Here is a 44,429-nt window from a genome sequence, read left to right as displayed (position 1 = left end):
ACGAAAGTGGGGGTGATCGACCTGAAGAAAAAGTCGATCACCATGGGTAAAGGATGTTAAAAAGTGTTCACCATGTCCCCGAACACCTGTCTGCTATGTCCCCGGACTGTACAATAGGGGAGAGGGAACGATTACACCCTCTCCCCTATGGGGAGAGGGAACGATTACACCCTCTCCCCTATGGGGAGAGGGCCGGGGTGAGGGGGATTAGTTTTAATTAAGACTTCGTCGACTGCTCAAAGCGGCGCAGCAGCTGATTACCGCGCTCAACCGCGGAGTCCAGCGCCTGCTGTGGGGTTTTCTTCCCGGTCCACACGCTTTCCAGCTCTTCATCCACGATGGTGCGGATCTGCGGCATGTTACCCAGACGCAGGCCTTTGGTGAACGGCAACGGCGGCTTGTTCAGCATCTGGCGCGTCGCGATATCCGCGCCCGGGTTCTTGCTGTAGAAGCCCTGCTCGCGGGTCAGGTCATAGGCGGCTTTGGTGATCGGCAGGTAGCCGGTCTTCTGGTGCCATTCGGCGGCGTTTTCCGGCTTCGCCAGGAAGTCGAGGAACTCGGCGACGCCCTTGTAGGTGCCGTTGTCTTTGCCCTGCATCACCCACAGGCTCGCCCCGCCGATGATGGCATTCTGCGGCGCGCCCTTCACGTCGGCGTCGTAAGGCATCATGCCCACGCCGTAGTTGAATTTGGCGTAGTGACGGATGTCCGCCAGCGAGCCAGAGGAGGCGGTGGTAATAGCGCAGTCGCCGTTGTAGAACTTCTCGGTGGATTCATCTTTACGGCCAAAGTAGCTGAAGTCGCCCTTCTTGTTCAGATCGGCAAGCAGCGCGATGTGTTTCACCTGCTCCGGCTTGTTGAACTCCAGCACCGCGTCGGTGCCGTCGAAGCCGTTGTTTTTGGTGGCGACCGGCAGGCCGTGCCAGGCGCTGAAGTTTTCAATCTGGATCCAGCCCTGCCAGCCACTGGCGTAGCCGCACTTCATCCCTGCGGCTTTCAGCTTCGCGGTGTACTCGGCGAGATCCTGCCAGGTTTTTGGCGGCTGCTCCGGGTCTAAACCGGCTTTCCTGAAGGCATCTTTGTTGTAGTACAGCACCGGGGTGGAGCTGTTAAACGGCTGCGACAGCAGGTGGCCGGTTTTGGAGTCGGTGTAGTAACCAGAAACCGTCGGCACAAAGCGGGATTCGTCAAAGTTAATGCCTGCGTCTTTGAACACTTCGTAGACCGGCTTAATCGCTTTGGAGGCCATCATGGTGGCTGTGCCCACTTCATACACCTGCAGCAGCGCCGGTGCGTTACCGGTGCGGAATGCCGCAATGCCCGCGCTCAGGCTCTGCTCGTAGTTGCCTTTGTACACCGGCACAATTTTGTAATCCGGATGGGTGTCGTTGAAACGCTGCGCCAGGGAGTCAACCTCTTTACCCAGCTCCCCTTCCATGGAATGCCAGAACGGAATGGTGGTAACGGCCATTGCGTTCGTCGCAAAAGCCAGTCCAATTGCCAGACCCAAAGCTGTGTGTCGTAACGATGTCATTGTCATCTCTCTTATTGTGCCGGATGCGCGATATCACGCGTTTTATGCTCGCGAGGTAACATGACATGCTCGAATGACAGAAAAATAACTTTTTGTTTACAGAAAAATGACAACAACGCGTCAGCGGGATGATGGTTGTGTGAAGGGGATCGGTGCGGTTTGATGCCCTCACCCCGGCCCTCTCCCACGGGGAGAGGGAGAAAACCGATCGGTTCCCTCTCCCTTGGGGGAGAGGGTTAGGGTGAGGGGAAAATGCGATTAACCGCCTAAATACGCACTCCGCACCGCTTCGTTCGCCAGCAGCGCGTCGCCGGTATCGGACAGCACCACGCGACCGTTCTCCAGCACGTAGCCACGGTCGGCGAGCTTCAGCGCCTGGTTGGCGTTCTGCTCGACGAGGAAGATGGTCATCCCCTCTTTGCGCAGCTGCTCGATGGTGTCGAAAATCTGCTGGATAATGATCGGCGCAAGGCCGAGCGAAGGTTCGTCAAGCAACAGTAAACGCGGCTGGCTCATCAGTGCGCGACCAATCGCCAGCATCTGCTGTTCACCGCCGGACATGGTGCCTGCACGCTGCACGCGGCGCTCCCACAGGCGCGGGAAGAGTTCGTATACCCATTTGATGCGGGACTGGAACTGGTCGCGGTGGGCGAAGAAACCGCCCATCGCCAGGTTCTCTTCCACCGTCATGCGCGAGAAGACGCGACGCCCTTCCGGGACAATCGCCACCGCTTCGCGCATGATTTTGGCGGTCTGCCAGTCGGTAATGTCTTTGCCGTCAAACACAATCCGCCCGCTGCTGGCGCGCGGATCGCCGCACAGGGTGCCGAGCAGCGTGGTTTTACCCGCGCCGTTGGCCCCAATCAGGGTGACGATTTCGCCCTGATTAATGTGCAGGCTGACGTCGTGCAGCGCCTGGATCTTGCCGTAGTGCGCGTTGACCTTATCGAACGTTAACATCGCTTTTTCCATCTTATGCCTCACCCAGGTATGCACGGATCACGTCCGGGTTGTTGCGGATCTCTTCCGGCGTCCCGTTTGCCAGCGGCGTGCCCTGGTTTACCACGTAGATACGGTCAGAAATGCCCATCACCAGCTTCATATCGTGTTCGATAAGCAGGATGGTGGTGTCGTGACGATCGCGCAGCTCGGCGATCAGCTCGTCCAGCTCTTTGGTCTCTTTCGGGTTGAGGCCCGCCGCCGGTTCGTCGAGCATCAGGATTTCCGGCTGCGTCACCATGCAGCGCACAATCTCCAGACGACGCTGGTCGCCGTAGGCCAGGTTGCTGGCCTGACGGTTGGCGTGCTGCAGCAGGCCGATGCGGTCGAGCCAGGTGGCGGCGCGGTCCAGCGCTTCTTCCTGCGCGCGGCGGAAGGCCGGGGTTTTCAGCAGGCCGGAGAAGATGCCGGTTTTAAGCTGCTGATGTTGCGCCACCAGCAGGTTCTCAATCACCGTCATTTCGCGGAACAGGCGCACGTGCTGGAAGGTACGCACCACGCCCATGCGGGCAATCTGCTGGCCCGGCAGGCCTTCAAGGTGCTGGTCGCGCAGCATGATGGTGCCGCCCGTCGGCTTGTAGAAGCCCGTCAGGCAGTTAAAGACCGTGGTTTTCCCCGCGCCGTTCGGGCCAATCAGGGAGACAATCTCTTTCTTGTGCAGGTCCAGTGATACGTTGTTAACCGCCAGCAGGCCGCCAAAACGCATCATCAGGCCGTTAACCGATAATAATGGCTGACTCATGGCTGCTCTCCTTTCACTTCCGCCTCTTTAAGCTTTAACTGCGGACGGGTCATCGGCAGCAGGCCCTGCGGACGCCAGATCATCATTAGCACCATCAAACCACCCAGCATCAACATGCTGTATTCGTTAAAGTCGCGCATCAGCTCGCGGGAAACCACCAGCAGGATGGCCGCGAGGATAACGGCGAACTGCGAGCCCATCCCGCCAAGCACCACAATCGCCAGTACGAAGGCAGATTCGGCAAAGGTGAAGGATTCCGGGCTGACGAAGCCCTGGCGCGCGGCAAACAGCGTTCCGGCAAAGCCCGCAAACGCGGCGCTGATGGTGAACGCAGTCAGCTTGATGCGGGTCGGGTTCAGGCCCAGCGAGCGGCAGGCGATCTCATCTTCGCGCAGCGCTTCCCACGCACGGCCCAGCGGCATGCGCAGCAGACGGTTAATCACAAACAGAGTGATGACGACCAGCAGCAGCGCCACCAGATAGAGCCAAATCACACGGTCGGACGGATCGTACTTAATGCCAAAGAAGTTGCTGAAGGTATCCCAGCCGCCTTCGCGGGCGGTGCGGCTGAACTCCAGGCCGAAGAAGGTCGGTTTCGGGATCTGGCTAATGCCGTTCGGGCCGCCGGTCACTTCGGTGTTGTTGAGCAGCAGAATACGGACGATTTCACCGAAGCCTAAGGTCACAATCGCCAGATAGTCGCCGCGCAGGCGCAGGACCGGGAAGCCAAGCAGGAAGCCCGCAGCGGCAGAAACCAGCCCTGCCAGCGGCAGACAGGTCCAGAAGCCGAGGCCGTAATAGTGGTTCAGCAGCGCAAAGGTGTAAGCACCGATGGCGTAGAAGCCGCCGTAGCCCAGCACCAGCAGGCCGGACAGACCCACCACCACGTTCAGGCCGAGGCCTAAAATCACGTAGATCATGGTCAGGGTGGCGATATCCACCGTCCCGCGCGATACCACGAACGGCCACGCCACGGCGGCCACCAGCAGTGCCACGAGGAACAGCTTCTGTTTCATGGTGGAGCCATCAATCGCCGGCAGTACGAATTTTGGCCCCGAGACGTTTTTCAGCGTCTTCTGGAACAGCGGACGCAGCAGCTGGAACAGAAATACCACGGCGGTGCCGAGAAACACCCACTGCCAGCGGATATCTGGCGCGGTGTCGACCACAAGCTTAGTGCCATCCAGCTCCAGCTGGACGCCCATAAAGACGCCCGCCAGCACGAAGAACATGGCGGCAGAGAGCAGCGCCATCGCGAAATGCATCGGTTTCATACTTTCTCTACCTCCGGACGGCCCAGAATACCGGTAGGCATGACCAGCAGAACCAGAATCAGCAGGGCAAACGACACCACATCTTTATATTCTGTACTCAGGTACGCCGAGGAGAGCGCTTCGGCTACGCCCAGGATCAGGCCGCCGATCATCGCGCCCGGGATACTGCCGATGCCGCCCAGTACCGCTGCGGTGAAGGCTTTCATCCCGGCCATAAAGCCGATGTAGGGGTTAATCACGCCGTAGAACTGGCCGAGCAGGACACCTGCCACCGCCGCCATCGCCGCGCCGATCACGAAGGTCAGGGCGATTACGCGGTCGGTGTTGATGCCGAGCAGGCTCGCCATCTTGAGGTCTTCCGCGCAGGCGCGGCAGGCGCGTCCCATGCGGGAGTAGCGGATGAACACAGTCAGAGCAAGCATCGCCAGGAAGGTGACGACCCAGATAACCAGCTGCATGGTGGTGATTGACGCCGAGAAGTTCTCGCTCGCCCCTACAATCCACTGGCCGTTAAACAGGCTTGGCAGCGCCACGTCGCGCGAGCCTTCGGTCAGGCTGACGTAGTTTTGCAGGAAGATAGACATACCAATTGCCGAGATCAGCGCAATCAGGCGCTTGGAGCTACGCACGGGCCGATAGGCTACACGCTCGATGCTCCAGCCGTAGGCGCTGGCGATAACAATCGCACCGACAAACCCGGCGGCGACCAGCAGCCAGCTGCTGTCGATACCCATCATCATCAGGGCGGCGATAATCATGAAGGAGACATAGCTGCCGATCATGTAGACCTCGCCATGGGCGAAGTTGATCATGCCGATAATGCCGTAAACCATGGTGTAGCCGATGGCGATCAGGGCGTAGGTGCTGCCCAGCGTGACGCCGTTAAACATCTGCTGTAAGAAATAGAGAAACTGCTCAGACATAACGTAACCTTTCTCAACCCGCCCGCATTGCGCGGGCGGTGGGATTATTATTTGGCTGCCGTGGAAGATCCGTCGGCGTGCCACTTGAAGACACCAAATTCAAATCCCTTCAGATCGCCTTTCTCATCCCAGTTCAGCGGCCCAATCACGGTGTTTGCCCCGTGTGCTTTTAAATCTTTAACCAGATCCAACGGCTCTTTGCTGCCGGTGCGATCCATTGCCGTTGCCAGCGACTGCACGGCGGCATAGGTGATCCACACGTATGGACCGCTCGGATCTTTCTTCTGCGCCTTGAGCGCGTCGACGATAGCCTTGTTAGCCGGGTCCTGGTCATAGCGTTTTGGCATCGTCACCAGCATGCCTTCCGCCGCGTCACCCGCGATGTTAGACAGCGAGGCATTGCCCACGCCTTCCGGGCCCATGAACTGGGTTTTCAGGCCGGTCGCACGCGCCTGGCGCAGCATCTGGCCCATTTCCGGGTAGTAGCCGCCGTAATAGACGAAATCGATATTTTCTTTCTGCAGACGGGCAATCAGCGCTGAGAAATCTTTCTCACCGGCGGTGATACCGTCGAAGAAGACGATATTCGCGCCGCCTTTTTTCAGGCCGTCCTGCACGGAACGCGCCAGGCCTTCGCCGTACTGCTGCTTGTCATGGATGATGGCAATACGCTGCGGCTTGACCGTGTCGAGAATGTATTTTGCCGCGGTCGGCCCCTGAGAGGAGTCCAGACCCGCAGTACGCATGATGTGCGCGTAACCGCGCTGAGTCAGCTCCGGGTTAGTCGCGCCAGGGGTAATCATCAGAATGCCTTCATCTTCATAGATGTCGGACGCCGGCTGGGTGGACGATGAGCACAGGTGACCAATCACGTACTGAATACCGTCGTTCACAATTTTGTTGGCGACCGCTACGGCCTGTTTGGGATCGCAGGCGTCGTCATACTCTACGCCGACCAGCTTGTCGCCCTTGATGCCACCGCTGGCGTTGATGTCTTTAATGGCCTGGCGCGCGCCGTTGAACTCCATATCGCCCCACTGGGCAACCGGACCGGACATCGCGCCGACCACGGCGACTTTAATATCTTCCGCCATCGCGCTTTGCGACATTGCCAGTGCAACCATTCCCGCGATTAATGCTTTCGCGTTCCTTTTCATCTGTGAATCCCCATTCGTGACGTGATGTTTATATTTTGTTTTATTATGGTTAAAAAGCATTCTGTACTTTTAATGAACAACGCTATTTTTACCAGTGCCTTTAATGGTTTAGCGCAGTTTTTTAGCAAAAACCAGACTAAAATCTCTATTTTTCAGGCGATTAAGCAAAGATAATATTCTGAAATCAGGCAGAGATAAACAAATAAAAGCGCGGTTTGCAGCATAAAATAACGGCACAAAGCGCCGAATAAATCACTACCTTTCAGGTTAAAATTCTGCTTATTTTTCGATCCATGCGTTTTCAGACTGCACATTGCGCAGCCAAAAAACTAATCACCTGGTTAATGGGAGAAAAAGAGAAAGCCTCGGGGCGGATAAATTGAGTACACTGCCCTTACTTTTTTTGATGTGGACAAGCAGCTAATGAAACTGACTATCGTTCGTCTGGTGACCTTTAGCGACCAGGATCATATCGACCTGGGCAAAATCTGGCCGGAATACTCCCCTTCTTCGCTGGACGTTGATGAGAATCACCGTATTTACGCCGCGCGTTTTAACGAGCGCCTGCTGGCCGCCGTACGCGTAACGCTGAGCGGCACCCAGGGCGCGCTGGACTCTTTACGCGTGCGTGACGTCACCCGCCGTCGCGGCGTGGGGCAATATTTGATTGAAGAGGTGATGCGCGATAACCCGAGCGTAGACGCATGGTGGATGGCCGACGTGGGCGTGGAAGACCGCGGCGTAATGGCGGCATTTATGCAGGCGTTAGGATTTACGGCGCAGACGAACGGGTGGGAGAAGCGTTAAATTTGTGCGGGCTGGTGCCCTCACCCCGGCCCTCTCCCACGGGGAGAGGGAGAACACCGAACTATCCCCTCTCCCAAAGGGGAGGAAAAACACCGAACTATCCCCTCTCCCTGTGGGAGAGGGTTAGGGTGAGGGCATCAATCCGCACCCGTATTATTTAGCGTCGGTCGCCGTACCGTTGGCATGCCAGTCAAACACGCCGAACTCAAAGCCTTTCAGGTCGCCCTTCTCATCCCAGGACAGCGGTCCCATCACGGTTTCCACGGAGTTGGCTTTCAGCCAGGTGGCAATCTCCGCCGGATCGGCTGACTGGTTCAGGCCCGCCTGCAGAGACTGCAGCGCCGCGTAGGTGGTCCAGACGAACGCACCGCTTGGGTCCTGTTTCTTCGCCTTGATCGCATCCACAATCGGTTTGTTGGCAGGCACCTGGTCGTAGTTCTTCGGTTTGGTCACCAGCAGGCCTTCGGCAGATTCACCGGCAATGTTAGACAGTGACACGTTCGCCACGCCTTCCGGCCCCATAAACTGGGTTTTCAGACCCGCCGCGCGCGCCTGGCGAAGGATCTGGCCCATTTCCGGGTGGTAGCCACCGTAGTACACGAAGTCGATATTCTCTTTCTTCAGGCGCGCCACCAGCGTGGAGAAGTCTTTCTCACCGGCGGTGATGCCGTCGAAGAACACCACGTCAGCCTTCGCTTTCTTCAGGTTATCCTGCACGGAACGCGCCAGACCTTCACCGTACTGCTGTTTGTCATGCACAATCGCGATGCGCTTTGGCTTCACTTTATCAACGATGTATTTTGCCGCCGTTGGACCCTGATCGGAATCCAGGCCGGTGGTGCGCAGGATCAGCTTATAGCCGCGCGCGGTCAGCTCTGGTGCCGTCGCCGCCGGGGTAATCATCAGAATGCCTTCGTCTTCATAGATATCAGACGCTGGCTGAGTAGAAGAAGAACACAGGTGGCCGATAACATATTTGATGCCGTCGTTTACCACTTTGTTCGCCACCGCAACCGCTTGTTTCGGGTCACAGGCGTCATCATATTTTACGATCTGCAGTTTTTCGCCCTTGATACCGCCCTTAGCATTAATGTCTGCAACCGCCTGCTCTGCGCCCGTAAATTCCTGGTCGCCGTACTGGGCTACCGGGCCGGACATCGCGCCGACTACCGCGACTTTAATATCGGCCTGCGCCATGGCGCTGAATGCCAACGCCATACATCCTGCCAGTAATGCTTTACCCTTCATGTTCATCCTGAGAATCCCCATTATTATGGTTATTACGATTATTGTGATGTTGTTGTGTAGCGCTTTATTTCGTTTATAGGCGTACTGACCGCGCTTTTTCAGCATACTCTGCTAAAACATACCGCATTTTTATGATTTTGGAATAGCTAATTTGACATGTCACTGTGCTAAGCCCGGCAGCCTGTTGCGCCGGGCTTTTGGCTTTATCGTGTCAGCGAGGCGGAAATAATATCCAGCGCTTTACGGAACTGCGCTTCCGGGATGGTCAGCGGATAGAGAAAACGAATCACGTTGCCGTACACGCCGCAGCTCAGAAGCAGCAGCCCCTCCTGCAGGGCGCGATCCTGTACCTCGCGGGTGAATTCCGGCGACGGCTGCCCGGTCTGCGGATCGATAAATTCCACCGCCACCATCGAGCCTTGCGCGCGGATATCGGCGATGTACGGACACCCGTCTTTCGCTTTATTCAGCACTTCAACCAGATGATGTCCCAGGTGCGCCGCCCGCGTGCAGAGATCTTCTTCGTCAATCACGTCCAGCACCGCATGCGCCGCCGCAATCGCCAGCGGGTTACCCGCATAGGTGCCGCCCAGCCCGCCCGGCGCGGGGGCGTCCATCACCTCCGCGCGGCCAGAGACCGCCGAGAGCGGCATGCCGCCCGCCAGGCTTTTCGCCATGGTGATCAGGTCCGGCTTCACGCAGTGGTTTTCCATTGAGAACAGTTTGCCGGTACGCGCAAAGCCGGTTTGCACCTCATCGGCAATCAGCAGAATGCCGTGGGTGTCGCACAGGGTGCGCAGAGCCTGCATAAAATCGGCGGGGGCGACGTTAAACCCGCCCTCCCCCTGCACAGGTTCAAGGATAATGGCGGCCACCTGGTCAGGGGCGATATCCGCTTTAAAGAGGCGTTCAACGCTTTTGATCGCCTCCTGGGAACTCACGCCGCGCAGGTGATCGGGAAACTGCGCGTGATAGACCGAGCCGGGGAACGGGCCGAAGCCGAGTTTGTAGGGGGCGACTTTGCCGGTCAGCGCCATGGTCATAAAGGTGCGGCCATGAAAAGCACCGCCAAAGGTAATCAGGCCGGGGCGACGGGTCCAGGCGCGCGCGATTTTGACGGCGTTCTCCACCGCTTCCGCTCCGGTAGAGAAGAAAGCGGTTTTGGCCGGGCCGTCAATCGGCACGCGGGCGTTGATGCGTTCAGCCAGAGCGACATAGCCTTCGTACGGCACAATCTGGTAGGCGGTATGGGTAAAGGCGTGAAGTTGTTTTTCGATAGCGGCGATAACGGCAGGATGGCGATGGCCGGTATTCAGCACCGCGATCCCGGCGGCGAAATCAATGTACTCATTGCCTTCGACGTCCCACACCGTGGCGTTTTCGGCTTTATCGGCATAGAAGTTACACATCACCCCAATACCGCGCGGCGTGGCCTGCAAGCGCCGGTCATTCAGTTCTTTATTGTTCACCTTATCCCCCCGAAGATCGCATGTGTAGCGCATCAGTAAGTGTTTGCCAGGGGGTAAAATTTCGCCAGAGCGGGCGTTAAAAAAACAGAACCCCCGGATTCACATCCAGGGGCTTTTATCCTTCATATTTCAAGCCGCAGGTACGTTGGCTGCTCTCGTTCACCCGAATCACTTACTCATGTAAGCTCATCGGGATTCACTCATTTGCCGCCTTCCTGCAGCCTGAACTATTTCGGCTAAACGGGGACTTCGCAGAAATTACGCTTCGATAGCGGCGCGAAGTTTTTTCATGGCGTTCTTTTCAAGCTGACGTACACGTTCAGCGGACACGCCGTAGCGGTCGGCCAGTTCCTGCAGCGTGGACTTGTTGTCTTCGTCCAGCCAGCGGGCGCGGATAATGTCCTGGCTACGCTCGTCGAGACCTTCCATCGCAAAGCTCAGCTTGTTCGCGGCCTGATCTTCCCAGTTGTCCTCTTCGATGCCGTCAGCAAAGTTAGAGGTCTTATCCTGCAGATACAGAACCGGTGCCATCGGCTGGCTGTCAGAGGCGTCATCGTCGGAAGACATGTCAAAGGTCATGTCCTGCGCGGCCATACGGGATTCCATCTCACGCACGTCTTTGCTGGATACGCCCAGTTCGCGCGCCACCATTTCCACTTCATCCTGATTGAACCAGCCCAGACGCTGCTTGGTTTTACGCAGGTTGAAGAACAGTTTGCGTTGCGCTTTTGTCGTGGCAACTTTCACAATACGCCAGTTACGCAGAACGTATTCGTGAATTTCAGCTTTGATCCAGTGCACGGCGAAGGAGACCAGTCGCACACCCACTTCCGGGTTAAAGCGACGTACAGCCTTCATCAGGCCGATGTTACCTTCCTGAATCAGATCCGCCTGCGGCAGGCCGTAGCCCGCATAATTACGAGCAACGTGAACAACAAAGCGCAGGTGAGACAGGATCAGCGTCTTAGCTGCTTCCAGATCGCCCTGGTAATGCAGCTTTTCAGCAAGCTCCTTTTCTTCCTCAGCCGTCAACATCGGCCAGGTGTTCGCAGCCCGGATGTAAGACTCCAGGTTACCAACAGGGGCTAAAGCTAAAGTTTGCATTTCTTTGGTCATTCATTCCTCTCAATTCAATTTCTTCTGGCTCAGGTTATCCCCATCAGGCAACAACCATGCCAAAGCATTTGAGCAACGAGAATAGCATTCACTCTTTTATCAGACAGTGATTTTATCCACAAGTTCCCAGTGCAACAGTGAATAAATTACGCACAAAATGTGACATGGAGATGATAAAGCGGGGAAGCGCAAACAGGGACGCTTTCCCTGCAGAGCGAACATCTCAGTGCAGGGAAAGATTATATCACGCTTTTATTAGTCGGGAGTAAAGTGACGTAAATGTTGCACCGTTGCCAGCCATGCGGCAATCCAGCCGATCATCGAGCAGACCAGCAACAATAACAGGCACTCGTCGAACCCTAAGCCACTGATATCAAACTTGGTGCCGAAAACCTGCGCCACGTCAGTAACGGCGGACGAAAGCCGCATCACCAAAATTTCTGACAATATCAGTGAAAGAAATGCGCCGGAAAAACCGAGCAACGCGCCGCCGTAAAGGAACGGACGCAGGATGAACCCATCCGTCGCACCAATCAGTTTCTGCACGTTGATGGTGTCGCGGCGGGCGAAGATGCTCAGACGCACGCTGTTACCAATGACGAGGAATACCGCCGCTACCATCAGTATGCCGATCATCGCCGAGACGCGCCCCACAAGCCCGGTCAGCGCGGCCAGACGCGCAAACCAGCTGTCGTCCATGCGCACTTCATCAATGCCGTTGATACGGGTGATGCGGTCGCGCAACGTGTTGAGCGAATCGGTGCCCTGGAAATCGAGCTTCGGGATCACCACCGCCACGGCGGGCAGCGGGTTCTCTTCCAGCATATCCAGCGCGCCGCCAAACCCGGACCAGTTACGGAACTCGCCCAGCGCCTCGTCGCGCGACAGATAGTTGACCTTCTCCACGCCCGGTTCGGCCTGGATCTGCCCGACCACCTGCGCCGCCGCGTTATCGTCGAGCGCTTTGTCCAGATAGACGGTGATCTGCGGCGACGGATAATACTGTGACGCCGCCTGATTAACGTTTTTATAGACCATGTAGCAAACGCTCGGCAGCGTCAGGGAGATGGCAATCACCATCACCGTCAGGAACGTCGCCAGCGGTTTGCTTTTCAGGTCCTGCACTGCGCCGTGGAAGGCGTAGCGCACCTGCTCGTTAAAGACGTTGGTCTTGCGGGAGTTCGGCTTCGGCGCGGCTTTTGCACGCTTTGGCGCATGACGATTACCGTCCCCACCGCCCTGCGGCTTGCGGAAGCGGTCAAACCGGTTCCCGAACTGCCGAATCTGGTTCATTGCATCACGCTTATTCACCGTGGCCTCCGTGCAAATGCCCGTCGCTCAGGGTCAGCATGCGGTACGAACGGCGGGAGATCAGCCCGATATCGTGCGTCGCCATCAGTACCGTTACCCCCACGCGGTTAAACTCTTCGAACAGACGTAAAATCCCTTCGGACAGGGCATCGTCCAGGTTCCCGGTCGGTTCATCCGCCAGCAGCACCGCCGGTTTGTTCACCACCGCACGGGCAATGCCCACGCGCTGCTGTTCACCGCCGGAAAGCTGGATCGGGAAGTTCTTCGCTTTGTCCAGCAGCCCGACCTTATCCAGCGCCGCAGAGACGCGGCGGCGGATATCGTCATAGCTGGCACCGGCAATAATCAGCGGGATAGCGACGTTGTCAAACACGGTGCGATCCATCAGCAGGTGGTGATCCTGGAAAATCATGCCGATCTGACGCCGCAGGAACGGCACCTCACGGTTTTTCAGGCGGCTGATGTCGTGGCCGCTGAAGAAGATTTTCCCGGCGCTGGGCCGTTCGATCCCACAGATAAGCTTGAGCAGGGTACTTTTCCCCGCGCCGGAATGGCCGGTCAGGAATGCCATCTCGCCCGGCTGCAGGTGAAATGTCACCCCCTGCAGCGCTTGTCTCCCACCGAGATAGGCCTTGCTGACGTGTTCAAAGCGAATCATTGTTAGTCCTCTCGGGCAAATAATGCCTCAATAAAGTCGTCCGCCTTAAACGGACGCAAATCCTCAATACGCTCGCCCACACCGATGTAACGGATAGGAATGCCGAACTGGTCGGCCACGGAGAAGATCACGCCGCCCTTGGCGGTACCGTCCAGTTTGGTCAGCGTGATGCCCGTCAACCCTACCGCTTCATGGAACAGCTTCGCCTGGCTGACGGCGTTCTGCCCGGTGCTGGCGTCGATAGTCAGCATAATTTCATGCGGCGCATCTTCGTCCAGCTTCTTCATGACGCGAACGATTTTTTTCAGCTCTTCCATCAGGTGCGATTTGTTCTGCAAACGTCCGGCGGTATCGGCAATCAGGACATCCACGTTACGCGCCTTCGCCGCCTGAATGGCGTCAAAGATAACGGATGCAGAGTCCGCGCCGGTGTGCTGGGCAATCACCGGAATGTCGTTGCGCTGGCCCCAGACCTGCAGCTGCTCCACCGCTGCCGCACGGAAGGTATCACCCGCCGCCAGCATCACCGATTTGCCCTGCTGCTCGAACTGGCGCGCCAGCTTGCCGATGGTGGTGGTTTTACCCACACCGTTCACACCCACCATCAGAATAACAAATGGCGTTTTGCCTTCAATATTAAGCGGTTCGTCAACTTTTGCGAGGATTTCACCCATCTCATCTTTCAGCAGACCGTACAGCGCTTCGGCATCGCGAAGCTGTTTGCGGCTCGCGCCCTCTGTCAGGTTGGTGATGATTTTACGGGTGGTTTCCACGCCGACGTCGGCGATCAGCAGCTGTTCTTCCAGCTCTTCAAAGAGATCATCGTCGATCTTTTTGCCGCGGAACAGACTGATAAATCCGGAACCTAAGTTCTCTTTGGTTTTAAGCAGGCTGCGCTTCAGGCGTGCGAAGAAACCTTCTTTGGTCGGTTTTTCCTGCTCCTGAACGATCGCCTCTTCGGCCTGCGCTTGCTCTTCCACTGGCACGACGATAATCGCTTCTTCTGCGGCCTGTGCCGCCAGCGCCTGGGCTTCCAGCTCTTCGTCGGTGAGTTCAGGCTCAAGTGCCGCGTCTTCTTCCACCGCGTCGATGATGTCGACGGTTTCCGCTTCGGCCTGCCACTCTTCCGGCGAAATCTCTGCGGCTTTCACCTCTTCCGGCAACGGCAGCGCTTCGTGTTCAATGGCCGCCGCAGGCGTTTCGACAACCTCTGCAACCTCGACAACGTCTGCAACCTCGACAACGTCTGCAACCTGTTCAATCACCACCGGTTCTGGCTTTCCACTCTCCTGAACCTGCTCAGTGACGTCGACGACCTCTTCAGCAAAGGATTCAATCTCTTCTTTGCTGTGTGCAGGCTGCTCCGCTTCAATGATCGCGGCGGTTTCTACAGGCGTTTCAGGCTGTGACGGCTCCTCAACCTGCTGTTGTTCTTCGGTTTTCTGTTCTGTCTCTTGCTCTTTTTCACCGAAGCCCAGCCAGGAAAAGAAGCCACGTTTTTTTTGTTTTGCCATCTGCGACTACACTCCTCGCGGCGCTATATACATGGAAGCTAAAAAAATGATGAAATAGTCTAACACTTTACTTAATTGACATCACCGCCCGCAATCGCAGGCGAATTGTTAACAGAGCTTTCCTGAAATGAAGAAACCCAACCGCGCCCCGGCCGGTCAAATTCGCATTATCGGCGGCCAGTGGCGAGGCCGGAAATTACCGGTGCCGGACAGCCCCGGTTTACGCCCCACGACGGACCGCGTACGCGAGACGTTATTTAACTGGCTTGCCCCGTCAATGGTAGACGCTCACTGCCTGGATTGCTTCGCCGGAAGCGGGGCGTTAGGGCTGGAAGCGCTGTCGCGTTATGCCGCCAGCGCCACCCTGCTGGAGATGGAGCGCAACGTGGCGCAGACGCTGCAGCAAAATCTGGCTACGCTAAAAGCAAAGAATGCGAAGGTGGTAAACACCAATACCCTGAGCTTCCTCGCGCAACAGGGCACGCCGTATAACGTGGTCTTCGTTGATCCGCCGTTCCGCAAAGGTCTGCTGGAAGAGACGTTATCCCTGCTGGAACAAAATGGCTGGCTGGCGGATGACGCGCTGATTTACGTCGAGAGCGAAGTGGAAAACGGTTTGCCTCCGGTGCCGGTTCACTGGGATCTGCACCGCGAAAAAGTGGCCGGTCAGGTCGCTTATCGTCTGTATCATCGTCAGGCACAAGGAGAATCCGATGCCGGTACTGATTAATCTGGGGCGCTTACTGATGCTGGGCGTCTGGGCGTTTTTGATCCTCAACCTGGTGCACCCTTTCCCGCGGCCAATGAATATCTTTGTTAACGTCGCGCTGATCTTCACCGCCTTCATGCACGCCCTGCAGATGGTGATGCTGAAAAACGGCCTGCCGAAAGATGGGCCGCAGATGACCGGCTGGCAGCAGCTGCGCGTGTTTATCTTTGGCGTGTTTGAACTGCTGGTGTGGATGAAGACGTTTAAGGCGCAGGCGAAGAAGTAAGGTGCGGCCTGATGCCCTCACCCTAACCCTCTCCCACATGGAGAGGGGACATTGACTCCCTCTCCCCTTGGGAGAGGGCCGGGGTGAGGGAAAAATTACAGCTCCGGTTCAAACCCTTCAAACCGCGATCCTTTGTAGCTCAACACCCCTTTCTCCCCCACGGTCAGCTGATGATACTGCTGCGCTTCCAGGCGGAACGTCACCTCCAGCCCGCCGCTTTCCGGCCTGAAGCTCGCCTCATAGCGCATAGGGGTTCCGGCAGGCGTGACCTGCTGCTGGCGTGAACGCCGGTCGTTGATCGCTTTTTCGCGTTTATTGCTCACCACCACGCGTTTTTGCAGCAGCGGCGCGGCATCGTTATCGGCCTTTTCGCGGCGCTGCTGCACGAAGCGAAACGAGGCGGCAACGACGATAATGGCGACCACAATAATCAAAAACAGCGGCATCTTACTCACACTAATACTCCATCAGATAATGCGGAATTGAGGATACCTTGCCTTTCCCGGCATTGCCAAACGCCTCTGCGCGTCACTACACTGAATCAGAAACTGAGAATTCAGCCTTAACAGATACAGGGAGTTAATATGCTTTGGTCATTTATCGCCGTCTGTTTGTCCGCATGGCTCTTTGTCGATGCGTCGTACCGTGGCCCCGCCTGGCAGCGCTGGTTGTTTAAACCCGTCACGCTGCTGCTCCTGCTGCTGTTGGCCTGGCAAGCGCCTGTGTTTAACGCCATCAGCTATCTGGTGCTCGCCGGGCTGTGCGCCTCGTTGATTGGCGATGCCTTAACCCTGCTGCCGCGCCAGCGCCTGCTGTATGCCGTGGGGGCGTTCTTCCTGTCGCATCTGCTCTACACCATTTATTTTGCCAGCCAGATGACGCTCTCCTTCTTCTGGCCGCTGCCGCTGGTGCTACTGGCAATTGGCGCGCTGCTGATCGCCGTGATCTGGACGCGCCTGGAAGAGATGCGTTTGCCGGTCTGCACCTTTATTGCCATGACGCTGGTGATGGTGTGGCTGGCGGGCGAGCTGTGGTTCTTCCGTCCGACTTCACAGGCCATGTCCGCCTTCTTCGGCGCAGCCCTGCTGCTGCTCGGGAATATCGTCTGGCTGGGTAGCCACTATCGCCGCCGTTTCCGCGCGGATAACGCGATTGCTGCCGCCTGTTACTTTGCCGGGCACTTCCTGATTGTGCGGTCGCTGTACATCTAAATAACGCTTGACTCTGGAGTCGACTCCAGAGTGCATACTCCGGTTAATGAGAAAATTATCATTCGCCGGAGGCTGCTATGTCTGCTCCTGAATCGTCAAAAAAAGTTCCACAATTCTCTGCACTTAAGCTCAGCCCGGTACCGCCGAAGGACGACTGCTGCTGCGAGTCCGGGTGTGAGGCGCAAAACGACGCGCTGCCCGACACCGGCAGCCGCTACAGCTGGGTCGTTAACGGCATGGACTGCGCCGCCTGCGCGCGCAAGGTAGAAAACGCGGTTAAACAGGTGCCGGGCGTCAGCCACGTTCAGGTGCTGTTCACCACCGAAAAGCTGCTGGTCAGCGCCGACCGCGACGTCAGCAAACAGGTTGAAACCGCCGTCAGCCAGGCAGGCTATTCCCTGCGCAGCGAATCTGCCCCGGTCGAAAAAACCTCTCTCCTGCGGGAAAACCTGCCGCTGTTAACGCTCGTCATCATGATGGCGGTGAGCTGGGGTCTGGAGCAGATCAACCATCCGTTTGGCAACCTGGCCTTTATCGCCACCACGCTCGTTGGGCTGTTCCCGATTGCCCGTCAGGCGCTGCGCCTGATGAAAAGCGGCAGCTGGTTCGCCATCGAAACGTTGATGAGCGTGGCGGCGATTGGCGCGCTGTTCATCGGCGCGACGGCGGAAGCGGCGATGGTGCTACTGCTGTTCTTAATCGGCGAGCGCCTTGAAGGATGGGCCGCGAGCCGGGCACGCAAAGGGGTCAGCGCGCTGATGGCGCTCAAGCCCGAAACCGCCATTCGCGTGGTGAACGGCAGTCGTGAAACGGTGGCGATCGCTACCCTGCGTCCTGGCGACGTGATTGAAGTCGCGGCGGGCGGGCGTTTACCTGCCGATGCCGCGCTGCTTACCGCCACCGCAAGCTTTGACGAAAGCGCGCTGACCGGCGAGTCCATTCCGGTTGAGCGCGAAGCGGGTGAGAAAGTGCCTGCCGGTGCCACCAGCGTCGATCGTCTGGTGCAGTTGAACGTACTCTCCGAACCGGGCGACAGCGCCATCGACCGCATTCTTAAGCTGATTGAAGAGGCCGAAGAGCGCCGCGCGCCGGTCGAACGCTTCATCGACCGTTTTAGCCGAATTTACACCCCTGCCATCATGCTGGTGGCCCTGCTGGTCACTGTCGTGCCGCCGCTGTTCTTTGGCGCGCCGTGGGAGGGCTGGATTTATAAAGGCCTGACGCTGCTGCTGATCGGCTGCCCGTGCGCGCTGGTGATCTCCACCCCGGCGGCGATCACCTCGGGGCTGGCTGCGGCGGCCCGTCGCGGGGCGCTGATTAAGGGCGGCGCGGCGCTGGAGCAGCTGAGCCAGGTGCAACACATCGCTTTTGATAAGACCGGCACGCTGACCGTCGGGAAGCCACAGGTTACCGGCCTGTACCCGCAGGATATGAGTGAAAACGCTCTCCTGACGCTGGCCGCCGCCGTCGAGCAAGGCTCCACCCACCCGCTGGCGCAGGCAATCGTGCGCGAAGCGCAGTCTCGCGGGCTAACGGTTCCGCCGGCAACCGCGCAGCGCGCGCTGGCAGGCTCGGGTATTGAGGCCGAGGTTGAGGGCAAAAAAGTGCTTATCGTCGCGGCGGATAAATCCCCGGCGACCGGGTTAAGCCCGCAGATCCAGACGCTGGAACAGGCCGGGCAGACGGTTGTCGTCGTGGTGCTGGAGGGCGTGGTGAAAGGCATGCTCGCCCTGCGCGATACCCTGCGCGACGATGCGAAAGAGGCGGTTGCAGCCCTGCATACGCTGGGCGTGCAGGGTGTGATCCTGACCGGCGATAACCCGCGCGCGGCAGCGGCGATTGCCGGTGAGCTGGGCCTCGAATTTAAAGCCGGGTTACTGCCTGCGGATAAGGTGCGTGCCGTGACGGAATTAAACGCGCACGCCCCGCTGGCGATGGTCGGCGACGGAATTAACGATGCTCCGGCAATGAAAGCCTCAACCATCGGGATCGCCATGGGCAGCGGCACCGACGTGGCGCTGGAGACCGCCGACGCGGCGCTGACCCACAACCGCCTGACCGGGCTGGCGCAGATGATTGATCTCGCGCGGGCAACGCGATCCAATATTCGCCAGAACATCGGCATTGCGCTGGGGCTGAAGGGGATATTCCTGGTGACCACGCTGCTCGGCATCACCGGGCTGTGGCTGGCGGTGCTGGCGGATACCGGGGCGACGGTGCTGGTGACGGCGAACGCGCTGCGGTTATTACGTCGACAATAAAATCGTTATCGAACCGTTGGCCGGGTAAGGCATCGCCGCTACCCGGTCATGGATTGGGTTGGGGTGCGGCCTGATGCCCCACCCCAACCCTCTCCCACGGTGAAAGGGAGAAGAGCGGCGTCACTGCATCCCTAATACCCCCGGCAGCCACAGTGAAATTGCCGGGATGTACGTTACCATCCCCAGCACCACCAGCAGCATGCCGTAAAACGGCAGCATCGCCTTCACCACGGTTTCGATTCGCTGCTTGCTTACCGCGCTCGCCACAAACAGCACCGACCCGACCGGCGGGGTAATCAGCCCGATCCCGAGGTTCACCATCATGATCATCCCGAAATGCACCGGGTCGATCCCCAGCGAATTGGTCACTGGCAGCAGCACCGGCGTCAGGATCAGGATAATCGGCGCCATGTCCATCAATGTGCCAATCAGCAGCAGCATGACGTTGAGGTACATCAGGATCACGTACTTGTTATCAGAGAGCGAGGTAAAGAACTCGGTGATGCGCGTCGGCAGCTGCATGTAGGTCATGACCGCGCCAAACGCCGCGGCAAAGCCAATCAATATCATGACGATAGTGACCGTTTTCACCGTGCGGCACATCAGCTTCGGCAATTCGTTCCACTTGTAGTCGCGGTAGATAAACATGGTGACGAAGAACGCCCACAGACAGGCGACGGCGGCGGATTCCGTGGCGGTAAATATCCCGGACAATATCCCGCCGAGAATAATGACCACCGTCATCAGCCCCCACAGGGCATCAAGCATGATCTTCAGCGCCTGCATAAACGGGATTTTGTCCCCCTTCGGATAACCACGCTTGCGGGCAAAACATAAGCACAGCACCATCAGGCTGACGCCCAGCAGCAGCCCCGGCAGCACGCCCGCGATAAACAGCGTGGCGATGGAGACCGTGCCGCCCGCCGCCAGGGAGTAAATCACCGAGTTATGGCTGGGCGGGATCAAAATCGCCTGCACCGAACCGCTGGCGGTGACGGCCGCCGCGTACTCCCGTGGATAGCCTTTCTTCTCCATCTCCGGGATCATCACGCTGCCGATGGAGGCTGTATCCGCTACCGACGAACCGGAAATGGCGCCGAAGAACGTCGAGGCCACGATATTCACCAGCGACAGCCCGCCGCGGATGAAGCCGACAAACACGTAGGCAAAGTTGACCAGCCGCCGGGCGATGCCCCCTTCCGCCATGATCGCCCCGGCGAGGATAAAGAACGGGATCGCCAGCAGGGTAAACTTGTTCACCCCGCTGGTGATTTGGATCATCAGCGCTTCCAGCGGCAGATCAATCCACAGCGCGCCCGCCACGGTGCTAAGCCCGACGGCAAACGCCACCGGCATCCCCAGCGCCAGCAAAATGGCGAGGGTGAATAACAATACGAATGCATCCATGGTTCACCCCTTAACTGTGGTTGCCGATCAGCACGACAGGACGGTGTTCCTGCGAGCCAAACAGCAGGCGTTCAACGACAAACAGGATCAGAATGGCCGAGCCGACCGGCAGCGGCAGATAGCTTTCGCCGGAGGTCAGGAGCGGGAACTCCGCGACGGGCTGCTCCCAAAGCTCGACGCACAGCCAGTAGCTGTACCAGCACATGAGCCCGGAAATCAGCAGCATCAGCAGGTCCACCACCCGCGCGCATAGCCTTTGCAGTGCCGCGGGCAGCCGGTCGGTCAGCATATTCACCGCGATATGCGATCCGGCGCGGTACCCTACCGCCGCGCCGATAAAGGTGAAGGTCACCATGCAGATAATGGCTATCGGCTCCGGCCAGGATTCGCCGCGGTTGAGCACGTAGCGCGAGAAGATGCCAATCGGGATCACGATCGTCATCACCAGCAGCGAGATACCCGCCACGGTCATGGCGAGCAGGTACAGACGGTCCATCCACTTCAGGTAGAGTTCGGACATACGCGCTCCGGGTTACTGGACGTCAGCGATGGCTTTCATCAGATCCTGATGCTTGTCGCCATACTGGGCGCGCACCGGCTCTGTGGCTTTGATAAACACCGTTTTGTCGATGTCGTGAAACGCCACGCCGCCCGCCTTCATTTTGTCCAGCGCCTGCTGGTTATAGGCGTTCCAGAGCTTGCGCTGCTCGAACTGCGCCTCACGGGCCAGGGTCAGGATTTTTTGCTGCTGGTCGGCGTTCAGCTTGTCCCATTTCACCTTCGAGTAGAGCACCATTTCCGGGGTGATAAAGTGCCCGCTCAGGGTGTAGTTTTTCGCAATCGGCATGTAGTTATGGGCGATAAAGGTCGGCGGGTTGTTTTCCGCGCCGTCGATGACGCCGGTCTGCATACCGCTGTAGACCTCGCTCACGCCCATGGCCACCGCGTTGGCCCCCATATCTTTCAGGGTCGCCAGCGCCACCGGGCTGCCCTGTACGCGGATTTTTTTGCCGTTCAGATCTTCAGGTTTGACGATGGGCTCTTTGGTGATCAGGTTGCGGGTGCCGGAGTCCATCCAGCCGAGGAACACCAGTCGGGATTTGGGGTTGGCAGTGAGCTTGTCGCCGATTTGCTTGCCAATCTCCCCATCGATCACCTTGTGCATATGATCTTCATCGCGAAAGATGTAGGGCAGCGTAAAAACTTCGATGTCCGGCAGGATGGCCGCAACGGGAGCCATAGAGACGCGGATCATATCGATCGCCCCCATTTGCGCCTGCTCAATCATCTGCTTTTCATCACCGAGCACGCCGCCGGGGAAGACCTTAATCTCCAGCTCGCCGTTGGTTTGTTGTTTGAGCTTTTCGCCCATGTGTTGCACAGCGACCACGTTCGGGTAGCCTTCGGGGTGAACGTCTGCGGCTTTGATGGTTTGCGCAGAAACCGGGCAGGCAATAACAGACAGACACAGCGCGGCCAGTAACGGCTTGAGGGTCGTTTTCATCGAGTCAGCTCCAGGGTAGTGAGGTAAGCGTTAAAACGGTGTTTTATTTTTAGACGCTTAAAAATTAGACTACGGCTGGAAAGGCGGAGGTGAAGCACTTCACAAAAGTGCGAAATAATGAAACGACGGTTTAAAATAGTGCTCGCCCTCTCACTGTGCGAGAGGGCCGGGGAGTTATCCCTTACGAAGCAGATACCGATAAGGCAGGGCCTGGGTTTCCTGCGCCACCAGTTCGTGCTCCATGAAGGTACAAAAACCGGGGATATCGCGGGTGGTGGCCGGGTCATCGGCGATGATCAGCAGCGTTTCGCCGGTCTGCATGTTGCGTACGGTTTTACGCACCATCATGACAGGTTCCGGGCAGCGGAGGCCCTGGGCATCAAGGGTATGGTCTGGGCTGGCGAACAGGTCGGTCATAATCTTCTCAAGGCTAAAAAAACGGCTGTAGTTTACGCCCCGCTGCCCGCATTGCAAACAGGTTAACGATTGCGTGAAAATTAGCCATTGCAAAGTCCTGTCAAAGCAGTATGATGCGGCGGTTTTTATTGGGTTCCCTCACCCCAACGTTCAAAAAGGTCACGATATGACGCAGTTTTCTCAATCGCAGCGCGTAAAAGCGTTGTTCTGGCTTTCGCTTTTTCATCTGGTGGTGATCACCTCCAGCAACTATCTGGTGCAGCTCCCTATCTCCATTTTTGGTTTCCATACCACCTGGGGCGCGTTCAGCTTTCCGTTTATTTTCCTCGCCACCGATTTAACCGTGCGGATCTTTGGCGCACCGCTGGCACGCCGCATTATTTTCGCGGTTATGCTTCCGGCGTTGTTCATTTCGTACGTTATCTCCTCCCTGTTTTACATGGGAAGCTGGCAGGGCGTTGAGGCGCTGACGCACTTCAACCTATTTGTCGCGCGTATCGCCGCCGCCAGCTTTATGGCCTACGCCCTGGGGCAGATCCTCGACGTGCACGTCTTTAACCGCTTGCGTCAGAACCACCGCTGGTGGATGGCCCCTACCGCGTCGACGCTGTTCGGTAACGTCAGCGACACGCTGGCCTTCTTCTTCATCGCCTTCTGGCGCAGCCCGGACGCGTTCATGGCCGCGCACTGGATGGAGATCGCCCTGGTGGACTACTGCTTCAAAGTGCTGATCAGCATTGTGTTCTTCCTGCCGATGTACGGCGTGCTGTTGAATATGCTGTTGAAAAGGCTGGCAGATAAATCTGAAATCTCCGCATTGCAGGCAGGTTAAGGGTTCGCTTTATCAGTTGTGATAAGATGAACGAATGAGCCGCTATGGCCGTTTATCGAAAGGAAGAAGTCAATGCGCAATCTGGTTAAATATGTCGGGATTGGCCTGCTGGTTGTGGGTCTTGCAGCCTGTGATAACAGCGACACGAAAACGCCTGCTCAGGGCGCGTCCGCAGAAAGCAACGCCACCGGTCAGCCGGTGAGCCTGCTGGACGGCAAACTCAGTTTCTCTCTGCCCGCAGATATGACCGATCAGAGCGGCAAGCTGGGCACCCAGGCGAACAACATGCACGTCTATTCCGATGCCACCGGGCAGAAAGCCGTGATTGTGATTGTGGGCGACGACACCAGCGAAGATCTGGCCGTGCTGTCTAAACGTCTGGAAGACCAGCAGCGCAGCCGCGACCCGCAGCTCCAGGTCGTGACCAACAAGTCTATCGACCTGAAAGGCCACACGCTGCAGCAGCTGGACAGCATCATCTCGGCGAAAGGCCAGACCGCCTACTCGTCTGTGGTGCTCGGCAAGGTGGATAACAAACTGCTGACCATCCAGATCACCCTGCCAGCGGACGACCAGCAGAAAGCGCAGACCGCCGCAGAAAACATCATCAATACCCTCGTGATCCAGTAAGTTTCACGAAGAGGACGTGGCCTCCGGTGCTTGCACCGGGGGCCATTTTTTTAGCCGCCACGTCAGCAGCAGCGCGACAGCCACCAGCCCCGCTGCCGCCAGATAGATCACCGGCACCCCCGCCCACGCCATCACCAGCCCGGCCAGCGGCCCGGTAATGCCAAGAGACATATCCATAAACACCGTGTAGGTTGCCAGCGCTGCCCCCTGGTTTTGCTGCGGCACCGCCTTCACCGCCACCACGCCCAGCGCCGGGAAGACCAGCGAGAAGCCCGCGCCTGCGAGGAAAACGCCCACTTTCGCCACCCACGGTGCGCTGGCGAACCCGGTCAACAGCAGCCCGATAAACTCCACCGCAAAGCAGATCATCGCCACGTTCAGCCCGCCCAGGCGGTTAATGCCGTTCGGGAAGAGTAAGCGTGTGCCCACAAACGCACAGCTGAACAGGGTGAGCGCAAAGGCCGCGCCGTCCCAGCCTTTAGCGTCGTAGAACAGGGTGATAAAGGTGGCGATGACGCCGAATCCCGCCGAGGCCAGCGCAAGCGCCATCCCGTACGGCCACACGCGCCCCAGCACCGCGCGAAACGGCAGCGGCTTGCCTTTGCTGGCTTTCACCTTCGGGCGCGGCAGCGCGAACACAATCGCCAGCAGCGCCACCGCCATGATGGTTATCGCCAGACCATACAGCCCGCACCAGGCGTAGCACACCACGCCCAGCGGCGCGCCGATCGCCATCGCGCCATAGGTCACAATCCCGTTCCAGGAGATAACGCGCCCGATATGCGGTGCGCCGACCACGCCAACGCCCCACAGCGTCGAGCCGGTGCCCGCCAGGCTTTGCCCGATGCCTAAAATGACGCGCCCCAGGCAGAGCAGCACCAGGCTCACCAGCGGCAGATGGCTGGTGGTGGCCGCCAGAAAATAGCTCAGCCCGCTCAAAAAGCAGCCGCACAGCCCCACCACAACAATACTTTTTGGCCCAAACAGATCGGCATAACGCCCGGCATGCGGACGGCTCATCAGCGTGGCGAAATATTGCAGGCTAATCACCAGCCCCGCCCAGAAGGCGCTAAACCCCATCACCTCATGGACGTAGCCCGGCAGAACCGCCAGCGGCAGGCCAATGGTCAGATAGCTGGCGAAGTTGAAAATAACAACAGAAACAATGCGCAGATTGAGGCGCAATCCGCTTAGCGCCGGTTCGGCGGCAGGTTCGGGCATGACGGTCTACCAGAGTTTTGCAACAGTGTTTCACTATTACCATGACGGGATAAGAAAATCAGCAGCGACTTTCAGATTATCGACCCAGACGAAGCGCCTGCGCCGCACTACACTTAGCGTGCAACCACATTAAGGAAAACCCATGTTAACCACCCAGCCCGACAAAGCGGGTTTACACATTCTCCTCAAACTCGCCTGTCTGGTGGTGATCCTTGCGGGGATCCACGCGGCCGCCGATATTCTTGTCCAGCTCCTGCTGGCGCTCTTTTTTGCCATCGTTCTCAACCCGCTGGTGACGTGGTTTTTACGCCGGGGAGTCAGTCGCCCGGTCGCCATCACCATTGTGGTGATTGTGATGCTGATTGTCCTGACGGCCCTGTTTGGCGTGCTTGCCGCGTCGCTAAGTGAATTCTCCACCATGCTGCCGCAATACAACAAAGAGCTGACGCGCAAGCTGGTCGACCTGCAACGAATGATGCCGTTTATCAACCTGCATATCTCGCCGGAACGGATGCTGCGCCGGATGGATTCCGAGAAGGTAATGACCTACGCCACCACGCTGATGACCGGCCTGTCCGGCGCGATGGCCAGCATTTTGCTGCTGGTCATGACGGTGGTATTCATGCTCTTTGAAGTCCGCCATGTTCCCTACAAACTGCGCTTTGCGCTGAATAACCCGCAGATCCACATCGCTGGCCTGCACCGCGCGTTAAAAGGCGTCTCTAAATATCTGGCGCTGAAAACCTTGCTGAGCCTCTGGACCGGGGTGATCGTCTGGCTGGGGCTGGTGTTGCTGGACGTGCAGTTCGCGTTGATGTGGGGCGTGCTGGCGTTTCTGCTGAACTACGTGCCCAACATTGGCGCGGTGCTCTCCGCCGTACCGCCCATGATCCAGGCATTTTTATTTAATGGCTTTTATGAATGTATGCTGGTCGGGGCGCTGTTCCTGGCGGTGCACATGGTGCTGGGCAATATCCTTGAGCCGCGCATGATGGGCCACCGGCTGGGCATGTCGACGATGGTGGTGTTTTTGTCGTTGCTGGTCTGGGGATGGCTGCTGGGGCCGGTCGGGATGCTGCTGTCGGTACCGCTTACCAGCGTGTGTAAAATCTGGATGGAGACCACCAACGGCGGCAGTAAACTGGCGATACTGCTCGGACCAGGGCGGCCAAAAAGTCGATTGCCGGGGTAATCCGCTTCCCGGTTAGCTATTGTGAGCAGCAATAGATTATAGTAATGGTTTCGCCGCGCAACTGTGCGGATATCTCTGTTTCGACTGAAGGCCAGACCTCTTATGTACCAGGTTTTTCTGGGAAAAATCTCCTCGCTCAGTACCGATAACTGGGCCGAAGCCCTTACCCGTTATGCCCCTGAGGGCGCACAGCGCGCCCGCTGGCTGGCGGGCCGCGGGCTGCTCTCGCGCCTGTTTGCGCCAGAGCCGTTGCCGGAGATTATCTACAGTGAACAGGGAAAACCGGGCTTTGCCGACCATTACCCACTGTGGTTCAGCGTCAGCCACTGTGAGGATGATATTGCCCTGATCGTCAGCGATGAAGGTGACGTAGGCTGCTCGCTGGAACATATTCGTGCGCAGGATAACTGGCGGACGCTCGCCAACGCCGTTTTCAGCAGTGCCGAACATGCCGAACTGGAAAATGAAGCGCCGGATAACCAGCTTGCGGCGTTCTGGCGCATCTGGACGCGAAAAGGTGCCATCGTTAAACAGCGCGGCGCGCACTCGTGGCAGATTGTCAGCATCGACAGCGCCGCCCACGCGCTGCATTCGGTCAGCCAGTGTCAGATTGCGTCGCTGAGTCTTGCCGTCTGCACCGCTACCCCTTTTGCGCTTACCGCGGCGGCGGTCCATTCTGTTAACGACGCGTCGGGCGAAAAATTGTCAGCACACCCGCAATAATCAACCCGACGCCGGCCAGCCCGTGCCAGGAAAAGGGTTCGTCCCAGCCGGGGAGCACAATGGCTGCGCCCCACACCAGCACATAGCTGAGGCTCAGCAGGGCATAGGCTTTGCTGAGCGCCAGACGGTGCAGCGCCAGATACCAGCAGCCCATTGATACCACATAGCCCATCAGGCCCAGCACCAGCGAACCGGTGCCCGGCGCACGGTGCCACAGCGCCGGCATAAATACCGCGAGATCGCTGACGGGGGGCAAGGCCACCATCGCCGCGCGCAACAGCAGCTGCGCCGCGCTGACCAGAATCACGCTGCATAATGCCCATAACACGCCCTTCACAGGCTTCCTCCCAGCACAATAATCCCGACGATAATCAAGCCCACGCCCAGCCAGTGGCGCGGCGAAATGTGCTCACGCCAGAGGGTTTTCGCCGCCAGCGTCACCCAGACAAAATTGAGGCTCAGCATTGGGTAGGCAATCCCGACCGGCAGATGCTGCAACACCACCAGCCAGACCAGCATCCCGCTACCCAGCGCCAGCAGCGCAAGGCCAAGCCAGAGCGCACGGTGCGCGCCGCGCCGCCCGGTTGTTGCCGGACGGGTCGCCTGTTTCTGGCAAAGCTGGCCTGCGCAGCTCAGCAGGCTCGCCAGTATCAGCCCGATCCAGGTCATCATTGCGGGAAATACTGCAAATAAGCCAGGCGGCCCTGAACGTACAGGCTGTCCGGTTCAGGCAGCTTCGCGCGAACAAGATCGTCATTTTTAGACAGCAGAAGCACCAGCGACACCGGCCCCTGCTGGCGATGCTCCTCCAGCCACTGGGCGATCGCCTCTTTGCTCACGAAGCGCCCCTGTGCGTCGGGGTAGTTCAGGCCGTAGCGGAGTTCCCCTGCCTGACCGTAAAGAATGATGTCGTTACGCTTAAGCTCCCAGGCCAGTCCCGACGCCACGCCCACGTTGTTTGCAAGCACGAACCGGCTCTCCTGCAGCGGCACGCGCACGGTCTCGATCAGCGACTGAGGCTGCTTTGAATCCTCCACCTTGCTGGGGACGGCGAACCCAACCAGCAGCGCCAGCCCGGCCGGACAGAGCGCCGCCAGCCACCAGCGCCGCGGGCTGTCGCGCAGGGTGTACATGCCCACCGCTGCCCAGACGAGGAACGCCATGACCGCACAGAAAATTTTATACAGCTCAACGGGCGCCCAGACGGGATGCGCGGTCGGCCCCCACGGTGACACCACCAGTGCGGCCACCACGCCAAGCGCGCCGAACGCCAGGTTAATGCCCGCGTTGACGCGCAGCACCCGGACGCTTTTTTCCGCCACGGTGCAGGCATAGCGTGCCATCAGGATCGCCAGAGGCGCGAAGCATGGCAGAATGTAGGTCGGCAGCTTGCCTTTAGCGATGCTGAAGAACAGCAGCGGCATCACCACCCAGCCCAGTAAATACCAACCCTGCCCCGCCTCTTGCCTGTCGCGCCAGCCCAGACGCAGCGCGCCGGGCAGCAGCGCCAGCCACGGCAGGCTACCGGCAATCAGGAACGGCAGGTAATACCAGAACGGCGCTTTATGCTGGGCATCGCTCTGCGCAAAGCGCTGGATATGTTCCACCCAGAAGAAGTAGCGCCAGAAGTCAGGTTCACGGTGCGCAATCGCCAGCCCCCAGGGCAGGACAATCAGCACGCAGCTCAGAACGGCGAGCCAGCCAAACAGCAGCACCTCTTTCCAGCGTTTTTGCACAATCACCCACGGCAGCACGCCGATGACCGGTACCGCCAGGGCGAGAAAGCCCTTGGTCATCACGCCCATGCCGCAGGCCAGCCCCAGCAGCAGATAGCCCGCCGCTTTCCCGCCGGGGCTTTTTACCTGCGCGGCCAGCCAGAAGCTGCACATCGCGGCCACCAGCCAGAGGGTAATCATCGGGTCCAGCACGGCATAGGTTCCGATACCGTAGACCAGCAGCAGGGTTAAAAAAATCACGCCGGATAACAAGGCGACGCGCTTATCGCGCCAGAGATGCCAGGCCAGCCACATCACCAGCAGCGACGTCAGCCCGGTGGAGAAAATCGATCCGGCGCGAACGGCAAAGTTGCCGTCGCCAAACAGCCACTGCCCGATGCTGTTGATCCAGTATCCGGCAATCGGTTTTTCGAAGTAGCGAAGCCCCAGAAAATGCGGCACCACCCAGTCGCCCGAGGCCAGCATTTCGCGGCTGATTTCCGCGTAGCGCGTTTCGTCTGGCTGCCACAGCAGGCGCAGATCGACCGGAATGAGGTAGTAAACGATAAACAGGGCAAGAAGTGCTGCGCCATAACGGGCTGTTTTCATAGTCCCGAACTCACGGTTTGTTGATAGCCAAGCCAGCCTTCCCGGCCAGCCATTTCACGACGAACGATTTTGCCGGGCGGCAGGCTCTGGAGATCGTCCGGTAACAGCGCGCTCAGCGGGCAAAACTGAATGCCCTCCCGCGCCGCCATCGTCAGGAGCGCATCGAAATCCTGCTGATACGCAATGCCTTCGACCTCAGCGTGGATGGTGTAGACCGGCGTCCCGGCATCGCGATGCATGGCGTCCAGAATGAAGCGATTAAAGCCGTCGGCACTGACCTCGCGCCCGACCACCTCGTCCCAGGTGGGAAGCGTGACCGGGATTTGCACGGTGCCGAAGCGGTTCTCGCCTAACAGCGGCAAAAACGGCCCGGTGCCCCGGCAGTCGCTGTTGTAGTGAAAGGCGAACGGCTCTTTGGCTTTCACCACCCGCTGATCGGCCCGCCACCCGGCCACCGCCGAGCAGCGAACAGGCTGGCCGGTAATCGCTTCCAGCTCCAGCATGCCGCGATCCACCTCGCGCGTCAGACGCGGAATGTCCCAGACCCCGGCCCATGCCTGCCAGGCGTGGTGATCCCAGGCGTGAAGCCCCACCTCATGATCGCGCGCGGCGTCGCGGATAACCGCTTCATTGCCTGCCCCGATACGTCTGCCGGGCCAGGCGGTGCCGGCCAGTAAAATATCCCAGCCGTAGAGAGAGGCTGCGCGCGAACGCAGCATTTTGAACAGAAAGGCCGGTTTAACCAGGCGCCACAGGTGACGCCCCATGTTGTCTGGCCCGACGCTGAAGAAAAAGCTGGCCTGCACGCCGTGCTTGTTCAACAGCGCCAGCAGCCGTGGCACGCCGGCACGCGTGCCGCGAAAGGTGTCGACATCAATGCGTAAACCGACTTTTTTCATGAGGCCTGTTCCGATAGCTCCACGGTGCGCAGGAAGAAATCGAGCGTTTCATCAATGGTTTGTTCCATCTGAATGGTCGGCGTCCAGTTCAGACAACGCTTCGCATTGCGGATGCTGGGCTTGCGGTGCTCAACGTCCTGATAGCCTTTGCCGTAATAGCTGCTGCTTTCCACTTCGCGGAAGCCCGCAAACGGCGGGAAGCGATCGCGCAGCGGGTGGCGCTCAAAGCTCGCCAGCAGCATCTCGGCCAACTCACGAATGCTCGCTTCGTTATCCGGATTACCGATGTTGATGATCTCGCCGTTGCAGCGGTTATCTTTGTTTTCAATGATGCGGAACAGCGCCTCGATGCCGTCGCTGATATCGGTGAAGCAGCGCTTCTGCTTACCGCCTTCAATCAGTTTGATAGGCGACCCTTCCACCAGGTTAAGGATCAGCTGGGTGATGGCGCGCGAGCTGCCGATGCGCGCCGCGTTGAGGTTGTCCAGACGCGGCCCCATCCAGTTAAACGGACGGAACAGGGTAAAGCGCAGCCCCGCTTTTTCGCCGTAGGCCCAGATCACGCGGTCTAGCAGCTGTTTGGACACCGAGTAGATCCAGCGCTGCTTGTTGATCGGCCCGACCACGAGGTTCGAGGTGTCTTCGTCGAAGTTGTTGTCGGTGCACATGCCGTACACTTCCGAGGTCGACGGGAAGATGATGCGTTTATCGTATTTCACGCAGTCGCGGATAATCTTCAGGTTTTCTTCGAAGTCCAGCTCGAACACGCGCAGCGGGTTACGGGTGTACTCGATCGGCGTTGCAATCGCCACCAGCGGCAGCACCACGTCGCATTTCTTAATGTGATATTCGATCCATTCGGAGTGGATACTGATATCCCCCTCGACGAAGTGAAAACGCGGGTTGTCGAGGAAGCGGCCGATCGCATCGGATCCAATGTCCAGACCGTAGATCTCGTAGTTGTCGTCCCTGAGCAGACGCTCGGTCAGGTGGTTGCCGATAAACCCGTTCACTCCAAGGATTAACACGCGCGTGCGGCGCTTAATAGCAACAACCGGCGCGCTGGTGATCAGTGCCCCGGCAACCAGACCGAGCGACTGCGCCAGCTGCGCGCCCTGCACGTACAGGCCGCTGTCGGTTTGCCCGGTGACGATCTCCAGCGCCTGCTCGCCGCAGCTGATGATCAGCGGCGAGGCGGAGACAACGGTGCCCGGCCTGGCGGCAGGAATATCGTCACGCACCCGGGATTTCCAGACGATAAATTTGCTGACCCCGGCGAAGCTGTACGCCCCCGGCCACGGGTCGGTCACGGCGCGCACCAGGTTGTGCAGCTGTCGCGCCGGTTTATGCCAGTCCAGACGCCCGTCTTCCGGGGTGCGGCGGCCAAAGTAGCTGGCCTTGCTCTCGTCCTGGGCGATTTCGCTGAAGGAGCCGTTCAGAAGCGTCGGCAACGTATCACGCAACAGCGTTTGCGCCGCAGCACAGAGCTTATGATGGAGTTCCAGGGCGGTGTCGTCAGGGCCGATGGCCACACGCTGCTGCGCGACAATCGCCCCGGCATCGGCGCGGTTGACCATGCGGTGCAGGGTTACGCCGGTTTCCGTTTCGCCGTTAACCAGCACCCAGTTCAGCGGTGCGCGGCCGCGATAGGCGGGCAGCAGGGAGCCGTGAAGATTAAACGCCCCGTTTGTCGCCACGCTCAGGATCTCGTCGCACAGCAGGCTGCGGTAGTAGAACGAGAAGATCATCTCCGGGGCGATCTTGCGGATGCGGTCAACCCACAGCGGATGGTTTACGTCATCCGGGGCGTAAACCGGGATGCCGCGCTCGGCCGCAATACGCGCCACCGACCCGAAGAAGGTGTTTTCACCGACGGTATCCGGATGCGTAAAAATGGCAGCAATATCATAGCCTGCTTCCAGCAGGGCCAGTGTGCCCGTGCACCCCATATCGTGATAGGCAAAGACGACAGCTTTCATGGGTGTTTTTCCTCTTGAGACGCTTTGTGTTCCTGACGGACAACACGTTGAATAAAGTAGCGCGGACGCGCGCGAACATCGTTGTAGATTCGGCCGATATACTCACCCAGCAGCCCCATACCGATAAACTGGGCGCCGATGAACGTGAACAGCACGGCAAATAGCATAAAGACCCCTTCCGCTGCCCACTGCGGGCCAAAGACCAGACGCAGAACGACCAGCAACACGGAAAGCGCAAACCCGGCGAGCGCGATCACGCTGCCGAAGACGCTCAGCAGACGCAGCGGCGTGGTGGTCAGGCAGGTGATCAGGTCGTACATCAGGTTGATCAGCCGCATGAAGCTGTACTTAGACTCCCCGTGCTCGCGCTCGGCGTGCAGCACCGGGATCTCCGTGGCCTTACGGGCAAAGGTGTTCGCCAGAATGGGAATGAACGTGCTGCGCTCGTGGCAGTGCAGCATGGCGTCGACAATATGGCGGCGATAGGCGCGCAGCATGCAGCCGTAATCGCCCATCGCCTTGCCGGTGGTGCGCTGGATCAGGCGGTTGATGGTGCGTGACGCCAGCTTGCGGAAAAGACTGTCCTGGCGGTTCTGCCGCACGGTGCCAACCACGTCATAACCTTCATCGGCTTTGGCAACCAGGCGCGGGATCTCCTCCGGCGGGTTTTGCAGGTCGGCATCCAGAGTGATGACCAGATCGCCCGTCACGTGGCTGAAGCCGGCCATGATCGCCGAGTGCTGGCCGTAGTTACGGTTCAGCAGCACGGCGACAATGTGGCTCCCCGGCTCGTTCGCGGCGTCGGTGAGCATGTGGGCGGAGTCATCGCTGCTACCGTCATCCACCAGCAAAATTTCGTATGCCTTGCCCAGCGTCTCGCAGGCAGCCGTGGTGCGGCGCAGAAGCTCAGGCAGGCTCTCCTGTTCGTTGTAGACCGGGATCACCACGGAAACTTTCTGTACGGTCGGGGCGCTGAACATATCAATGTCCTGCAAGCTGATGGAGCGCGGTAATGACGCGGGTTGTGTCGTCATGGGTCATGTCCGGGAAAAGAGGGAGGGAACAAATGCGCGCGCTATTCCATTCGGTGTTCGGCAGTGAGACATCCGGGAAACGCTCGCGGTAGTATTTTTGCGTGTGTGCCGCGCGAAAGTGCAGGCCGGTGCCAATGCCCTTCTCTTTCAGCGCGGCCATCAGGCCATCGCGGGATATCCCACAGCGCGCTTCATCCACGCGAATGATAAACAGGTGCCAGGCATGCAAGTGCGGCCACGCCGGAATACGCAGCGGCTGGAAGGGCGTATCAGAGAGTTCATGCAGGTAGCGGTCGGCAATGTCGCGGCGACGCCGGTTGGCCTCCCCGAGCTTGCCCAGCTGCACCAGCGCCAGCGCGGCGTTGATATCCGCCAGGTTGTATTTGAAGCCGGGGGTAATGACCTCCGCCTGCGGCGCGCGGCCATGGGTCTGCCGGTCATAGGCATCCACGCCCAGGCCGTGAAACTTCAGGCTGCGGATGTTCTGCGCCAGCTGTTCATCGTCCGTGACCACCAATCCGCCCTCGGCGCAGGTCATGTTTTTGATGGCGTGGAAGGAGAAGATCGCCGTGCCCTGATGGCCGACGTGCTGGCTTTTGTAGTAGGTTCCTGCGGCGTGTGCGGCGTCTTCTACCACCGGAATACCGTGGCGTTCAGCGATGGCACGGATCCCGTCGATATCACACGGCGCGCCGGCATAATGGACCGGCACAATCGCTTTGGTACGGGGCGTTATCGCCGCCTCGACCGCCTGCGGCGTGACCATCAGCGTATCCCGGTCGACATCGATCATCACTGGCGTCGCGCCCAGCAGAACGATCATGTTCAGCGTCGACACCCAGGTCAGCGAAGGGGTGATCACCTCGTCGCCGGGGCCAATGCCCAGCGCCATCAGCGTAACGTGCATCCCGGCGGTGGCGGAGCTGACGGCGATAGCGTGGCGGTTGCCCGTCAGCGTGCAAAATGCCTCTTCAAGCGCCTGGTTTTTGGGGCCTGTGGTGATCCAGCCAGAGGTTAATACCTCCTGCAGCGCCGCTAATTCCTCCGGCCCCATCGACGGGCGGGAAAAAGGCAAGAAATCACTCATCTTTAATTTCCTTGAGATGTGAAAAGCATTTTTTGGATATTAACCAAAAGCCGGTCCGTTTATTTCAACGAACCATAAACTCATCTCAAGGTAATGCTGATTTCTTAGGAAAAAATTAAGAAGGGAGTTATTTAAGGGCGGGAATTCAATTTAAACCATTATTAAACAATAACTTATTATTAATATGAATTATTTAATTTGTGCACTGCGTTAACATTTGAAAATATTTTCCTAAACCGAAGGTCAACCATTAAAAGAAAATCCCGGCCATTTGAATAAATAGCAAATGCGCCGGGAACTTTTCATTTACGTTAATTGTCGCGCTTAGTTTAAATTAGCGGGAAAGTTTTCTGGCAGCTCGCTGGCCGCGCAGGCAATAACGCTGTCATCATTTGGACCACAGTCTCGCACAAAGGTGATGGTCGCAAACTCATCGATAACCTCGGTCGGATAGGCCGGGCCGGCATCGCGATAGGCATTCATCTCTGGAATGTGATCGTTCTGGAAGCAGACGGTTTTTTCCGGATTATTCATCACCCAGCGTGGGAAGAAGATGGTGCCGTGGAACAGTTTGTCGCCCAGGTTCGCAATCAGGCTGACGTCGGTACCGGTAGGTTCGGTCCAGGAGATTTTGTAGATGCTTTCTCCAACACGGACGATATACGCCTGCTGATCTTTAACCCAGCGGTTGCCCACCAGACCGCTGTGGATACGGTAGTCGAGGGTATTTTCATTTTTGACGTAAATTTCGTAGTTCCAGCCGTTATCGTAGGTATAGACCAGGTGTTTACCCACAAAGCCGCTTAAGTCGTGTTTGTCGAAGTTGCTCATAATGTGTCTCCTTTGTTTTGATGAACGTATCGTACCCCTTCAAAAATCAAATGAATAACGCTATGTTTGAATCAAATTAATTCAAAATTTAGATGAGTTATGCACAAGACAACGCTTGAACAGTGGTCATTACTGGAAAAAGTGGTAGAAGCCGGCAGCTTTGCCAAAGCGGCAGAGCTGACAAACCGCAGCCAGTCATCCGTAAGCTACAACCTCTCTTTACTGCAGGAGCGCATCGGCGTGGCGCTGCTGGTGGCGGAAGGGAGACGGGCCGTACTGACGCCCGCCGGGGAGCAGCTGCTGAGCCAGGTGAAACCCCTGCTTAAAGGCTTTACCTACCTGGAGACGCGCGCGGCCACCCTGCGTAGCGGAATGCGCACCCGCATCGACTTAATGGTAGACAGTATTTTCCCCCGCCGCCGCCTGTTTGCCATTTTGCGTCAGTTCCAGCAGTGCTATCCGCACACGCAGGTCCGGCTGACCGAGGTGCTGGAAAACGCCAGCATTGACGTGGCCGCCAGTGAAGCCGACATCATGGTGTTAACTCGTCGTCAGGACATCACCGGGCTGGGCGAATGGCTGATGAACATCGATTTTGTCGCCGTCGCCCATCGTGATCATCCGCTGTTTACCCTCGACGCACCGCTTAACGATGACATGCTGCGCCCGTGGCCGCTGATCCAGATTGCCGATAGCCACACGGCGGCGCGGGACACGGGCGGCTCCTGGACCTTCTCCACTATCGATGCCGCCATCGAAGCGGTGATTTCGCAGGTGGGCTACGGCTGGCTGCCGGAGGAGCGCATCCAGACCCAGCTTGAACAGGGGGTGCTTAAAACGCTGCCGCTTAGCCACGGCGTGCGTCGCGCCACGCCGCTGCATCTGATGGTGAAACGCACGCTCACGCCGCTGGACGAGCAGGTCGAGACGCTGCTGCGCCTTTTTAGCCCGGCTCCGTAAATTGCACCTGCTACGCTTTAAGGTCTGAATGTTGATAACGATAAGGAGCCGATAATGAAAATCGATTTTGCGGGGAAAGTGGCGCTGGTCACCGCCTCAACGGGTGGAATTGGGTTTGCCATCGCCAGGGGGCTGGCTGAAAGCGGCGCAGAGGTGATCGTTAACGGCCGGAGCACCGAATCGGTCAACCAGGGAATTCAGGCGCTCCAGCAGGTGGTGCCGGGCGTACAGGTTCGCGCGGCGATTGCCGACCTCAGCACGCAGGAGGGCGTCGATAGCCTTCTGAAGGTGGCCCCGAGCGTCGATATTCTGGTGAATAACGCGGGCATTTACGGGCCCCAGGATTTTTATTCCACCGACGACGAGACCTGGGAACGCTACTGGCAAACCAACGTGATGTCCGGCGTGCGCCTTGCGCGTGCCCTGCTGCCGGGCATGGTGCAGAAAGGCTGGGGCCGCGTGGTGTTTATCTCATCGGAATCCGCACGCAATATTCCGGCAGACATGATCCACTATGGCGTGACCAAAACGGCGCAACTCTCGCTGGCGCGCGGGCTGGCAAAATTTGTCGCGGGAAGCGGCGTGACGGTAAACAGCGTTCTGCCCGGCCCGACGATGTCGGACGGCTTTGCCGCCATGATGAAAGACGAAATGGAAAAGACGGGCAAATCGCTGGAGCAGCTGGCAAAAGAGTTCGTGATGGCGAACCGCCCCAGCTCGGTTATCCAGCGCGCAGCAACGGTTGAGGAAGTCGCCAGTATGGTGATTTACGTCTGTTCAGAGCAGGCTTCCGCCACCTCCGGCGCCGCGTTGCGCGTGGATGGTGGCGTGGTGGATGACATCCTCTAAAGCCGTCAGGACAGGCTGCCCGCCACCCGGCGGGCGGTAATGTAGCGATCCTGCCAGTAGTTGTCGGTCAGGGTGGAAACTGTCACCCCCTGGCTGCTTGAGGCGTGAATAAACTGGCTGTTGCCAATGTATACCCCAACGTGTCGGCGGTGCGGCCCGGTCTGGAAGAAAACCAGATCGCCGGCTTTCAGGCGGTATTGCGCCACCTGCACGCCACGCTGGATCTGTTCCCCGGTCGTGCGCGGCAGCGTGAGATGCGCCGCGTCGCTGAACAGATGCTGCATCAGTGCCGAGCAATCCACCCCGCGATGCGTCGTGCCCCCCCACCGATACTGTGTCCCTTTCCATTTCTGGTATTGATCGATAATTCGGGAACGTAGCGGCCCCGACGCCTGATGAACCAGCGCCGCACGGGCGGATGACGCCGCAAACGGGCTGTGCGGCAAGAGCATTGACGCAGGCAACTGAAAACTGAAGGCCGAAAACGAAGCAAAGGTTAACGAGAGTACTGAAATAAGATGTTTAAAATTCATAACCAAAAGCAGCAGTGAGTGATTTTTTCCTTACGCGTGGAGGCCAACGACCCCCTAAAAATATCTTTCGATGCGGCGATAATATAGACAGCTCACTTTTTACCCAATGTTTATCGGATCCAATTTCGGACAGGCTTGCCATGTCGCAAGATCGAGAAAAAAAGGCGTGTGGTTTACGGACTGTGGCGTTAAAACAGGTAAACTAATGAGCAGAATGTGTATTTCAGTTAAGACGTATTTATGACCAATATGATTGCCGACGAGGCCGTAGCCAAGTCCAGCGTCCTCTCAGTCTTTGACTTTGATGGAACATTGACGCACCACGACAGCTTTATCCCCTTCCTGCGTTTCGCGTTTGGTAAGCGTTACTTCGCGGGCCGCCTGGTACGGATGGCGCTTCCTACGCTTCACTGTGTGCGCCGCAGGTTAACGCGTGATGAGCTGAAAGAGGTGCTCATCAGGACGTTCCTGACGGGGGTGGATGAGCGCTGGTTACGCCAGCAGGCGGAAGCGTTTTGCGAAAAATACTGGAACAAGCTGATGCGCCCGGAAGGGGTGATGGCCGTGGCGGCTGAGGTGAATGCCGGTGCGGAAGTGACCATTTGCTCGGCGTCTCCGGCTCTGGTGCTGCAGCCGTGGGCGGACAAGCTCGGCATTAAGCTGATTGGTACTCAGCTTGAAGTGAAAGACGGCAAGCTGACCGGGCGGATCACCGGGCATAACTGCCGCTGTGCGCAGAAGGTCGCGCGCCTGGAAAAAGTGTATGGCAACCTGAGCGACTACCACCTGCGCGCCTGGGGCGATACCCGTGGTGACCACGAACTGCTGGCGGCCGCCCAGGACCCGCACTGGCGGCATTTCCATCACCCGCGCAAGCGTCGCAATTCGCCGATCAAGTAATCTTTGTTGCCGGGCCTACGTTAGCATCGCAGGCCCGGTAGGCGAACATCAGGCTTCACGTTTCCCCGGGAACATCACGCTCGCAATAATCCCCAGCGCCAGTACGCCCAATACCACAAACAGGCTGGCCGTCGCGCCAATGCTGTACCCGTGGTGCCAGAAGTGATCGGTGGCATTCAGCCCCAGCTTAAACGCCACAAAGAACAGCAGCAGGACAACCGCTTTCTCCAGATGCACCAGGTACTGCTTCAGCGCCTCGAGCACGAAGTAGAGCGTACGCAGGCCCAGAATGGCGAACATCATCGCGCTGTAGATAATCAGCGGTTCACGGCTCACGGCGATGATCGCCGGAACGGAGTCAAACGCGAACATCACGTCGGACAGCTCTACCACCGCCACGCAGAGCAGCAGCGGCGTGGCGTAGCGCTTCGCCTTTTTCACGCGCCCGACCATGACGTCGCGGTTTTCCGGTTTTTCCAGCTCCGCATCCACCTCTTTCTGCGTCAGAATAAATTTGTTGCTGCTGATTTTCGGCCAGACCGGATAAAAACGCTTCACCAGCCGATAGGCCAGATGGCCGGAGTAGTCCTCGACCTCATCGCTCTCTTCGTTGCGTCTGAGCATCATGACCGCCGTCCAGCCGACAACCAGCGCGAAAATCACCTCCACGTATGGCCCCAGGCTCAGCAGGCTGGTGCCGATGGCAACGAAGATCCCGCGGAACACAATCGCCCCCAGCACGCCCCAGTAGAGCACGCGGTGACGGTATTTATCCGGCACGCCGAACCAGGCAAAAATCGCCATCATCACAAACAGGTTATCGACGGAGAGCACCTCTTCCAGCGCGTAACCGGTCAGGAACAGGCTGGCCATCTCCGCGCCGTGATGCACATACAGGAAGCCAGCGAACGCCATCGCCATCATGACCCAGAAGATGGACCACATCGCGGCGCTTTTCAGTGAGACAGGTTTATCGTGACGGTGCATAAAGAGGTCGATAAACATCGCCCCAACGGCCATCACTACAAAGACAACAACGGTTTCCGTTGGGAAACCGAGATGAGCAGAGGACATACGTCTTTCCTTAAAAAAATTATTCTGCGGCCAGCGCCTGCGCGCAGGCCCAGGCACTTGACCATGCCCACTGGAAGTTATAGCCACCCAGCCAGCCGGTGACATCCACCACTTCGCCGATAAAGTAGAGGCCCTTCACGTCACGCGCCTCCATGGTGCGGGACGATAACCCGTCCGTATCCACGCCGCCAAGCGTCACTTCTGCCGTGCGGTAGCCTTCGGTACCGTTAGGCTGAACGCGCCAGTGGGTCAGCGTGTCGACCAGCGCCTGCTGCTCGCGGCCATTAAGCTGCTTGAGCGACACATCCGGGATTTGCCCCAAAAGCTGCAGGCACTCGACCAGACGCTTCGGTAGCTGCATCGCCAGGGTGTTTTTCAGGCTCTGGTTCGGATGCGCGGCGCGCTGCTCGCTGAGGAAGCTATCGAGATCGCAGTCCGGCAGCAGATTGACGGTCACGAACTCACCTGGCTGCCAGTAGCTGGAGATCTGCAACACCGCCGGGCCTGATAACCCGCGATGGGTAAAGAGTAGATTCTCGCGGAACATCGTGCCGTTTTCTGCGGTAATGACCGAAGGCACCGAGACGCCAGACAGCGTCTGAAGTTGCTCCAGCAAGGGTTTATGCAGCGTGAACGGGACCAGCCCGGCGCGCGTGGGCAGCACCTTCAGGCCGAACTGCTCGGCCACCTTGTAGCCAAACGGCGATGCGCCCAGACCAGGCATCGACAGGCCGCCGCTGGCGATCACCAGATTATCAGCGCTAACCGTTTCACCGTTGAGCTGCAGCGTATAGCCCTGCTCGTCGCGGGACACCGCCAGCACCTCGGTGCGCAGACGCGTCACCACGCCGCCCTTCTCACACTCGGCCACCAGCATATCGACAATCTGCTGCGCGGAGTCATCGCAGAACAGCTGTCCCAGCGTCTTTTCGTGCCAGGCGATGCCGTGCTTGCCCACCAGGTCGATAAAATCCCACTGGGTGTACCGCGCCAGCGCCGATTTGCAAAAATGACGGTTTTGGCTCAGATAGGCCGCGGGTTCAACGTACAGGTTAGTAAAGTTGCAGCGCCCGCCGCCCGACATCAGGATCTTACGGCCTGGTTTTTTACCGTTATCCAGCAGCAACACGCGACGACCCGCCTGTCCGGCCATTGCCGCACAAAACATACCCGCCGCACCGGCGCCAATTACCACGGCATCAAACCTTTCCACGTCTAAATCCTCATCGTTAACTGCCGCGGATTGTAAAGTTTCCTATGTGGTCACACCAGCGTAAAAAGATATTACAAAGCCATTCCATTGAAATTTAACGAATAACCTTTCTGGCACATTTCTCAAAACAGGTGGTATGTCAAAAAAAGTCTATATTTCACTTTGCCCGTTGCGCATTTGTCCTGGATAATGCGCCGCGTTCATGTCCTCCAAAATGGCGTAACGTCCTATGCTACATTTGTTTGCTGGCCTGGATTTACATACCGGGCTTTTACTCTTGCTTGCTCTGGTTTTTGTACTGTTTTACGAAGCAATCAACGGCTTCCACGACACTGCAAACGCAGTAGCAACGGTTATCTACACTCGCGCAATGCGATCGCAACTGGCGGTTGTTATGGCGGCGGTATTTAACTTTTTTGGTGTCCTCCTGGGCGGACTGAGCGTTGCGTATGCCATCGTGCACATGCTGCCAACGGATCTGCTTCTTAACGTTAGTTCTGGCCATGGTCTTGCCATGGTGTTCTCAATGCTGCTTGCTGCAATTATCTGGAACCTCGGTACCTGGTATTTCGGCCTGCCTGCATCCAGTTCTCACACCCTCATCGGCGCGATTATCGGTATCGGGTTAACCAATGCCCTGATGACCGGCACCTCGGTCGTTGATGCGTTGAATATCCCGAAAGTACTGGGGATTTTTGCCTCGCTGATCGTTTCCCCGATTGTCGGTCTGGTGGTTGCGGGGGGATTAATTTTCATCCTGCGTCGCTACTGGAGCAACACGAAGAAGCGCGCACGTATCCACCTGACGCCAGCAGAGCGTGAAAAGAAAGACGGCAAGAAAAAGCCGCCGTTCTGGACGCGTATTGCCCTGATCATTTCCGCTATCGGCGTGGCGTTTTCACACGGTGCGAACGACGGTCAGAAAGGCATTGGTCTGGTGATGCTGGTCCTGATTGGCGTGGCCCCGGCAGGTTTCGTGGTGAACATGAATGCCTCCGGCTACGAAATCACCCGTACCCGTGATGCGGTCAACAACGTTGAAGTTTACTTCCAGCAGCACCCACAGCTGTTGAAGAAAGCGACCGGCGTTGACCAGCTGATCCCTTCTCCGGAAGCGGGCGCAACCACGGCACCTGGCGAGTTCCACTGCCATCCGGCAAACGCAATTAACGCGCTGGAACGTGCAAAAGTTATGCTGGGCGATATCGAAAGTTACGACAAACTGCCGGTTGAACAACGTGGTCAGCTGCGCCGTATCATGCTCTGCATCTCCGACATCACCGATAAAGTGGCGAAGCTGCCGGAAGTGAATGCTGACGACCAGCGTCTGCTGAAGAAACTGAAAGGCGATATGCTCAGCACCATCGAGTACGCGCCAATCTGGATCATCATGGCTGTCGCGCTGGCGCTGGGTATCGGTACGATGATTGGCTGGCGTCGTGTGGCGACCACCATCGGCGAGAAGATCGGTAAGAAAGGCATGACCTATGCGCAGGGGATGTCCGCGCAGATGACGGCGGCAGTTTCTATCGGTCTGGCAAGCTACACCGGTATGCCGGTTTCAACCACCCACGTACTCTCCTCGTCCGTGGCAGGTACCATGATTGTTGACGGCGGCGGTCTGCAGCGCAAAACCGTGACCAACATTCTGATGGCCTGGGTATTCACCCTGCCGGCCTCTATCCTGCTGTCCGGCGGTTTGTACTGGCTTTCCCTCAAGCTGCTGTAATCGACTAAGAGCGACAAAAAGCGGGTCAGGCAACTGACCCGCTTTTTTTATGGCTGTCGGTTTACAGAAAACCCTACAACCCTAAGAAAAACCTGAACATTTTTTGCACATCATTGCCCGTGACGAGTCACTATCATTCCGATCAGGATAAATAGTGCATATCGGAGAGTGTATGGCCTCTGTTCCAGGATCACTCAATAAAGAACCATTCAGAGCGGCTATTAAATGGCTTCATCGATTTACCACACTGGCGCTGCTCATTATGGTCATCGAATTCGCATGGCTAAACCATCTGCCTAATCCGCGAGCAAGCGATGAACTTCTCCGTACATATCAAATTTCAAATAGCGTCTGGCTTTATATGACCGTGAACAACCAGGGAAGCGCAACCGTACCTACGATTTATCGATATTATTTGTCGCAGCCTTTACAGGGTAAAAACGCTGAGATTGTCCAGGAGCTAGCGACAAAATCGCCAGTTCTGGAGGGGACAGGCAGCATTTCTGAAGCACGGATAAACGATAAAGGCGAGGTAGCCATTACCTACAGTGGCAACGTGTTTTCTCTGCATGAAAACGTATCTGACCTTCGGTTCACGATAAAACCGTGATCCCAGGAATAAAGGCGAGGGAACCCCCCGCCTTTCCTGCGCTCAATGCCAAATCATCAGTGCAATCATACTCACTACAACCAGGCCGCACAGGGCGCTGGTCAGGATGAACTGACGACGCAGGCGTTCGCAGCGACGGATAAATTCGTCATCATGATGGTCGCGATAGCGCTGGTAATAGATATACCCCACCAGACGCATCTGTTTGCTGGGCTGTCCATGCGAGGTGAAGAATCCTCCCCCGTCCACATACTGATAAAGCAACGGATCGCAACCACGAAGTACCACTAATAGCGCACGTAACGATGAGAAGTAGCGCGCCATATTCACTATGCAAACCACGCATAACGCCCAAAACAATGCGACGGTGCTAATCATACATCCTCCCCGGCGCCCGCCCACGAAGAAAGCCTTCTGAGCTACCGCACCCCAATGCCCTGACAGACAGTTCAGTGAAAGAATGACTAAAAGTCGATCCGGTTCGCGTTTTAATATCCGAACGGCTCATTAAATAGTGTAGGAGATCCGTTAATTTTTTTGCCACAAGGTTAATCGTTATCAACACCAAAGCTTGATAATTTTGTTTAACTGGGCCGTAATGAAGGCATCAGACGACGGCTTTCTCTTTTAGTCATCGATAACTTAAGGAAGGAGTAACACTATGGCTTACAAACACATTCTCATCGCGGTAGACCTCTCACCTGAGAGCAAAGTGCTGGTTGATAAAGCGGTATCCATGGCACGCCCTTACAACGCGAAAGTTTCCCTGATTCACGTTGACGTGAATTACTCCGATCTCTATACCGGCCTGATTGACGTGAATCTCGGTGATATGCAAAAACGCATCTCCGAAGAGACACACCATGCCCTGAGCGAGCTGTCCACCAACGCAGGTTACCCTATCACCGAAACCTTAAGCGGTAGCGGCGATCTGGGCCAGGTGCTGGTCGATGCGATTAAGAAATACGATATGGACCTGGTGGTATGCGGTCATCACCAGGACTTCTGGAGCAAGCTGATGTCCTCCGCGCGCCAGCTGATCAACACCGTTCACGTGGATATGTTGATTGTTCCACTGCGTGACGAAGAAGACGAGTAATGCATAACGCCCGGTGGCGCTCATGCTTACCGGGCCTACAAGCGACATTGAACGTAGGCCGATGTGATGGACACCTCCCACCTTACGGCATCATTAGTGCCAGACTGAGGTGTTAACTTCAGTTCCCAGGGGGAGGTGTCCACATGAATATTAAACGTATTGG

45 protein-coding genes are annotated in these 44,429 nt (G+C 57.8%); 15 read left to right on the top strand and 30 right to left on the bottom strand.

What is annotated here, in order from left to right; translation table 11 throughout:
• Nucleotides 1-217 precede the first annotated feature (217 nt).
• From ugpB to livK, 6 genes are all read right to left on the bottom strand, one after another.
• Nucleotides 218-1,534 (bottom strand): sn-glycerol-3-phosphate ABC transporter substrate-binding protein UgpB, encoded by a 1,317-nt coding sequence (gene ugpB / locus FFS28_RS20940; RefSeq protein ID WP_042321653.1) that lies wholly within the window; start codon nucleotides 1,532-1,534, stop codon nucleotides 218-220.
• Nucleotides 1,535-1,792: 258 nt separating this feature from the next.
• Complete coding sequence (livF, locus tag FFS28_RS20935) at nucleotides 1,793-2,506, bottom strand: high-affinity branched-chain amino acid ABC transporter ATP-binding protein LivF (protein WP_137903862.1); 714 nt, start codon at nucleotides 2,504-2,506, stop codon at nucleotides 1,793-1,795.
• Between the two features lies 1 nt (nucleotide 2,507).
• Nucleotides 2,508-3,275: a high-affinity branched-chain amino acid ABC transporter ATP-binding protein LivG gene (livG, locus tag FFS28_RS20930; RefSeq protein ID WP_006177933.1), complete on the bottom strand. Its 768-nt coding sequence runs from the start codon at nucleotides 3,273-3,275 to the stop codon at nucleotides 2,508-2,510.
• Nucleotides 3,272-4,549, bottom strand: a complete 1,278-nt coding sequence (locus FFS28_RS20925) for a high-affinity branched-chain amino acid ABC transporter permease LivM (protein ID WP_137903861.1) — start codon at nucleotides 4,547-4,549, stop codon at nucleotides 3,272-3,274. The genes livG and FFS28_RS20925 overlap by 4 nt, the downstream gene beginning before the upstream one ends.
• Nucleotides 4,546-5,472, bottom strand: a complete 927-nt coding sequence (gene livH / locus FFS28_RS20920) for a high-affinity branched-chain amino acid ABC transporter permease LivH (RefSeq protein WP_006177935.1) — start codon at nucleotides 5,470-5,472, stop codon at nucleotides 4,546-4,548. The genes FFS28_RS20925 and livH overlap by 4 nt, the downstream gene beginning before the upstream one ends.
• A 47-nt stretch (nucleotides 5,473-5,519) precedes the next feature.
• On the bottom strand, nucleotides 5,520-6,629 hold the full coding sequence (gene livK / locus FFS28_RS20915; RefSeq protein ID WP_006177936.1) for a high-affinity branched-chain amino acid ABC transporter substrate-binding protein LivK: 1,110 nt from the start codon (nucleotides 6,627-6,629) through the stop codon (nucleotides 5,520-5,522).
• Nucleotides 6,630-7,052: 423 nt separating this feature from the next.
• Between livK and panM the strand changes: the two genes are divergently transcribed.
• Nucleotides 7,053-7,436: an aspartate 1-decarboxylase autocleavage activator PanM gene (gene panM / locus FFS28_RS20905; protein ID WP_058609763.1), complete on the top strand. Its 384-nt coding sequence runs from the start codon at nucleotides 7,053-7,055 to the stop codon at nucleotides 7,434-7,436.
• Nucleotides 7,437-7,589: 153 nt separating this feature from the next.
• Here panM and livJ read toward each other — a convergent pair whose 3' ends face one another.
• The 6 genes from livJ to ftsY form a co-directional block, all read right to left on the bottom strand.
• Nucleotides 7,590-8,690: a branched chain amino acid ABC transporter substrate-binding protein LivJ gene (gene livJ / locus FFS28_RS20900; protein ID WP_081047609.1), complete on the bottom strand. Its 1,101-nt coding sequence runs from the start codon at nucleotides 8,688-8,690 to the stop codon at nucleotides 7,590-7,592.
• Between the two features lie 197 nt (nucleotides 8,691-8,887).
• Nucleotides 8,888-10,153 (bottom strand): 4-aminobutyrate--2-oxoglutarate transaminase, encoded by a 1,266-nt coding sequence (locus FFS28_RS20895; protein WP_088209279.1) that lies wholly within the window; start codon nucleotides 10,151-10,153, stop codon nucleotides 8,888-8,890.
• Nucleotides 10,154-10,411: 258 nt separating this feature from the next.
• A complete protein-coding gene (gene rpoH / locus FFS28_RS20890; RefSeq protein WP_006177943.1) occupies nucleotides 10,412-11,269 on the bottom strand; it encodes an RNA polymerase sigma factor RpoH in 858 nt (285 codons plus the stop codon).
• A gap of 255 nt (nucleotides 11,270-11,524) precedes the next feature.
• Nucleotides 11,525-12,580: a permease-like cell division protein FtsX gene (ftsX, locus tag FFS28_RS20885; RefSeq protein ID WP_137903860.1), complete on the bottom strand. Its 1,056-nt coding sequence runs from the start codon at nucleotides 12,578-12,580 to the stop codon at nucleotides 11,525-11,527.
• Nucleotides 12,573-13,238 (bottom strand): cell division ATP-binding protein FtsE, encoded by a 666-nt coding sequence (ftsE, locus tag FFS28_RS20880; RefSeq protein WP_006177946.1) that lies wholly within the window; start codon nucleotides 13,236-13,238, stop codon nucleotides 12,573-12,575. The genes ftsX and ftsE overlap by 8 nt, the downstream gene beginning before the upstream one ends.
• A 2-nt stretch (nucleotides 13,239-13,240) precedes the next feature.
• Nucleotides 13,241-14,752 carry a signal recognition particle-docking protein FtsY gene (gene ftsY, locus FFS28_RS20875; protein ID WP_137903859.1) on the bottom strand — a complete coding sequence of 504 codons (1,512 nt, stop codon included), beginning with the start codon at nucleotides 14,750-14,752 and terminating at the stop codon, nucleotides 13,241-13,243.
• A 127-nt stretch (nucleotides 14,753-14,879) separates the two neighbouring features.
• On the opposite strand from ftsY, the gene rsmD reads away from it, so the two are divergent.
• Together rsmD and FFS28_RS20865 are read left to right on the top strand one after the other, a co-directional pair.
• Nucleotides 14,880-15,482, top strand: coding sequence for a 16S rRNA (guanine(966)-N(2))-methyltransferase (gene rsmD, locus FFS28_RS20870; RefSeq protein WP_102890060.1), 603 nt, complete (start codon nucleotides 14,880-14,882; stop codon nucleotides 15,480-15,482).
• The gene (locus FFS28_RS20865) at nucleotides 15,466-15,747 is read left to right on the top strand and encodes a DUF1145 family protein (RefSeq protein WP_006177949.1); all 282 of its coding nucleotides are present in this window, start codon (nucleotides 15,466-15,468) and stop codon (nucleotides 15,745-15,747) included. The genes rsmD and FFS28_RS20865 overlap by 17 nt, the downstream gene beginning before the upstream one ends.
• Before the next feature lie 95 nt (nucleotides 15,748-15,842).
• Here the strand turns inward: FFS28_RS20865 and FFS28_RS20860 are convergent, their stop codons facing one another.
• Nucleotides 15,843-16,202: a DUF2500 domain-containing protein gene (locus FFS28_RS20860; RefSeq protein WP_042321663.1), complete on the bottom strand. Its 360-nt coding sequence runs from the start codon at nucleotides 16,200-16,202 to the stop codon at nucleotides 15,843-15,845.
• 129 nt (nucleotides 16,203-16,331) lie between these two features.
• Here FFS28_RS20860 and FFS28_RS20855 point away from each other — a divergent pair, with 129 nt between their 5' ends.
• Entirely contained in the window at nucleotides 16,332-16,958 is a 627-nt protein-coding gene (locus tag FFS28_RS20855) for a lysoplasmalogenase (protein ID WP_137903858.1), read from the top strand.
• A gap of 77 nt (nucleotides 16,959-17,035) precedes the next feature.
• Nucleotides 17,036-19,219: a Zn(II)/Cd(II)/Pb(II) translocating P-type ATPase ZntA gene (zntA, locus tag FFS28_RS20850; RefSeq protein WP_137903857.1), complete on the top strand. Its 2,184-nt coding sequence runs from the start codon at nucleotides 17,036-17,038 to the stop codon at nucleotides 19,217-19,219.
• Between the two features lie 120 nt (nucleotides 19,220-19,339).
• Here the strand turns inward: zntA and FFS28_RS20845 are convergent, their stop codons facing one another.
• From FFS28_RS20845 to tusA, 4 genes are all read right to left on the bottom strand, one after another.
• Nucleotides 19,340-20,626, bottom strand: coding sequence for a TRAP transporter large permease (locus tag FFS28_RS20845; RefSeq protein ID WP_137903856.1), 1,287 nt, complete (start codon nucleotides 20,624-20,626; stop codon nucleotides 19,340-19,342).
• A 10-nt stretch (nucleotides 20,627-20,636) separates the two neighbouring features.
• Complete coding sequence (locus FFS28_RS20840) at nucleotides 20,637-21,146, bottom strand: TRAP transporter small permease (protein ID WP_088209245.1); 510 nt, start codon at nucleotides 21,144-21,146, stop codon at nucleotides 20,637-20,639.
• A gap of 12 nt (nucleotides 21,147-21,158) precedes the next feature.
• Nucleotides 21,159-22,130 carry a TRAP transporter substrate-binding protein gene (locus FFS28_RS20835; RefSeq protein ID WP_006177955.1) on the bottom strand — a complete coding sequence of 324 codons (972 nt, stop codon included), beginning with the start codon at nucleotides 22,128-22,130 and terminating at the stop codon, nucleotides 21,159-21,161.
• Between the two features lie 174 nt (nucleotides 22,131-22,304).
• The gene (gene tusA, locus FFS28_RS20830; protein ID WP_042321664.1) at nucleotides 22,305-22,547 is read right to left on the bottom strand and encodes a sulfurtransferase TusA; all 243 of its coding nucleotides are present in this window, start codon (nucleotides 22,545-22,547) and stop codon (nucleotides 22,305-22,307) included.
• A 166-nt stretch (nucleotides 22,548-22,713) separates the two neighbouring features.
• Between tusA and FFS28_RS20825 the strand changes: the two genes are divergently transcribed.
• On the top strand, nucleotides 22,714-23,379 hold the full coding sequence (locus FFS28_RS20825) for a 7-cyano-7-deazaguanine/7-aminomethyl-7-deazaguanine transporter (protein ID WP_088209247.1): 666 nt from the start codon (nucleotides 22,714-22,716) through the stop codon (nucleotides 23,377-23,379).
• A gap of 72 nt (nucleotides 23,380-23,451) precedes the next feature.
• Nucleotides 23,452-24,009 (top strand): DcrB family lipoprotein, encoded by a 558-nt coding sequence (locus FFS28_RS20820; protein WP_006177958.1) that lies wholly within the window; start codon nucleotides 23,452-23,454, stop codon nucleotides 24,007-24,009.
• Between the two features lie 3 nt (nucleotides 24,010-24,012).
• Here FFS28_RS20820 and FFS28_RS20815 read toward each other — a convergent pair whose 3' ends face one another.
• Nucleotides 24,013-25,230: an MFS transporter gene (locus FFS28_RS20815; protein WP_137903855.1), complete on the bottom strand. Its 1,218-nt coding sequence runs from the start codon at nucleotides 25,228-25,230 to the stop codon at nucleotides 24,013-24,015.
• 142 nt (nucleotides 25,231-25,372) lie between these two features.
• On the opposite strand from FFS28_RS20815, the gene FFS28_RS20810 reads away from it, so the two are divergent.
• Nucleotides 25,373-26,422 (top strand): AI-2E family transporter, encoded by a 1,050-nt coding sequence (locus FFS28_RS20810; RefSeq protein ID WP_006177963.1) that lies wholly within the window; start codon nucleotides 25,373-25,375, stop codon nucleotides 26,420-26,422.
• Nucleotides 26,423-26,524: 102 nt separating this feature from the next.
• Complete coding sequence (gene acpT / locus FFS28_RS20805) at nucleotides 26,525-27,145, top strand: 4'-phosphopantetheinyl transferase AcpT (protein ID WP_006177964.1); 621 nt, start codon at nucleotides 26,525-26,527, stop codon at nucleotides 27,143-27,145.
• Here the strand turns inward: acpT and arnF are convergent.
• The 8 genes from arnF to FFS28_RS20765 all read right to left on the bottom strand — a co-directional run bounded on the left by arnF (nucleotide 27,102) and on the right by FFS28_RS20765 (nucleotide 35,299).
• Nucleotides 27,102-27,482 carry a 4-amino-4-deoxy-L-arabinose-phosphoundecaprenol flippase subunit ArnF gene (gene arnF / locus FFS28_RS20800; protein ID WP_137903854.1) on the bottom strand — a complete coding sequence of 127 codons (381 nt, stop codon included), beginning with the start codon at nucleotides 27,480-27,482 and terminating at the stop codon, nucleotides 27,102-27,104. The genes acpT and arnF overlap by 44 nt on opposite strands.
• Nucleotides 27,479-27,817, bottom strand: coding sequence for a 4-amino-4-deoxy-L-arabinose-phosphoundecaprenol flippase subunit ArnE (gene arnE / locus FFS28_RS20795; protein ID WP_046886803.1), 339 nt, complete (start codon nucleotides 27,815-27,817; stop codon nucleotides 27,479-27,481). Before arnE ends, arnF begins: the two co-directional genes overlap by 4 nt.
• Complete coding sequence (gene arnT / locus FFS28_RS20790; RefSeq protein WP_137903853.1) at nucleotides 27,814-29,469, bottom strand: lipid IV(A) 4-amino-4-deoxy-L-arabinosyltransferase; 1,656 nt, start codon at nucleotides 29,467-29,469, stop codon at nucleotides 27,814-27,816. Before arnT ends, arnE begins: the two co-directional genes overlap by 4 nt.
• Nucleotides 29,466-30,368 carry a 4-deoxy-4-formamido-L-arabinose-phosphoundecaprenol deformylase gene (arnD, locus tag FFS28_RS20785; protein WP_137903852.1) on the bottom strand — a complete coding sequence of 301 codons (903 nt, stop codon included), beginning with the start codon at nucleotides 30,366-30,368 and terminating at the stop codon, nucleotides 29,466-29,468. The genes arnT and arnD overlap by 4 nt, the downstream gene beginning before the upstream one ends.
• Nucleotides 30,365-32,347 carry a bifunctional UDP-4-amino-4-deoxy-L-arabinose formyltransferase/UDP-glucuronic acid oxidase ArnA gene (gene arnA / locus FFS28_RS20780; protein ID WP_137903851.1) on the bottom strand — a complete coding sequence of 661 codons (1,983 nt, stop codon included), beginning with the start codon at nucleotides 32,345-32,347 and terminating at the stop codon, nucleotides 30,365-30,367. The genes arnD and arnA overlap by 4 nt, the downstream gene beginning before the upstream one ends.
• Nucleotides 32,344-33,327, bottom strand: coding sequence for an undecaprenyl-phosphate 4-deoxy-4-formamido-L-arabinose transferase (gene arnC, locus FFS28_RS20775; protein WP_042321668.1), 984 nt, complete (start codon nucleotides 33,325-33,327; stop codon nucleotides 32,344-32,346). Before arnC ends, arnA begins: the two co-directional genes overlap by 4 nt.
• 1 nt (nucleotide 33,328) lies before the next feature.
• Nucleotides 33,329-34,468, bottom strand: coding sequence for a UDP-4-amino-4-deoxy-L-arabinose aminotransferase (arnB, locus tag FFS28_RS20770; RefSeq protein WP_137273232.1), 1,140 nt, complete (start codon nucleotides 34,466-34,468; stop codon nucleotides 33,329-33,331).
• Between the two features lie 324 nt (nucleotides 34,469-34,792).
• Nucleotides 34,793-35,299 (bottom strand): phenolic acid decarboxylase, encoded by a 507-nt coding sequence (locus FFS28_RS20765; protein ID WP_006177976.1) that lies wholly within the window; start codon nucleotides 35,297-35,299, stop codon nucleotides 34,793-34,795.
• Between the two features lie 99 nt (nucleotides 35,300-35,398).
• On the opposite strand from FFS28_RS20765, the gene FFS28_RS20760 reads away from it, so the two are divergent.
• Together FFS28_RS20760 and FFS28_RS20755 are read left to right on the top strand one after the other, a co-directional pair.
• Nucleotides 35,399-36,259, top strand: a complete 861-nt coding sequence (locus tag FFS28_RS20760; protein WP_137903850.1) for a LysR family transcriptional regulator — start codon at nucleotides 35,399-35,401, stop codon at nucleotides 36,257-36,259.
• 54 nt (nucleotides 36,260-36,313) lie between these two features.
• Nucleotides 36,314-37,108 carry an SDR family NAD(P)-dependent oxidoreductase gene (locus tag FFS28_RS20755; RefSeq protein ID WP_006177979.1) on the top strand — a complete coding sequence of 265 codons (795 nt, stop codon included), beginning with the start codon at nucleotides 36,314-36,316 and terminating at the stop codon, nucleotides 37,106-37,108.
• A 5-nt stretch (nucleotides 37,109-37,113) separates the two neighbouring features.
• On the opposite strand, the gene FFS28_RS20750 is transcribed toward FFS28_RS20755, so the two are convergent.
• A complete protein-coding gene (locus FFS28_RS20750) occupies nucleotides 37,114-37,641 on the bottom strand; it encodes an NlpC/P60 family protein (RefSeq protein WP_006177980.1) in 528 nt (175 codons plus the stop codon).
• A gap of 240 nt (nucleotides 37,642-37,881) precedes the next feature.
• On the opposite strand from FFS28_RS20750, the gene FFS28_RS20745 reads away from it, so the two are divergent.
• A complete protein-coding gene (locus FFS28_RS20745; RefSeq protein WP_137903849.1) occupies nucleotides 37,882-38,541 on the top strand; it encodes an HAD family hydrolase in 660 nt (219 codons plus the stop codon).
• 48 nt (nucleotides 38,542-38,589) lie between these two features.
• Here the strand turns inward: FFS28_RS20745 and FFS28_RS20740 are convergent, their stop codons facing one another.
• Nucleotides 38,590-39,615: a TerC/Alx family metal homeostasis membrane protein gene (locus tag FFS28_RS20740; RefSeq protein WP_006177983.1), complete on the bottom strand. Its 1,026-nt coding sequence runs from the start codon at nucleotides 39,613-39,615 to the stop codon at nucleotides 38,590-38,592.
• Nucleotides 39,616-39,634: 19 nt separating this feature from the next.
• Complete coding sequence (locus FFS28_RS20735) at nucleotides 39,635-40,828, bottom strand: BaiN/RdsA family NAD(P)/FAD-dependent oxidoreductase (RefSeq protein WP_101738442.1); 1,194 nt, start codon at nucleotides 40,826-40,828, stop codon at nucleotides 39,635-39,637.
• Between the two features lie 229 nt (nucleotides 40,829-41,057).
• Here FFS28_RS20735 and pitA point away from each other — a divergent pair, with 229 nt between their 5' ends.
• Both pitA and FFS28_RS20725 read left to right on the top strand, forming a co-directional pair.
• Nucleotides 41,058-42,557, top strand: coding sequence for an inorganic phosphate transporter PitA (gene pitA / locus FFS28_RS20730; protein WP_006177986.1), 1,500 nt, complete (start codon nucleotides 41,058-41,060; stop codon nucleotides 42,555-42,557).
• A 172-nt stretch (nucleotides 42,558-42,729) separates the two neighbouring features.
• Nucleotides 42,730-43,167, top strand: a complete 438-nt coding sequence (locus tag FFS28_RS20725; RefSeq protein WP_137903848.1) for a hypothetical protein — start codon at nucleotides 42,730-42,732, stop codon at nucleotides 43,165-43,167.
• Nucleotides 43,168-43,209: 42 nt separating this feature from the next.
• On the opposite strand, the gene uspB is transcribed toward FFS28_RS20725, so the two are convergent.
• Nucleotides 43,210-43,545: a universal stress protein UspB gene (gene uspB, locus FFS28_RS20720; RefSeq protein ID WP_102890054.1), complete on the bottom strand. Its 336-nt coding sequence runs from the start codon at nucleotides 43,543-43,545 to the stop codon at nucleotides 43,210-43,212.
• Between the two features lie 283 nt (nucleotides 43,546-43,828).
• On the opposite strand from uspB, the gene uspA reads away from it, so the two are divergent.
• Nucleotides 43,829-44,266, top strand: a complete 438-nt coding sequence (gene uspA / locus FFS28_RS20715; protein ID WP_003861223.1) for a universal stress protein UspA — start codon at nucleotides 43,829-43,831, stop codon at nucleotides 44,264-44,266.
• Nucleotides 44,267-44,429 lie beyond the last annotated feature (163 nt).

The organism is Enterobacter sp. 2VL, from assembly GCF_005503595.1.
In the GTDB taxonomy this organism is placed as follows: domain Bacteria; phylum Pseudomonadota; class Gammaproteobacteria; order Enterobacterales; family Enterobacteriaceae; genus Enterobacter; species Enterobacter cancerogenus.
This window is presented reverse-complemented; position numbering and strand designations above follow the sequence as displayed.

Excerpts from the sequence above, each read along its gene's own strand:
- FFS28_RS20810 (WP_006177963.1), top strand. The coding sequence starts at position 25,373 with ATGTTAACCACCCAGCCCGACAAAGCGGGTTTACACATTCTCCTCAAA.
- zntA (WP_137903857.1), top strand. The coding sequence starts at position 17,036 with ATGTCTGCTCCTGAATCGTCAAAAAAAGTTCCACAATTCTCTGCACTT.
- FFS28_RS20825 (WP_088209247.1), top strand. The coding sequence starts at position 22,714 with ATGACGCAGTTTTCTCAATCGCAGCGCGTAAAAGCGTTGTTCTGGCTT.
- FFS28_RS20820 (WP_006177958.1), top strand. The coding sequence starts at position 23,452 with ATGCGCAATCTGGTTAAATATGTCGGGATTGGCCTGCTGGTTGTGGGT.
- arnD (WP_137903852.1), bottom strand. The coding sequence starts at position 30,368 with ATGAAAAAAGTCGGTTTACGCATTGATGTCGACACCTTTCGCGGCACG.
- tusA (WP_042321664.1), bottom strand. The coding sequence starts at position 22,547 with ATGACCGACCTGTTCGCCAGCCCAGACCATACCCTTGATGCCCAGGGC.
- rpoH (WP_006177943.1), bottom strand. The coding sequence starts at position 11,269 with ATGACCAAAGAAATGCAAACTTTAGCTTTAGCCCCTGTTGGTAACCTG.
- uspA (WP_003861223.1), top strand. The coding sequence starts at position 43,829 with ATGGCTTACAAACACATTCTCATCGCGGTAGACCTCTCACCTGAGAGC.
- livJ (WP_081047609.1), bottom strand. The coding sequence starts at position 8,690 with ATGAACATGAAGGGTAAAGCATTACTGGCAGGATGTATGGCGTTGGCA.
- livH (WP_006177935.1), bottom strand. The coding sequence starts at position 5,472 with ATGTCTGAGCAGTTTCTCTATTTCTTACAGCAGATGTTTAACGGCGTC.
- FFS28_RS20765 (WP_006177976.1), bottom strand. The coding sequence starts at position 35,299 with ATGAGCAACTTCGACAAACACGACTTAAGCGGCTTTGTGGGTAAACAC.
- FFS28_RS20815 (WP_137903855.1), bottom strand. The coding sequence starts at position 25,230 with ATGCCCGAACCTGCCGCCGAACCGGCGCTAAGCGGATTGCGCCTCAAT.
- FFS28_RS20835 (WP_006177955.1), bottom strand. The coding sequence starts at position 22,130 with ATGAAAACGACCCTCAAGCCGTTACTGGCCGCGCTGTGTCTGTCTGTT.
- FFS28_RS20725 (WP_137903848.1), top strand. The coding sequence starts at position 42,730 with ATGGCCTCTGTTCCAGGATCACTCAATAAAGAACCATTCAGAGCGGCT.
- arnT (WP_137903853.1), bottom strand. The coding sequence starts at position 29,469 with ATGAAAACAGCCCGTTATGGCGCAGCACTTCTTGCCCTGTTTATCGTT.
- uspB (WP_102890054.1), bottom strand. The coding sequence starts at position 43,545 with ATGATTAGCACCGTCGCATTGTTTTGGGCGTTATGCGTGGTTTGCATA.
- FFS28_RS20840 (WP_088209245.1), bottom strand. The coding sequence starts at position 21,146 with ATGTCCGAACTCTACCTGAAGTGGATGGACCGTCTGTACCTGCTCGCC.
- panM (WP_058609763.1), top strand. The coding sequence starts at position 7,053 with ATGAAACTGACTATCGTTCGTCTGGTGACCTTTAGCGACCAGGATCAT.
- FFS28_RS20925 (WP_137903861.1), bottom strand. The coding sequence starts at position 4,549 with ATGAAACCGATGCATTTCGCGATGGCGCTGCTCTCTGCCGCCATGTTC.
- pitA (WP_006177986.1), top strand. The coding sequence starts at position 41,058 with ATGCTACATTTGTTTGCTGGCCTGGATTTACATACCGGGCTTTTACTC.
- rsmD (WP_102890060.1), top strand. The coding sequence starts at position 14,880 with ATGAAGAAACCCAACCGCGCCCCGGCCGGTCAAATTCGCATTATCGGC.
- arnE (WP_046886803.1), bottom strand. The coding sequence starts at position 27,817 with ATGATGACCTGGATCGGGCTGATACTGGCGAGCCTGCTGAGCTGCGCA.
- livG (WP_006177933.1), bottom strand. The coding sequence starts at position 3,275 with ATGAGTCAGCCATTATTATCGGTTAACGGCCTGATGATGCGTTTTGGC.
- ftsY (WP_137903859.1), bottom strand. The coding sequence starts at position 14,752 with ATGGCAAAACAAAAAAAACGTGGCTTCTTTTCCTGGCTGGGCTTCGGT.
- arnA (WP_137903851.1), bottom strand. The coding sequence starts at position 32,347 with ATGAAAGCTGTCGTCTTTGCCTATCACGATATGGGGTGCACGGGCACA.
- acpT (WP_006177964.1), top strand. The coding sequence starts at position 26,525 with ATGTACCAGGTTTTTCTGGGAAAAATCTCCTCGCTCAGTACCGATAAC.
- FFS28_RS20740 (WP_006177983.1), bottom strand. The coding sequence starts at position 39,615 with ATGTCCTCTGCTCATCTCGGTTTCCCAACGGAAACCGTTGTTGTCTTT.
- FFS28_RS20865 (WP_006177949.1), top strand. The coding sequence starts at position 15,466 with ATGCCGGTACTGATTAATCTGGGGCGCTTACTGATGCTGGGCGTCTGG.
- ugpB (WP_042321653.1), bottom strand. The coding sequence starts at position 1,534 with ATGACATCGTTACGACACACAGCTTTGGGTCTGGCAATTGGACTGGCT.
- FFS28_RS20845 (WP_137903856.1), bottom strand. The coding sequence starts at position 20,626 with ATGGATGCATTCGTATTGTTATTCACCCTCGCCATTTTGCTGGCGCTG.
- arnC (WP_042321668.1), bottom strand. The coding sequence starts at position 33,327 with ATGTTCAGCGCCCCGACCGTACAGAAAGTTTCCGTGGTGATCCCGGTC.
- FFS28_RS20755 (WP_006177979.1), top strand. The coding sequence starts at position 36,314 with ATGAAAATCGATTTTGCGGGGAAAGTGGCGCTGGTCACCGCCTCAACG.
- FFS28_RS20750 (WP_006177980.1), bottom strand. The coding sequence starts at position 37,641 with ATGAATTTTAAACATCTTATTTCAGTACTCTCGTTAACCTTTGCTTCG.
- arnB (WP_137273232.1), bottom strand. The coding sequence starts at position 34,468 with ATGAGTGATTTCTTGCCTTTTTCCCGCCCGTCGATGGGGCCGGAGGAA.
- livF (WP_137903862.1), bottom strand. The coding sequence starts at position 2,506 with ATGGAAAAAGCGATGTTAACGTTCGATAAGGTCAACGCGCACTACGGC.
- FFS28_RS20855 (WP_137903858.1), top strand. The coding sequence starts at position 16,332 with ATGCTTTGGTCATTTATCGCCGTCTGTTTGTCCGCATGGCTCTTTGTC.
- livK (WP_006177936.1), bottom strand. The coding sequence starts at position 6,629 with ATGAAAAGGAACGCGAAAGCATTAATCGCGGGAATGGTTGCACTGGCA.
- ftsE (WP_006177946.1), bottom strand. The coding sequence starts at position 13,238 with ATGATTCGCTTTGAACACGTCAGCAAGGCCTATCTCGGTGGGAGACAA.
- FFS28_RS20745 (WP_137903849.1), top strand. The coding sequence starts at position 37,882 with ATGACCAATATGATTGCCGACGAGGCCGTAGCCAAGTCCAGCGTCCTC.
- FFS28_RS20760 (WP_137903850.1), top strand. The coding sequence starts at position 35,399 with ATGCACAAGACAACGCTTGAACAGTGGTCATTACTGGAAAAAGTGGTA.